Annotated in this window: 53 protein-coding genes, 1 tRNA gene and 1 other RNA gene (2 of these 55 running past the window's edge); 27 read left to right on the top strand and 28 right to left on the bottom strand. The window is 69.5% G+C overall.

The genetic code is table 11. The features are described 5' to 3' along the window. On the top strand, positions 1-203 hold the 3' portion of the coding sequence (locus ACNI14_RS12300; protein ID WP_420520335.1) for a TIGR01777 family oxidoreductase. The gene continues 721 nt to the left of window position 1, outside the view; the window shows 203 of its 924 coding nt (coding positions 722-924); its start codon lies off the left edge, out of view; its stop codon occupies positions 201-203. Here ACNI14_RS12300 and ACNI14_RS12295 read toward each other — a convergent pair. Further along, positions 154-1,350 (bottom strand): protein kinase domain-containing protein, encoded by a 1,197-nt coding sequence (locus ACNI14_RS12295; RefSeq protein ID WP_420520334.1) that lies wholly within the window; start codon positions 1,348-1,350, stop codon positions 154-156. The genes ACNI14_RS12300 and ACNI14_RS12295 overlap by 50 nt on opposite strands. 48 nt (positions 1,351-1,398) lie before the next feature. Then, entirely contained in the window at positions 1,399-3,591 is a 2,193-nt protein-coding gene (locus tag ACNI14_RS12290; RefSeq protein ID WP_420520333.1) for an MMPL family transporter, read from the bottom strand. Positions 3,592-3,647: 56 nt separating this feature from the next. Here ACNI14_RS12290 and lipB point away from each other — a divergent pair, with 56 nt between their 5' ends. The 3 genes from lipB to ACNI14_RS12275 are packed head-to-tail and all read left to right on the top strand — an operon-like array spanning position 3,648 to position 6,109. Continuing rightward, positions 3,648-4,349, top strand: coding sequence for a lipoyl(octanoyl) transferase LipB (gene lipB / locus ACNI14_RS12285; protein WP_420520332.1), 702 nt, complete (start codon positions 3,648-3,650; stop codon positions 4,347-4,349). Next, on the top strand, positions 4,346-5,365 hold the full coding sequence (gene lipA / locus ACNI14_RS12280; RefSeq protein ID WP_420520331.1) for a lipoyl synthase: 1,020 nt from the start codon (positions 4,346-4,348) through the stop codon (positions 5,363-5,365). Before lipB ends, lipA begins: the two co-directional genes overlap by 4 nt. A gap of 48 nt (positions 5,366-5,413) precedes the next feature. After that, a complete protein-coding gene (locus tag ACNI14_RS12275; protein WP_420520330.1) occupies positions 5,414-6,109 on the top strand; it encodes a DUF4191 family protein in 696 nt (231 codons plus the stop codon). A gap of 169 nt (positions 6,110-6,278) precedes the next feature. Here ACNI14_RS12275 and ACNI14_RS12270 read toward each other — a convergent pair whose 3' ends face one another. Together ACNI14_RS12270 and ACNI14_RS12265 are read right to left on the bottom strand one after the other, a co-directional pair. After that, a complete protein-coding gene (locus ACNI14_RS12270; protein ID WP_420520329.1) occupies positions 6,279-6,932 on the bottom strand; it encodes an HAD-IA family hydrolase in 654 nt (217 codons plus the stop codon). Beyond that, positions 6,925-7,356: an RDD family protein gene (locus tag ACNI14_RS12265; protein ID WP_420520328.1), complete on the bottom strand. Its 432-nt coding sequence runs from the start codon at positions 7,354-7,356 to the stop codon at positions 6,925-6,927. The genes ACNI14_RS12270 and ACNI14_RS12265 overlap by 8 nt, the downstream gene beginning before the upstream one ends. Positions 7,357-7,542: 186 nt before the next feature. Here ACNI14_RS12265 and glnA point away from each other — a divergent pair, with 186 nt between their 5' ends. After that, positions 7,543-8,973 (top strand): type I glutamate--ammonia ligase, encoded by a 1,431-nt coding sequence (gene glnA, locus ACNI14_RS12260; RefSeq protein ID WP_420520327.1) that lies wholly within the window; start codon positions 7,543-7,545, stop codon positions 8,971-8,973. Between the two features lie 33 nt (positions 8,974-9,006). Here glnA and ACNI14_RS12255 read toward each other — a convergent pair whose 3' ends face one another. Then, positions 9,007-10,071, bottom strand: a complete 1,065-nt coding sequence (locus ACNI14_RS12255) for a tyrosine-type recombinase/integrase (protein WP_420520326.1) — start codon at positions 10,069-10,071, stop codon at positions 9,007-9,009. Beyond that, the gene (locus tag ACNI14_RS12250; RefSeq protein WP_420520325.1) at positions 10,064-11,053 is read right to left on the bottom strand and encodes a hypothetical protein; all 990 of its coding nucleotides are present in this window, start codon (positions 11,051-11,053) and stop codon (positions 10,064-10,066) included. Before ACNI14_RS12250 ends, ACNI14_RS12255 begins: the two co-directional genes overlap by 8 nt. Positions 11,054-11,156: 103 nt before the next feature. On the opposite strand from ACNI14_RS12250, the gene ACNI14_RS12245 reads away from it, so the two are divergent. From ACNI14_RS12245 to ACNI14_RS12205, 9 genes are all read left to right on the top strand, one after another. Next, positions 11,157-11,360, top strand: a complete 204-nt coding sequence (locus tag ACNI14_RS12245; RefSeq protein ID WP_420520324.1) for a helix-turn-helix transcriptional regulator — start codon at positions 11,157-11,159, stop codon at positions 11,358-11,360. Continuing rightward, positions 11,357-13,876 (top strand): DNA primase family protein, encoded by a 2,520-nt coding sequence (locus ACNI14_RS12240; RefSeq protein WP_420520323.1) that lies wholly within the window; start codon positions 11,357-11,359, stop codon positions 13,874-13,876. Before ACNI14_RS12245 ends, ACNI14_RS12240 begins: the two co-directional genes overlap by 4 nt. 514 nt (positions 13,877-14,390) lie before the next feature. Continuing rightward, entirely contained in the window at positions 14,391-14,678 is a 288-nt protein-coding gene (locus ACNI14_RS12235) for a WhiB family transcriptional regulator (RefSeq protein WP_420520322.1), read from the top strand. 268 nt (positions 14,679-14,946) lie between these two features. Further along, positions 14,947-15,375 (top strand): hypothetical protein, encoded by a 429-nt coding sequence (locus ACNI14_RS12230; RefSeq protein ID WP_420520321.1) that lies wholly within the window; start codon positions 14,947-14,949, stop codon positions 15,373-15,375. Beyond that, on the top strand, positions 15,365-15,790 hold the full coding sequence (locus ACNI14_RS12225) for a hypothetical protein (RefSeq protein WP_420520320.1): 426 nt from the start codon (positions 15,365-15,367) through the stop codon (positions 15,788-15,790). Before ACNI14_RS12230 ends, ACNI14_RS12225 begins: the two co-directional genes overlap by 11 nt. Beyond that, on the top strand, positions 15,787-16,020 hold the full coding sequence (locus ACNI14_RS12220) for a hypothetical protein (RefSeq protein ID WP_420520319.1): 234 nt from the start codon (positions 15,787-15,789) through the stop codon (positions 16,018-16,020). Before ACNI14_RS12225 ends, ACNI14_RS12220 begins: the two co-directional genes overlap by 4 nt. Next, on the top strand, positions 16,017-16,601 hold the full coding sequence (locus tag ACNI14_RS12215; RefSeq protein ID WP_420520318.1) for a hypothetical protein: 585 nt from the start codon (positions 16,017-16,019) through the stop codon (positions 16,599-16,601). The genes ACNI14_RS12220 and ACNI14_RS12215 overlap by 4 nt, the downstream gene beginning before the upstream one ends. Before the next feature lie 429 nt (positions 16,602-17,030). After that, positions 17,031-19,532 carry a phage tail tape measure protein gene (locus tag ACNI14_RS12210; RefSeq protein WP_420520317.1) on the top strand — a complete coding sequence of 834 codons (2,502 nt, stop codon included), beginning with the start codon at positions 17,031-17,033 and terminating at the stop codon, positions 19,530-19,532. 91 nt (positions 19,533-19,623) lie between these two features. Then, positions 19,624-20,457 (top strand): hypothetical protein, encoded by an 834-nt coding sequence (locus tag ACNI14_RS12205; protein ID WP_420520316.1) that lies wholly within the window; start codon positions 19,624-19,626, stop codon positions 20,455-20,457. A gap of 4 nt (positions 20,458-20,461) precedes the next feature. On the opposite strand, the gene ACNI14_RS12200 is transcribed toward ACNI14_RS12205, so the two are convergent. Further along, on the bottom strand, positions 20,462-21,013 hold the full coding sequence (locus tag ACNI14_RS12200; RefSeq protein WP_420520315.1) for a hypothetical protein: 552 nt from the start codon (positions 21,011-21,013) through the stop codon (positions 20,462-20,464). An 89-nt stretch (positions 21,014-21,102) separates the two neighbouring features. On the opposite strand from ACNI14_RS12200, the gene ACNI14_RS12195 reads away from it, so the two are divergent. Further along, positions 21,103-21,282, top strand: a complete 180-nt coding sequence (locus ACNI14_RS12195) for a hypothetical protein (RefSeq protein ID WP_420520314.1) — start codon at positions 21,103-21,105, stop codon at positions 21,280-21,282. Here the strand turns inward: ACNI14_RS12195 and ACNI14_RS12190 are convergent. The 4 genes from ACNI14_RS12190 to ACNI14_RS12175 all read right to left on the bottom strand — a co-directional run bounded on the left by ACNI14_RS12190 (position 21,263) and on the right by ACNI14_RS12175 (position 25,607). Then, positions 21,263-21,628 carry a hypothetical protein gene (locus ACNI14_RS12190; RefSeq protein WP_420520313.1) on the bottom strand — a complete coding sequence of 122 codons (366 nt, stop codon included), beginning with the start codon at positions 21,626-21,628 and terminating at the stop codon, positions 21,263-21,265. The genes ACNI14_RS12195 and ACNI14_RS12190 overlap by 20 nt on opposite strands. A 213-nt stretch (positions 21,629-21,841) precedes the next feature. Then, positions 21,842-22,606: a helix-turn-helix transcriptional regulator gene (locus tag ACNI14_RS12185; protein WP_420520312.1), complete on the bottom strand. Its 765-nt coding sequence runs from the start codon at positions 22,604-22,606 to the stop codon at positions 21,842-21,844. After that, positions 22,606-22,983, bottom strand: coding sequence for a DUF2249 domain-containing protein (locus ACNI14_RS12180; protein ID WP_420520311.1), 378 nt, complete (start codon positions 22,981-22,983; stop codon positions 22,606-22,608). Before ACNI14_RS12180 ends, ACNI14_RS12185 begins: the two co-directional genes overlap by 1 nt. A gap of 14 nt (positions 22,984-22,997) precedes the next feature. Next, positions 22,998-25,607 carry a multicopper oxidase domain-containing protein gene (locus ACNI14_RS12175; RefSeq protein ID WP_420520310.1) on the bottom strand — a complete coding sequence of 870 codons (2,610 nt, stop codon included), beginning with the start codon at positions 25,605-25,607 and terminating at the stop codon, positions 22,998-23,000. Between the two features lie 153 nt (positions 25,608-25,760). Here ACNI14_RS12175 and ACNI14_RS12170 point away from each other — a divergent pair, with 153 nt between their 5' ends. Next, entirely contained in the window at positions 25,761-27,422 is a 1,662-nt protein-coding gene (locus tag ACNI14_RS12170; protein WP_420520309.1) for a glycoside hydrolase family 13 protein, read from the top strand. 28 nt (positions 27,423-27,450) lie between these two features. Beyond that, the gene (locus ACNI14_RS12165; protein WP_420520308.1) at positions 27,451-28,500 is read left to right on the top strand and encodes a LacI family DNA-binding transcriptional regulator; all 1,050 of its coding nucleotides are present in this window, start codon (positions 27,451-27,453) and stop codon (positions 28,498-28,500) included. On the opposite strand, the gene ACNI14_RS12160 is transcribed toward ACNI14_RS12165, so the two are convergent. The 4 genes from ACNI14_RS12160 to ACNI14_RS12145 are packed head-to-tail and all read right to left on the bottom strand — an operon-like array spanning position 28,443 to position 34,661. Continuing rightward, positions 28,443-29,408, bottom strand: coding sequence for a hypothetical protein (locus tag ACNI14_RS12160; RefSeq protein ID WP_420520307.1), 966 nt, complete (start codon positions 29,406-29,408; stop codon positions 28,443-28,445). The genes ACNI14_RS12165 and ACNI14_RS12160 overlap by 58 nt on opposite strands. 33 nt (positions 29,409-29,441) lie before the next feature. After that, positions 29,442-30,323, bottom strand: coding sequence for a hypothetical protein (locus tag ACNI14_RS12155; RefSeq protein ID WP_420520306.1), 882 nt, complete (start codon positions 30,321-30,323; stop codon positions 29,442-29,444). Next, positions 30,320-33,316, bottom strand: coding sequence for a bifunctional [glutamine synthetase] adenylyltransferase/[glutamine synthetase]-adenylyl-L-tyrosine phosphorylase (locus ACNI14_RS12150; protein ID WP_420520305.1), 2,997 nt, complete (start codon positions 33,314-33,316; stop codon positions 30,320-30,322). Before ACNI14_RS12150 ends, ACNI14_RS12155 begins: the two co-directional genes overlap by 4 nt. A 10-nt stretch (positions 33,317-33,326) precedes the next feature. Beyond that, positions 33,327-34,661 (bottom strand): glutamine synthetase family protein, encoded by a 1,335-nt coding sequence (locus tag ACNI14_RS12145; RefSeq protein WP_420520304.1) that lies wholly within the window; start codon positions 34,659-34,661, stop codon positions 33,327-33,329. 74 nt (positions 34,662-34,735) lie between these two features. Between ACNI14_RS12145 and ACNI14_RS12140 the strand changes: the two genes are divergently transcribed. Further along, positions 34,736-36,382 carry an NAD+ synthase gene (locus tag ACNI14_RS12140; RefSeq protein ID WP_420520303.1) on the top strand — a complete coding sequence of 549 codons (1,647 nt, stop codon included), beginning with the start codon at positions 34,736-34,738 and terminating at the stop codon, positions 36,380-36,382. 40 nt (positions 36,383-36,422) lie between these two features. Beyond that, entirely contained in the window at positions 36,423-37,217 is a 795-nt protein-coding gene (panB, locus tag ACNI14_RS12135; RefSeq protein ID WP_420520302.1) for a 3-methyl-2-oxobutanoate hydroxymethyltransferase, read from the top strand. Positions 37,218-37,236: 19 nt separating this feature from the next. Here the strand turns inward: panB and ACNI14_RS12130 are convergent, their stop codons facing one another. Beyond that, positions 37,237-37,437, bottom strand: coding sequence for an SPOR domain-containing protein (locus ACNI14_RS12130; protein WP_420520301.1), 201 nt, complete (start codon positions 37,435-37,437; stop codon positions 37,237-37,239). A 31-nt stretch (positions 37,438-37,468) separates the two neighbouring features. Between ACNI14_RS12130 and map the strand changes: the two genes are divergently transcribed. After that, positions 37,469-38,350, top strand: coding sequence for a type I methionyl aminopeptidase (map, locus tag ACNI14_RS12125; RefSeq protein WP_420520300.1), 882 nt, complete (start codon positions 37,469-37,471; stop codon positions 38,348-38,350). Then, positions 38,347-39,171: a polyphosphate--glucose phosphotransferase gene (ppgK, locus tag ACNI14_RS12120; RefSeq protein WP_420520299.1), complete on the top strand. Its 825-nt coding sequence runs from the start codon at positions 38,347-38,349 to the stop codon at positions 39,169-39,171. The genes map and ppgK overlap by 4 nt, the downstream gene beginning before the upstream one ends. Before the next feature lie 10 nt (positions 39,172-39,181). Here the strand turns inward: ppgK and ACNI14_RS12115 are convergent, their stop codons facing one another. After that, the gene (locus ACNI14_RS12115) at positions 39,182-40,180 is read right to left on the bottom strand and encodes a GmrSD restriction endonuclease domain-containing protein (protein ID WP_420520298.1); all 999 of its coding nucleotides are present in this window, start codon (positions 40,178-40,180) and stop codon (positions 39,182-39,184) included. 79 nt (positions 40,181-40,259) lie between these two features. Next, entirely contained in the window at positions 40,260-41,690 is a 1,431-nt protein-coding gene (locus ACNI14_RS12110; RefSeq protein WP_420520297.1) for an O-antigen ligase family protein, read from the bottom strand. 186 nt (positions 41,691-41,876) lie between these two features. Here ACNI14_RS12110 and ACNI14_RS12105 point away from each other — a divergent pair, with 186 nt between their 5' ends. Further along, positions 41,877-42,767, top strand: a complete 891-nt coding sequence (locus ACNI14_RS12105; RefSeq protein ID WP_420520296.1) for an oxygenase MpaB family protein — start codon at positions 41,877-41,879, stop codon at positions 42,765-42,767. Between the two features lie 73 nt (positions 42,768-42,840). On the opposite strand, the gene ACNI14_RS12100 is transcribed toward ACNI14_RS12105, so the two are convergent. Both ACNI14_RS12100 and rnpB read right to left on the bottom strand, forming a co-directional pair. After that, complete coding sequence (locus ACNI14_RS12100; RefSeq protein ID WP_420520295.1) at positions 42,841-44,118, bottom strand: LCP family protein; 1,278 nt, start codon at positions 44,116-44,118, stop codon at positions 42,841-42,843. 62 nt (positions 44,119-44,180) lie between these two features. Continuing rightward, an RNA gene (gene rnpB, locus ACNI14_RS12095) (RNase P RNA component class A) lies at positions 44,181-44,565 on the bottom strand. A 175-nt stretch (positions 44,566-44,740) separates the two neighbouring features. On the opposite strand from rnpB, the gene ACNI14_RS12090 reads away from it, so the two are divergent. Together ACNI14_RS12090 and ACNI14_RS12085 are read left to right on the top strand one after the other, a co-directional pair. Then, positions 44,741-45,493 carry a YaaA family protein gene (locus ACNI14_RS12090; RefSeq protein WP_420520294.1) on the top strand — a complete coding sequence of 251 codons (753 nt, stop codon included), beginning with the start codon at positions 44,741-44,743 and terminating at the stop codon, positions 45,491-45,493. 26 nt (positions 45,494-45,519) lie between these two features. Next, on the top strand, positions 45,520-46,374 hold the full coding sequence (locus tag ACNI14_RS12085; RefSeq protein WP_420520293.1) for a formate/nitrite transporter family protein: 855 nt from the start codon (positions 45,520-45,522) through the stop codon (positions 46,372-46,374). Positions 46,375-46,380: 6 nt separating this feature from the next. On the opposite strand, the gene ACNI14_RS12080 is transcribed toward ACNI14_RS12085, so the two are convergent. The 7 genes from ACNI14_RS12080 to ACNI14_RS12050 all read right to left on the bottom strand — a co-directional run bounded on the left by ACNI14_RS12080 (position 46,381) and on the right by ACNI14_RS12050 (position 50,580). Beyond that, positions 46,381-47,115 (bottom strand): histidine phosphatase family protein, encoded by a 735-nt coding sequence (locus ACNI14_RS12080; RefSeq protein WP_420520292.1) that lies wholly within the window; start codon positions 47,113-47,115, stop codon positions 46,381-46,383. Continuing rightward, complete coding sequence (locus ACNI14_RS12075) at positions 47,116-47,850, bottom strand: zinc ribbon domain-containing protein (protein ID WP_420520291.1); 735 nt, start codon at positions 47,848-47,850, stop codon at positions 47,116-47,118. It lies immediately after the preceding gene. Between the two features lie 21 nt (positions 47,851-47,871). Beyond that, on the bottom strand, positions 47,872-48,690 hold the full coding sequence (locus ACNI14_RS12070) for a Nif3-like dinuclear metal center hexameric protein (RefSeq protein ID WP_420520290.1): 819 nt from the start codon (positions 48,688-48,690) through the stop codon (positions 47,872-47,874). A 66-nt stretch (positions 48,691-48,756) separates the two neighbouring features. After that, entirely contained in the window at positions 48,757-49,533 is a 777-nt protein-coding gene (locus ACNI14_RS12065) for a potassium channel family protein (RefSeq protein ID WP_420520289.1), read from the bottom strand. Positions 49,534-49,562: 29 nt separating this feature from the next. Then, positions 49,563-49,636, bottom strand: a tRNA-Val gene (locus ACNI14_RS12060). Positions 49,637-49,693: 57 nt separating this feature from the next. Continuing rightward, positions 49,694-50,155, bottom strand: coding sequence for a peroxiredoxin (locus ACNI14_RS12055; protein ID WP_420520288.1), 462 nt, complete (start codon positions 50,153-50,155; stop codon positions 49,694-49,696). Next, entirely contained in the window at positions 50,152-50,580 is a 429-nt protein-coding gene (locus ACNI14_RS12050) for a DUF3052 family protein (protein WP_420520287.1), read from the bottom strand. Before ACNI14_RS12050 ends, ACNI14_RS12055 begins: the two co-directional genes overlap by 4 nt. Before the next feature lie 230 nt (positions 50,581-50,810). On the opposite strand from ACNI14_RS12050, the gene aceE reads away from it, so the two are divergent. Next, the gene (gene aceE, locus ACNI14_RS12045) at positions 50,811-53,525 is read left to right on the top strand and encodes a pyruvate dehydrogenase (acetyl-transferring), homodimeric type (RefSeq protein ID WP_420520286.1); all 2,715 of its coding nucleotides are present in this window, start codon (positions 50,811-50,813) and stop codon (positions 53,523-53,525) included. A gap of 79 nt (positions 53,526-53,604) precedes the next feature. Here aceE and ACNI14_RS12040 read toward each other — a convergent pair whose 3' ends face one another. Then, the gene (locus ACNI14_RS12040; RefSeq protein ID WP_420520285.1) at positions 53,605-55,002 is read right to left on the bottom strand and encodes an ICP22 family protein; all 1,398 of its coding nucleotides are present in this window, start codon (positions 55,000-55,002) and stop codon (positions 53,605-53,607) included. A gap of 208 nt (positions 55,003-55,210) precedes the next feature. On the opposite strand from ACNI14_RS12040, the gene ACNI14_RS12035 reads away from it, so the two are divergent. Together ACNI14_RS12035 and ACNI14_RS12030 are read left to right on the top strand one after the other, a co-directional pair. Further along, positions 55,211-56,380 carry a PucR family transcriptional regulator gene (locus ACNI14_RS12035; protein ID WP_420520284.1) on the top strand — a complete coding sequence of 390 codons (1,170 nt, stop codon included), beginning with the start codon at positions 55,211-55,213 and terminating at the stop codon, positions 56,378-56,380. Between the two features lie 77 nt (positions 56,381-56,457). Beyond that, positions 56,458-57,321, top strand: partial view of an ACP S-malonyltransferase gene (locus tag ACNI14_RS12030; RefSeq protein WP_420520283.1) — the 5' portion only. It continues 51 nt past the right edge of the window; 864 of the gene's 915 nt are visible here — the first part of the coding sequence; it begins with the start codon at positions 56,458-56,460; the stop codon falls past the right edge of the window.

Below are 57,321 nucleotides of genomic sequence, written 5' to 3'. Positions count from 1 at the left end.
CCCCTGGCCTGCCGGTCCCCGCGTGGGCGTTGCGCATCGCCATCGGGCGCGCCATCGAGGACCTGCTGTCGAGTCAGCTCGCGACACCAGGCGTGCTCAAGCGGCTCGATTTCGCCTGGCGGCACCCCGAGATCGCCGGCGCGGCTGAGTGGGTCATGACAGAGGCCGGGCACGCGCCACAGTCCAGCGACCGTCCCACCTGAGCTCGAGTTCGACGCTCTGCTCGTAACCGGGCACCGCAGCCGCTCCCTCGGGGGTGACGATCCTGTGGTCCGTCACCGCGTAGCGAACGGTCGCCGTCGACGCGTCGGACCCATGCCCCGTCACGGTCACGTCGTGGACGACCACGGCGAGGCCCTCGTACCGGGCAAGGCCGTCGTCGAGCCGGCGCGCCAGGTCTGCCGTCTCGTCCGCTAGCGGCCCGTCGCCCACCGTTGCCATCAGCGTGGCGCCGTCCCCTGCTGCCAGTGCCTCAATGCGCTGTGTGGTCAGCGCCGCTGCCGCCTCTTCCGGCTGCTGCTGCGTCACGCTCGTCGACGGCTCCGGAGCAACGCTCTGCACGACCCCCGGCACCACGATCACTCCGGCGGCGACGGCCGCCGCGGCCCCCGCCGCGACCACCGTCCGCATCAGGATGCGGCGCACGCGCCATGCCCGTCCGGACGAGATCCGCTCAGTGCGTTCGGTGGCGCGTGCCCGCACGGCGCTCACCACCTCGGACCTTCGCGGTACGGCGACCGGACGCTCAGGGGCGCACGAAGCCAAGGCGCGCGCGGCAATATCCACGGGCGGCCGAGACTGCGGATCTGACACCACCAGCGGCGCGGTCCACGCTTGGATCGAGATACTGTCCTGGCGCGCCACGCACCACCGCAGCAGCGCTCCGAGCGAGTAGACGTCGGCGGCGGCCGTCGCGCCCGACGCGCGCTCGGGTGCGCGAAAGCCGACGGTCCCACGCTCGTCGTCGAGGCAGCCCGCGACAGTGTCGACGATCACCACCCTGCCCTTCGCAATCACGACGTTGGCGGGTGCGATGTCTCCATGCGCGATCCCCCGGGCGTGGAGCGCCTCCAGCGCCGCGGCAATCCGGACGCCGAGCCACACGCACTCCCCGGCGCTGAGCGGACCACGCCTGCTCTCCAGCTCCGCGAGGTCGACACCGTCGATCCACGGCGCGGACACCACGACCTGATCGCCGTCGGACACGCCGACGGCGGTAGGAACCAGGACGGCGTCGTGCTTCACCTCTCGGAGCGCGCGCACGCGCTCCGTGACCCGTGCCAGCACGTCTGGCCCGGTGCCGACCGCGCGCGTGACGACCCGGGCATCGGCCGTGTGGTCAGTGGACATGCCCCCACTGTGGCGCGCCGTGGGCCGCGCGCGAGGTTTTCCACAGGGTCAGTTCGGGATGCGCTTCACCCACGGCCACCAGGATCCCCGGCCGATGTCCATGATCAATCCAGGCACCAGCAGCGACCGCACCACGAAGGTGTCGATGAGCACTCCCAGGCTCACGATCACGGCGATCTGCGCAAGGAAGATCAACGGGATCACACCCAACGCGGCGAACGTCGCGGCCAGCACGATGCCGGCCGAGGTGATGACGCCGCCCGTCACCGCCAACGATCGCCGTACGCCCTCGCGCGTGCCGTGGATGAGCGATTCCTCGCGGGCGCGCGACATCAGGAAGATCGAGTAGTCGATGCCCAGTGCCACAAGGAAGACGAAGGCGAGCAATGGCACCGCGGGATCGGAACCGGGGAAGCCGAAGACGTGGTTGAACAGGATCGCCGACAATCCAAGCGTCGCGCCATAGGACAGGATGTTCGCGAGCACGATGACCAACGGCGCCACCACGGAGCGCAGCAGCATCACCAACACGATGAAGATCACCGCGAGAATGGTGGGGACGATGATCAGCGTGTCGCGCTGCGTGGTGAGCTGGGTGTCGAGCTGCTCTGCTGCCTCGCCGCCGACGAGCACGTCCTCGCCCAATGGGTGGACTGCATCTCGCAGATCCTGCACCACATCGGCCGCCTCGGACGAGCTCGATGCGACCTGGGTGACGGCGAGCACCGAGACGCGCCCGTCGACCTCCAACGGCTCCTCGCCGGGGACTGCTCCTGGCGGCGCGCCCTCTGCGATGGATGGCGTGACCACGTAGGCGGTCTCGACTCCCTCGACGGCAGAGGCCGCATCCAGGGCTGCCGCCGCCTGCTCGGCGGGCACGAAGATGCGAATGGGCGACGCGGCTCCGGCATCGAAGTGCTCCTCGAGCACCTCGGTGCCCTGGACGGAGTCCACCTGCACGGTGAAGACATCCTGATCCCCGAGCCCGGAGGCCTTGAAGGTGGGCAGGAACGCCGCGAACAGCAGGAGGCCGCCGGCGGCAAGGATCCACGTGCGCCGTGGCCTCGCGTCCACCGTGCGGGCGACCCGGGGCCAGAAGCCTGAACCTTGAGAGGGATCGGCATCGGCGTTGTCCTGACCGGCCTGGTACCTGGGCAGTGACGGCCAGAAGACGCCACGGGCGCGACGCCCACCGATCAGCAGCAGCGCCGGGAGGAGGGTGAGAGCGGCGATCAGCGCCGCGCTGATGCCGAGCGCGCCGGCGGGTCCGAGCGCCGCGTTCGACTTGAGGTCGCTCAGCAGCAGCACGAGGAGGCCGAGTATCACCGTCCCCGCAGAGGCCGCGATGGGCTCGAGGGACCGCCGCCACGCGCGAGCGAGGGCGGCATACGGGGATTCGACCCGCACCAACTCCTCGCGGTATCGGGCCACCAGCAGCAGCGCATAGTCGGTCGTGGCGCCGACCACGAGGATGAACATGATCCCCTGGGCCTGGCCGTTGAGCGTGATCGTGCCCGCGTCCGCCAGCGCGTAGACGCCCAGGATCGCTCCGGTGAGCGCGAGCAACGCGGTGGACAGCACCAACAAGGGCAGCACGGGGCTGCGGTACACGATGACGAGGATCACCAGCACGACGGACAGCGCCACGACCAGCAGGATGCCGTCGATGCCGGCAAAGGCCTCGAGCAGGTCGGCCAGGAAGCCGAGAGGCCCGGTCAGGTGACCGTTCAGGCTCGATTCCTGGTCCGCCCAGGCGCCACGCACGGTCTCCGCGACCAGTTCGCCCAGCGCGCCCTCGCCCACGCTCTCCTCGACAGCCTCCGACTCCACCGAGAACGTCACCAGTGCGGCCTCGCCGTCCTCGGACGGCACCACCTGCGGCATCTGCTCAGACGCGGGCGGGGCGAGCACGTCCCCGACGGTGCGGCCCTGCTCGTCGCCCTCGATGGGTGTGTCGACTGCTGCTTGCACGAACGTCTCGACGACGGCGAGGTCGCCCTCCGAAGCGATCCCGTCGACGACGAACAGCCCGGGGACGGCCGATGCCGGGGCAAAGTCTGCCTGCAGATCCGTCGCTCGCGTCGACTCGGCAGAGGACGGCAGGAACGCCCCCGCATCGTTCTCCTGGACGTCCGACAGTTTGCCGAAGGTCTGGCCGCCTGCCCCGCCGACGGCGAGCCAGCCTGCGATCACGAGGACGATGACGATGGGGCGCAACCATGCGCGCGAGGACGTACTCATATCGTTTCCTAACGCCGCGGCGACCCGGGCATTCCCGCGGGTTTAGCCTGGAGGCTATGGAAACGCTCAACCTCGACGTCGGTGCGCGCCTGGTGCCGTACCAGGAGGCATGGGACGTGCAACGGCGACTCCACTCAGAACGCGTCGCGGGAGAACGCCCCGACGCCGTGATCCTGGTGGAGCACGAGAACGTCTATACGGCGGGCAAGCGCACCGCGCGCTGGGATCGCCCCACCGACGGCACCCCTGTCGTGGACGTCGACCGCGGCGGCCGAATCACGTGGCACGGACCCGGGCAGCTCGTCGGCTACCCCATCGTGAGGCTGCGCGAACCCATCGACGTGGTCAAGTACGTGCGCGCGATCGAGCAGGCCTTCATCGACCTGTGCGGCGCGTACGGGCTCGAGGCCGTCCGCGTCGACGATCGTTCGGGAGTGTGGCTGCCCGCCACGGACACGCGCCGGGAGCGGAAGGTCTGCGCGATCGGCGTGCGCGTGGCGAAGGGCGTCACCATGCACGGCTTCGCCCTGAACTGCGACCCCGCACTCGGCGAGTTCGACCGGATCGTGCCCTGTGGCATCGACGATGCCGACGTGACGTCCCTGTCGCTCGAGCTCGGACGCACCGTCACCATCGAGGACGTGCTCCCCGCCGCCCTCGGATTCCTGGAAACCGCACTGGCAGACGTACGCTGGGAGACGGCGACGCCTACAGGCGCCGCCGCTGACGTCGCCGAGCACCACAAGGAGACCGTGTGACCATCGCACCAGAGGGCCGCCGCATGCTGCGGGTCGAGGCCCGCAACGCCGAGACCCCCATCGAGCGCAAGCCGGAATGGATCCGCACCAAGGCCACGATGGGACCCGAGTACTCGGAGCTCAAATCCCTGGTGCGCACCGGCGGCCTGCACACGGTGTGCGAAGAGGCCGGCTGCCCCAACATCTTCGAATGCTGGGAGGACCGGGAGGCGACGTTCCTCATCGGCGGCGCGCAGTGCACTCGGCGGTGCGACTTTTGCCAGATCGACACGGGCAAGCCCTCCCCCCTCGACCGCATGGAGCCCACCAAGGTGGCGAACTCGGTCAAGGAGATGGGGCTGAAGTACTCGACCATCACCGGCGTCGCACGCGACGACCTCGCCGACGGCGGCGCGTGGCTGTACGCCGAGACCGTGCGCCAGATCCACGGGCTTGGCCTGGGCACCGGCGTCGAGCTCCTGATCCCGGACTTCAACGCGGAGCCCGACCAGCTCGCCGAGGTCTTCTCCTCGCGCCCCGAGGTGCTCGCACACAACGTCGAGACCGTGCCCCGCATCTTCAAGCGGATCCGCCCGGCATTCACGTACGAGCGATCCTTGCGAGTCATCACGGAGGCCCAGCGCGACGGTCTGGTGACCAAGTCGAACCTCATCCTCGGGATGGGTGAGACCTTCGAGGAGGCCGTCCAGGCGCTCGAGGACCTGCACGAAGCGGGCTGCGACCTCATCACCATCACCCAGTACCTGCGCCCGAGCCCCCGCCATCACCCCGTGGAGCGCTGGGTGAAGCCCGAGGAGTTCGTGGAGCTCTCGGACGCCGCAGAGGAGATGGGATTCCTCGGCGTCATGTCCGGACCGCTGGTGCGCTCGTCCTACCGGGCCGGTCGCCTGTGGGGCCAGGCGATGAAGAGCAAGGGCCGCCCGATTCCCCCGGCCCTCGCCCACCTGGGCGAGCCGATGGAGGCGCGCCAGGAGGCGTCCTCGCTGCTGAACCGCAGCGCCGCGCCCGCCTGCTGAGACACCGCTCCAACCGTCCGCGCGTGAGCGACTAGACTGTGCCGCATCATGGCTAAGGAACCTCAGAAGAAGCCCCGCTGGTACAAGCTCGTCGCACAGGCGTACAAGTCGACGGCGCCGGACGACAAGTGGCTGCTGCCGCTGCTGATCCTGATCCCGCTGGGGATCATCGGGCTGTCGGTGGTGATCGGCCTGCTCGTCGGCTCGACCGTCGTCCTCGTGTACTCGATCATCTTCGGAGTGCTCGTGGCCGCGCTGGCCGCCATGTACACGCTGACGCGCCGCTTCGAGAAGAACGCCTTCCGGCGCATGGAAGGCCAGATGGGCGCGTCCGTCTCGATCGCCCAGTCCATCCGACGCGGCTGGACCTTCGAGGACGAGCCCGTGTCAGTCGACCCACGCGGTCGCTCGCTGGTGTTCCAGGGCATCGGCAAGGGCGGCGTGATCCTGCTCGCCGAGGGCGGCAACGCCGCTACCAAGCAGGTGACCTCCGTGAAGCGTCGCATCAACAAGCTCGTGCCCGGCGTGCCGGTGCACACGGTGTACATCGGCACCGGCGAGGGCCAGGTGCCGCTCAAGCACCTCACCAAGACGATCCGCAAGCACAAGAAGGTGCTCAACAAGCACCAGCGTCAGCAGGTCACCGCCCGGCTGCGCGCCATCGGCGGTCAGAAGCTGCCGGTGCCCAAGGGAGTCGACCCCATGCGCGCCCGCCCCGATCGCAAGGCGATGCGCGGCCGCTGACGCGGGCCCCACCCCGCCCGTCTCCCGAACCCCCGATCGACCGGTGGGTGGAGATCACGCCGCCCGCGCATCGGCCGCGGTGACGCACGTACCCCACGTCCATACGTGACGACGGCGGCGTACGGCGCTCCCCGCGCAAGGGCCGCCACGCGTGCGCAACGACGGCAGGTCAGTCCGGCTCGGGAAGGGTCAGCACGATCCGCTCGCCCTCCACGCGCGCCGTCACCTCGGTCATGTCGCCCACGCGCGGCAGACCGGTGGTCGCCGCAGACCGGTTGTCCCCCACCACCACGACCGTGCACCCTGCGGCCTGGCCCGCCTGCACCCCGGCGTCCGTGTCCTCGAACACCACGCAGTCGGCCGCATCCGAGCCGAGCAGGACCGCGGCGCGGGCGTAGCCCTCGGGGTCCGGCTTGCCTCGGCCGACGTCGTCGGCGCCGATGAGCACCGCGGGCTCCGCGATGCCCACGGCAGCGAGCCGACCCCGCGCGGGCGCGGCCAGCGCCGAGGTCACCAGCGCCCACCGGCCGTGAGGAAGGGAACGGATGAACGCCGCCGCCCCGGGAATCTCCTTGACGCCGTCGAACCGGCTGTTCTCCATGGAGTGGATGCGGTCCCGCCACTGCTGGATCTCGCCGTCGTCATCGAGATAGCGCGCGATCGTCGCGCTGCTGGGCCGGCCGTGAGCGAAGCCCCTGACCTCGGCGCCGTCGAGGCCATGCGCGTCCGCGAACTCGTTCCACATCACGTCCACGAGGGCGTTGGAGTCCACGAGCGTGCCGTCCATGTCGCACAGCACCGCGGAGACGGATATCTCAGGCACGCGCCGCTCCCCTGCTCGGCACGATCAGGGTTCCGGCCGCTCGGTCGTGAAGACCGCGACCATCCTCGTCCCACACCACCGCGGGAATCACCAGCGCGAGCAGCACGGTGCGCCCGAGGGAGCGCAGCACGCCCACGAACAGCGCTCCGTCCTCGCGCACGACCCGCAGGCCCACGATGCGGTGGCCCACCGTGGTGCCGAGAGTGGCCACCAGCACGAGGTGCTGGACCATCCAGATCACGAGAGTCGCCATGGGATCGCCCGCGAGCAGCACCCGCTCCACCGCAGTCAGCATGGAGGTGTCCCCCGCAGGGAAGAAGGCCGAGGAGATCAGCAGACACAGCACCCAGTCGATGCCGATCCCGACGAGCCGGCGGCCCACATTGGTGCGTGAGGTCGCGGCGTGGGGGCTGGCGTCAGTCACATTTCCATCGTATCCGGGTGTGGACTAGGGTCATTGACGAAAGGCGTCGCAGCGCCGTTGCTGCAACGCGCCCTCCCAGGGGTTGCGAAACACTCTCGTAACACGGCATGAATCTGGGGGAAACGGCCTGCCCCTAGGGTAGGGCGTGCTAGCCCTAGCACACCTGACATTGCAAGGAGCAAACTGATGTTCAAGACTGCCGAAGAGGCGATCGCGTTCGTGAAAGATGAGGCCGTCGAGTACATCGACATTCGCTTCTGCGACCTCCCGGGCTCGATGCAGCACGTCAATGTTCCCGCGTCCCAGTTCGAGACGGTGCTGGAGGACGGTGCCGCCTTCGACGGCTCGTCGATCCGCGGGTTCCAGGCCATCAACGAGTCGGACATGAAGCTGATCGCGGACCTCCAGACGGCGTACGTGGACCCATTCCGCAAGGCCAAGACCCTCGTCATCAACTTCTCGGTCGTGGACCCCTTCACCGACGAGCCCTACTCCCGTGACCCGCGCAACGTGGCCATGAAGGCGCAGGAGTACCTGAAGTCCACCGGCATCGGCGACACGGCCTTCTTCGCCCCCGAGGCGGAGTTCTTCATCTTCGACTCCGTGCGCTTCGACACGAACCAGCACGAGGGCTACTACCACGTCGAGTCCTCCGAGGGCTGGTGGAACACCGGCAAGGAGACCGAGCTGGACGGGTCGCCGAACCTCGGCTACAAGACCCGCTTCAAGGGTGGGTACTTCCCCGTCTCCCCCGGTGACCAGATGGCCGACATCCGCGACGAGATCTGCACCGTTCTCGGCGAGGTCGGGCTCGACCTCGAGCGCGCGCACCACGAGGTGGGCACCGCCGGCCAGCAGGAGATCAACTACCGCTTCAACACGCTGCTGCACGCCGCGGACGACCTGATGAAGTTCAAGTACGTCGTCAAGAACGTGGCCTGGCGCAACGGCAAGACCGCGACCTTCATGCCCAAGCCGCTGTTCGGCGACAACGGCTCCGGCATGCACGTGCACCAGTCCGTCTGGAAGGGCGGCGAGCCGCTGTTCTACGACGAGGCCGGCTACGGCGGCCTGTCGGACATCGCGCGCTGGTACATCGGCGGCATCCTCAAGCACGCACCCTCGCTGCTCGCGTTCACCAACCCGACGGTCAACTCGTACCACCGCCTGGTGCCGGGCTACGAGGCGCCCGTGAACCTGGTGTACTCGGCTCGCAACCGCTCCGCCGCGGTCCGCATCCCGATCACCGGCACGAGCCCCAAGGCCAAGCGCATCGAGTTCCGCGCCCCCGACTCGTCCGGCAACCCGTACCTCGCCTTCGCCGCGCTGCTGATGGCGGGCCTGGACGGCATCAAGAACAAGATCGAGCCGCCGGCCCCCATCGACAAGGACCTGTACGAGCTGCCTCCCGAGGAGCACGCACAGATTCCTCAGGTGCCGGACTCGCTCGGCGGCGTCCTCGACACGCTAGAGGCGGACCACGACTACCTGATCGAGGGCGGCGTCTTCACTCCCGACCTCATCGAGGAGTGGATCGACTTCAAGCGCACCAACGAGATCGACCCGCTGCGCTTCCGTCCCCACCCGCACGAGTTCGAGCTCTACTACGACTGCTAGTCGCTAGTACCTGATTTACCTGGGGCTTCGTCATTACGACGCCTCCCCAGTCCGCAGAGAGTCCGCACGGGCCGTCAGAACACCAGCGACGGCGGCCCGTGTGGACTCTTCTGTTTCCGGCCACAAGTGCGCGTAGGTGTTCAGCGTCGTCGTGGCCGATGCGTGGCGCAGGCGGGTCTGTACGACCTTCACGTCACAGCCCGCGCCGATGAGCAGCGAGGCGAAGTAGTGCCGCAGATCGTGGAAGCGGAAGCCGTCCGGCAGTGACGCCGGGCCGCGTGCCGCTCGCACTGCACGCTCGATCTGGAACGGCTTCACCTGGGCGCCGAGCACGTCCTCGAGCATCCACCTCTCCCCCGTCGCGTAGCGCGACAGCTCAAGCGATAGCTCGCTGGGGATCGGGATAGCGGTGCGGGCCATCTCGGACTTGAGCGGTTCGGCCGGGTACTGCACCTCGGGCGCGACGATGCCGCGCATGAAGTCCACGTCTGAGAGCCGCAGTCCGCACGCCTCAGCGATGCGAAGGCCAGCGAACGCCCCGAGCAGCACCGCAGGGCGCAGATGCGCCGGCATGGCGTCGTGGAGCGCCCACACCTGCTCTGTGGTCGCCACGTAGGGCCGCTGCTTGCCCGCGCGGGGCGACGTGCGCCTCGAGCACGGGTTCCGCGCGATTACGCCGTCATGGACCGCGTCAGACATGATCTGCGACAGCCGCGCGTGGAGCGCGTACACGGTCGAGTCGGCGTAGCCATCGGCCTTGAGAGTCGCGGACCACGATCGCACCTGTGAGGGCTTGAGGTCGCCCATGCGCACCGAGTCGAACGCCTCGCGGATCTTCGCGATGTGGACCTCTGCCTGTCGCACTGTGGATGCGCGGCGCGTCCGGTAGCCCGCGAGCCAGGTGTCGCACCAGTCCCCCACTGTCATGCGTGCCGTCTTCGGGTCGACGTAGGTGCCCGTGCCGACTGCCGTGGTGACCTCATCGAGCCAGGCCTGCGCGTCGACCTTGCGAGCGAAGTGCCGCGCGTGCTCTTTGCCTGCGGCGTCCCGGTAGCGGGCCCGCCACTTGCCGTTATCGCGCTTCGTGATGCTACTCATCGTCGATCACCGCCATGCCGTCCGCGTCTACACCGTCAAGCTGGCGCTGCGACGCCTCGTCGACCTCTCGTTGTGCCGCGTCCACTTCTCGCTGCCCGACCTCCGCGATCCATGCATCGGCGAGCGCTACCGCTCGAACGCTCAGGTCGTCCAGTTCGGGGCGTTCGTCACCGTGGATGCCTGCGTCGCGCACGATCGCGCCGAGCAGCGCCGCTGCGGCCGCTGCAGCTTCGGCAGCGCCGTCGCCGTCCTGGACCCACAGCATGTACCGAACACAGGCGTGGAGGATCTGGAATCGCGCACCGGTGTCCCCCTCGCGCGCCAGCGCGCGGCGCAAGGCATTCAGCTCGGGGACCTCGGGGATGTCCTCGCGCTCCCGGGTGCCGACTCCCAGCCGCGGCAACCGGGCCGAGAAGATGCCGCGGAGCCCTGACCAGGGGCCAGACGCATCGCCATGAGCCCACTCGGCTGCCTCGAGACTGTCGATGCGGCCGTCGCGGATGGTGAATCGGGGAGTGAAGCGCTGCTCGCCGGCGGGTTCGCCTCTCGACAGTTGCGCCGATATCTCCCGAACTCGCATGCGCAGTGATGCGTTCGACCCGTCGGCGGTCTGCCTGACGCGGTCGTGGTAGTCCAGCGCTGCGGTCACGTATTCGTTGAAGACGTCGTCGAGGCGTTCGGTGGCCGCGGCGAGGGAGTCCGCCGCACGCCCAACTTCCTCGTCGGCTACCTCCTCGATGGGGCGCAGTAGTCGTCGCGCGTCAACGCCGAGCGCCTGTGCGATCGCGAGGTACTCGTCCACTCGGATCCGGCGCGGCCTGTGCGGACGCAGCATTTCTTCGATCGCCTGGCGTCGCACTTCTACGTGAGCGGTGTCCTTCATCTCGCGAGCAAGGTCGCCGTACGACCATCCCCGCGCTTCGAGCTCGTATGCGATGTGTCGTGCGATGCGCCGTTCCGCGCCCGCTGCGTCGAGTGGCATGCCGTCTCCCTCGTTGTCTGTTTTTCGAACACTACTCGTTTGCTTGGCAAACCACAACAGGCGATGCTCATATCAGGTCAACAACCGAGCAAAGGAGAGAACCATGGCTGCACAGTCGATCGGAGAGGTCCGCGATATGACGTGGGTGAGCGAGCGCACCGGTGTCCCGATCAACACGCTCCGCTACTGGCGCCACCTCGGCCAGGGCCCGCAGAGCTTCCGCCTCGGACGCCGCGTCGTCTACGCCGTCTCGGACGTCGAGGCGTGGATCGAAGCCGCGCGTAGCAAGGAACTCGCCACCGCATGAGCGACCTTCTCTCGCCGCCGCGCGCACCCAACGCGGTTCGAGACTTCTACGACACCCTCTATCGGCCGGGGGACCTCGTCTCGATCAACTACCTGCCACCGGGCGGAGCCTTCGCATCGCAGATCGTCCCGGTGGACAAGGCGCCCGAAACAGCGGCACTGCATCTCGACGCGAACGTGTGGATCGGCGTCAACCCCCTCAAGCCCGGCACACGTGGCCGTGGGCAAACCGACGACGTCGCCCGCCTCACCAGCGTTCACGTCGACTTCGACTACGCCGGCCCATGGCCCGGTGGCAGCGGACGCGTCATGCCCGACCGCGACGCCGTAGACAACGCGATCGCGACCCTGTCCGAAATCGTCGGCACCCGACCGATGACCTTGATCCACACCGGCCACGGCATCCAGGCATTCTGGCCCTTCGACCCCGACGACGACGACCTCCTCACACTCACCGAGAACGAGGACCGGGCGCTCGCGAAGTCCCTCCTCGCTCGCTGGGGCATCGCCGCACAGACCGCGGCACGGATGCACGGCGGAGCGACCGACAACGTGCACGAGCTAGCACGCATCACACGCCACCCCGGCACGACGAACTACAAGGCTGAACCCGTCCCAGTCGTAGTCGAATCCGATAGCGGACACCCCATCACCGTGACACAGCTCCTCGAGGCGCTCGACGCGTGGGGGATCCCTGACGCTGTCACCGAGCTCGACGGCGCACTCGCCGACGCCCCCACGCCCGCGAGCGCATGGTCCCCCAGTGACGAGACCACGCCCTACATGCGTGCAGTCATCGAAGCATGGGCGAGCGACCCGATCGACGGTGGGCGCCACCAGTGGGCCATGGTGCGTGCCGTCAGGCTGGCAGCGGGCCTCCGCATGGGCCGCGTGAGCGCCGCAGACTGTGGCCACGCCCTCGACATCATGCAACAGCGGCTCACGCAGGCACGCGCCAACGACGACCACGCCCGCCCCCACGAGATCCTCGGACACCACGGCACCGCCCATGGCCCGGACCACCGCGGCGTGTGGGACTGGGCCGTCGCTCGTGTCGAGACGTGGACCGACGAGCGTTGCGAGGCAGAGAACATCGGCAGCCCCCTCAGAGCCCGCGACCCGCTGACCGCAGCCCCAGGGTCGACCGAGCCGGGACAGAAGGCCACCCCCTCGACGCCTGCAGGCAAAAGCGCCACGAAGGTGCACCGCGGGCAGGTTCAGTTCGCCTACCGCCTCGCCGCGACGCACGCCGACCAGCTGTTGCACGTGAATGGCATCGGCTGGCACCGGTGGGACGGCATGTGCTGGGTCGAGGACGACAGCGGCGCCGCGAAACGGGCCGTACTCGAGACGCTGCGAGCAGCCCTCCTCGAGTCGTTCGACAAGTCCGACCGCGACCTCGGCACGGACGTACGCCGCTGCGAGTCCGCCAACGGCGTCGACGGGATCCTGCGCATCGCATCCGCGCTCGAACCATTCGCCACCACCGTCGCCGACCTCGACGCAGACCCCTACCTGCTCAACGTCGCCAACGGCACCCTCGACTTGCGCACCATGAACCTCGCGCCGCACCGGCCGGCCGATCGCATCACCAAGGTCACCCGCGCCGCATACCGGCCAGGCGTCAAGGGCGAACGCTTCGAGAAGTTCCTCGACCGCGTCCTGCCCGACACCGAGGTGCGAGCGTTCCTGCAGCGCTACGCAGGCGTCGGTCTGTGCGGTCGTGTCCTCGAGCACGTCCTCGCGATCCTCACCGGCACCGGACGCAACGGCAAGGGCGTGTTCTACGGCGCCCTGGGCCACGCGCTCGGCGACTACGCCACGACCGCCGAGCCCGACCTTTTCATGCATCGCGACGGGGCACACCCCACCGGTGAGATGGACCTGCGCGGCGTCCGCTGGGCCGTGGTGTCCGAATCCGACACCGGCCGCAAACTCGCTGAGGCCACAGTCAAGCGCCTCACCGGTGGCGACCGCATCAAGGCCCGCCGCATGCGCCAGGACTTCGTCGAGTTCGACCCATCCCACACCGCCGCACTCGTCACCAACCACCTGCCCCAGGTGCGCGGCGACGACCCCGCGATCTGGGCACGCCTCCGCGTCATCCCCTTCGAAGTCGTCATCCCCAAGGCCGAGCAGGACGTACACCTCCCCGAGCAGCTGCAGCTCGAGGCGGACGCGATCCTCACGTGGGCACTCGAAGGGTGGCAGGACTACTCCGCTCGTGGCCTCTCAGAGCCGGCCGCTGTCAGCAAAGCCACCGACGAGTACCAGTCCGATATGGACGCCGTCGGTCAGTTCATCACCGAACGGTGCCTGCTCAACGAGCACATGTACGTGAAGTTCTCGGATCTCTATTACGAGTGGGCTCAGTGGTCCACCGCGAACGGCACCTTCACGGACACGAAGAAGCACTTCGGTGCCGCGCTCGACGCTCGCGGTCTGACTGCTGATCGGGGCAGTGGGAACGCAGCGATTCGGCGCGGAATCGCGCTCCAAGGCGGTGACGAGTCATGACGAGTTACTCACGTTACTCATTTCCGTGTTCGTCCTACGCGCACGCAGATAGGGAACTAACCAGAAGATCATCAACTTCGTTAACTCCCCCTGGTAAAACCCACAATTGCCAACCGGAGGCGACGCGATGAAGCCCACATACACGATCGACGAACCCTCAGCATGGCTACGCGGCGCAAGCCGCCAACGGGCCCGGACCCTCGCCACGACCGCGCTTCGCAAGCCCCGAAAGCACCCCAACGGCACGCCGCTCGCGCTGTCCACCATCCTCGAACCACTCACCCCCGGCCCCGTCTCTACCGGTAGCGCAGCCGACCGCACGTGCGACCGTTGCCGCACCGTCGTCCCCCCAGGTGAGCTCTACGCCGTCGGACGATTCACCATCTTCAGCAAGGGCATCCGAGTCGTCCTAGTCGTCGGCCTCTGCTACGAGCACGCGCAAGCCGAGATCCCCGCACTCAACGAACTCGACCGCTCGGCGCCCGCTCAAGCGCAGCCAGGGAGGCGGTGACCGATGATTACGATCCCCACCAACCTCGAACGCGACTGGCACCAGCTCATCACCGCCATCCAAGACGCACACCCCATCACGTCCGTCCCCTGCCTCACCGGAGACATCGCACCCATCCCCACATGGACCTCCGACGACCCCGACGACCAACACGAAGCCGCAGCAGCCTGCACCTTCTGCCCAGTCCTCACCCCCTGCGCCGACTACGCCCACACCTATCCCAGCGAGGCCGGCGTCTACGGCGCCCTCACCCACCGCCAACGCCACACACTCCGGGAGGCCGCAGCATGACCGTGGCCATTCACGCCCCCCGTATGCGCGTCACGCACGCGCGCGAGGCGATGGGGCGTCCGACGCTGACCGTGACCAGTCAAGCCGCTCTCCTACGCGTCACGCACGCGCGCGAGACCGACACACGTGCCAGCAGCGGGACGGGACATCCCAGCACCCCTCATGCGTCACGCACGCGCGCGGGAGCCGCAGCGGCGGAGCATGGAACGGGAACGTTCCACCCCGGTCCCTCGCGTCACGCACGCGCGCGTAGGGGCAGGTGGTGACTGTGGCACGCATCGCACTCACCCTCGACGAGCTGCGCTCCAAGCGCATGCGCCGCGGGCACACCGCGGTCTACATGATCGAAGTGCCCGCCGACCCCGCCCGCGGTCGCACGTCACTGGACCCGCGCGTCATCCATGCCCGCGCACGACGCCTCAGCGCCCGCGGCTTCGACATCGTGCTCTACGTCGACGACCCCACCATCACGATCAGCGAACCGCACCCGCGCACCCGGCGCGGCTACCTCGACCTGCTTGTCGAAGCGTTCGACGAAGCAGGACTCGAGCAGCCTCCCGACAGCGCCACCACCGCGGAGATGTTCACTACCCTCATGGCCCGCCTCAAAGGCAACAAGCGCCACGACCTCCTGCAGCGCCTCGCCACATCCCAACGCCCACCCACCAGCGAGCTCGGAGAGCCCGATGACACCTGACGACGCACTCACCGAAGTCCGCACGATCCTTACGGCCGCCGGCGTCACCTGCCCACCGACGGGCATCGACCCCGCGACGGTCAGCACCACCGTCGTGAAGCTCCACGCGGCCGGCGACGACTCGACCGCCGAACGGCTCCTCATGCTCACTCACCGCCTCGAGTCGCCCCTCGCGGATCCGCGGCTCATTCACGCCGAGGACCAGATGCGCGGGCTCATGCTCGAGCTCGACGACATTTTCGAACGCACGGGCGTACCCCAACCCCCGAACCTCACCGCTCCGACCGCGTTCCGGCCGCTGGTGCGCCACCTCATCGACGCCGGCGACTACGAGACGCTTGCCAAGCTCCACGACATCGCCACCAACCTCATCGCCACTGGTGACCGGCTCAACACGAGCGGAGGTGCCCGATGAGTCGCAAGGGACGCCGCGGGCAGCGTCACGATATCGGCCGGCAGAAGCTCGAGCGGGTGCGCAAGCTGCGCCCCCAACGCACGGAGCGTGCGCGCAAGGTCGACGACGCCGACCGGCTCGCCACCCACGCCGAGAGCCTCGCGCAGGAACTCGGCATCCCCAAGACGTCCGCGCCGGCACCCCGCCGACGCGGCACCACCAACACCGAGACCCCATGGAGGAACTCGTGAACACCACCACCAACACCCCCGACGTCGAGGCCGCAGAGCGCGACCTTGCCAACGCCGACCAGACGCTCACCACCGTGCGCGACGGCATCGCCGACGGCACCATCGACGACCCCGCCGAGCTCGAAGCAGCAGAGTCCCGACGCAAGTTCGCATTCATGCGCCGCAAGGGCGCCACAGAACGAGCGGAGAAGGCCGCACAGGACGCCCGGCGCGACGCTCTCGCGGCGCTCGCGACCCAAGCGGCGAAGGTGGCACCGACGCCTGCCATCAACACCGCATACGCCGAGTTCGAAGCAGAGGTCGCCAAGGCCGTCGAGAAGTTCGCCACCAAGGCGACCACGGCCCGCGAGAGCGTCAACGACGTAATGAGCCAGGCTCACCACCTCGGGCTCCCCAACACCCGCGACGAGGCCGAGAACGGCTTCTTCATCTTCGGCGACCAGCTCCACTACCCGCAGGACGGCGGGTCCAGGTACGTGACCGTCCCCTACCCCGTCGACCACACCAACACCCGCCACCTGCTCGAGAAGTCCGCAGCCGAAGCGATCCGCGTCGCCACCCGCCGCGGGGGTACCCGATGAGCTACATCAGCCCCGCCAGCGAACGGCACGCCGAAGCCCGCGCACGCGCCGCACGACAGCCCGACGAACCCGACTGGACCAAGGTCACCGTCGAGCAGTTCGCGGTGATGTCCGTCCAGGACCGCAACAAGGTCCACACCGCCGACGTCGACCTGTACCGACGTTTGCGTGACGAGCTCGATGACCGNTTCGCGGTGATGTCCGTCCAGGACCGCAACAAGGTCCACACCGCCGACGTCGACCTGTACCGACGTTTGCGTGACGAGCTCGATGACCGCCGCCACGGACGCACCACTGCGAACCCCACCGAGAAGCCCACCGAGGCGCCCGCGGAGACCTCGGACCCCGAGCCCACCACGTAACGCGCGTGGCGCCCGGCCTGAGCCCCCTTCGGGCCGGGCGCCACCACCTCAACCGAAAGGCACCGCCATGAGCCTCAGAGTCGCCGAACTCGAAAGCTTGTTCACCGCCAACCTCCAGCCCTTCGAGCAGGGCGCGAACCGTGTCGAGCAGCGCCAGCGAGCCCTCGACGGCACCCGCACGGAACTGCACGTCGACGCCAACGCCACGTCCGCACTTGCCAGCATGGACCGTGTCGAAGCATCGGCCCGCTCCCTGCCCGACAGCGAGTTCCAGGTCGACGCGGACACCGGCGGCGCAGCACGCGCGCTCGACGACATCGAGGACGAAGCCGGCGCGAGCGGACGCAAGGCCGGTGACGACGCCGGAGACGGCATGTCTGCCGGCATCGTCGGTGCTCTCGCGACCATCCCCATCGCGGGCGCCGTGGGCATCCTCGGCATCACCGCCGCAAAGGGCTTCGTCGACGCCCTCGAGGACGGCCTCGCGGTCGAGGCGCGAGGCGACCGCCTCATGGCCGAAACCGGTCTCGACCCCGTCACCGTGGGGAAGCTGGCCCGCGCATCGGGTGAGGCGTATGCGGACAACTGGGGCGAGTCGATCGCATCGAACATGGACATCGCCCGGCAAGCGATCCAGGGTGGCCTGCTCGACCCCGACGCGACCGCGCGGGACTCGCAGAAGATCATCTCGTCGCTCGCCGGTGTCGCGGACGTCATCGGGCAGGACGTCGCCGGCGTCGCACGCGCCACCGCCGCACTGCTGCGCACCGGCCTCGCGGAAGACGCCGCCGGTGCATTCGACGTCATCGTCAAGGGCTTCCAGGCCGGCAACGACATCGGGGACGACTGGCTCGACACCCTCACCGAATACCCTGCCCTGTTCGACCGCCTTGGCATCGACGGCGCTGAGGCGACGGGGCTCATCAACCAGGGCCTCGAAGCGGGTGCCCGTAACGCGGACTTCGTCGCAGACGCACTGAAAGAGTTCCAGATCCGGGCCACCGACGCATCCGATGCGTCGGCCGCGGGGTATGAGCGCATCGGGCTGTCTGCGGAGGACATGACCGCCAAGATCGCTGCCGGCGGCGAGGGCGCACGCGAGGGCCTGCAGGAAGTCCTTGACGGACTGCGCGACATCGAGGACCCGGTCAAGCGGAACGAGGCTGCGGTCGAGCTGTTCGGCACGAAGGCCGAAGACCTCGGTGATTCGCTCTACGCCTTGGACCTCAAGACCGTCGCCGCGGACCTCGGCACCGTGGAGGGCGCAGCGGAGTCCGCGATGTCGGCGCTGACGGACAACGCGCAGAACGACATCGAGACGGCGAAGCGAAACATCGAGGTCGCGACCGACGGGATCAAGGGTGCGCTCGCTGGGGCGTTCGGGCCGCAGCTTGAGGAGTGGTCGCAGTACGTGACGGAGAACCGGGCACCGATCATGGAGTTCCTCCTCGGTGTCGCGAACGGTGGCATCGACATCGGTCGCGGCTTCGTGAACGGCATCGCCGGCGCCACCGAGTCGGTGGGCGACTTCATCTCGGGGCCTATGCGGACGCTGCTGGACGCGACCATCGAGATGCTGCACGGCCTGAACAAGTCCCCGTTCATCGACCTCGACGACGAGATCGAATCGCTCGAGGGGTTCTCAGCCAACATGGCCACCGCGGGCGAGGACGCTGAGGGGCTCGCGGACGGGATGCGGGAGAACCTCATCGAGAACGGTCTCGACCCGTTGCAGGAGCGCCTCAACGAAGTCGGCAACCAGCTCGTGTGGGAGGCCGAGGTCCATGACGCGCAGGTGCAGCTCGCGAACGAGATCGACGCGCTCCACGGGTCCGGTGAGGAACTCGACGAGCAGCTCAAGAACGTCAAGTCGTCTTTGGAGGCTGAGGCGGAGGCTGCTCTCGTCGCGGGTGCGTCGAACGATGAGATGAAGGCGTCGCTGAACCGCTCCGAGACGGCGCTGCGCGAGCAGCTCGCGGCGCTTGGGCTGACCGAGGACCAGATCAACGACCTCATCGCCGAGTACGGGCTGGTCCCGGACGAGATCATCACCGACGTCATCGCGAACACTGACAACGCGCAGGCGAAGGTCAACGGGTTCTTTGCGAGGAACCAGGGGCGCGTGATCCAGGCGTACATGCAGGTCCAGCAGCCCGGACCCTATGCCGACGGGTACGTGTTCGGTAACGCTACCGGGCACATCGTGAAGCCCATGGCGGCCGGTGGCGTGCTGGGCACCCCCATGGATCCCATCGCACAGGTGGTTCCCCCGGGCACGTTGCGGGTCGTGGGCGACCGTATGGACGTCGATGAGGCGTACATCCCCTTGGATGGTTCGCAGCGGTCGCTGTGCATCCTCACTGAGGCGATGCGTCGCATGCCGGGTGTGCAGGGCATGGCGGCAGGCGGCATCAACGGCGGACCTGCAGGCAGCGGCATCGGCCGCTCAGACCTGGCGGCCTTCGCCCGCGAGATCGTCGCAGCGTTCCGGGATGACGCTGACCGCCGCACCTCCCACGCCTTCGCCGCTGAGGCCCGTGACACCGAACTCGCCGGAAGGATGGGCTGAGCCCCGCAGTGCCGCCTCGGTCAGCCATGGGGCCGAGGCGGCACGCTGTGGCGGGTGTGCGTGTCCGCTCCCACCACTACCGTGAGCAGACATGGAACCGATGACCGCCGAACGCGCCCGCGCACGCCTCGCACAGCGGATGCAGGAAGCCCTCGACGACACCCCGGACGGCGCAGGACCCCCGACCATCGAGCCCCGGTCCTCACTATCCCGCGACGACGCGCTCACCAAAGACCTCACCGCATCCGAACTCGTGTGGATCGGCATCAGCGCAGCACGCGAACACCTCCACGCCGCAGCCCGCATCTGGCACTCGCACGAGCACGGCATCACCATGCCCACCGCTTACGGCACCCTCCTACGCACGGCAGCCATCGGCGCCGCGAACGCGTACTGGATCCTCGCGCCCGCCAAGCGTGACGAGCGCGTCGGCAGGGCTTTCGCGCTCGCCGAGGAGAACTACCGGCGCGCGGGCGAGATGGCGAGTGAGTCCCTCGAGACCGCAGCCACGATGGAGATCGCCGATTCCGCAACCCTCGAGCGCGAGCGGGAGAAGGCGGCGAGGTGGGAGGAACGCCGCGTGCACGCGCGTGATCAGCGCATGGCGCGCGGGGTCCAGGATCGCTACGCCGCGACTCGCGTCGTCAAGTGGGCTGGTGGTCAGTTACTCACCGAGGACCCGTCAGGAGGCGGTCAGTACGCGCTCGTCTGGCGATTCACGAGCGGCGACGCTCACGCGCTGACCTGGCAACGCATCATGCGCGGCGGCTCGTCTGGTGCCCTCGCGTCTGCTCCCCGCGGCCCGGACGGCACCATCCATTTTCGCGACACGCAGAGCGAGCAGGACCTGCTCATGCTCGTCGAGCTCGCGATGCTCACCAACCGACACGCGATCGTCCTCTACGAGCGCCGGCGGAGGGCCTGAGCGATCAGGAAACCAGCGACGCGACCTGCCTGCCGGGAGTGCCTAGCGGCGTCGCCCACGTCACTCGCACTTCCCACTCAATGGCAGCGATCGAGATGAAACCCGGCGTCTCTTCGATGGCCCGCCGCCGCGCCTCGTACGCCGGCTGGTAGACCTCCCACGCGTCGAGCGTGACCAACTCACCTCCTGCCACCGCATCGAAGTTAAGCCGCACGCGCTCGCCCTCGAGCTCCACGGTGAGCGCCACCTCGCGCGCCTCCGTGGTTCCGATGTTGCGGACCGAGAGCACAGCCGGCGAACTGTCGACCGTGTCGATCTCCCAGTCGACATCGGAGACCTCCGCATCGCGTGCCAACGCGAGTTCAGTCACACGAGCGCTACGGCTCGACGCATCGGCTGACGACTCCGCAGCAACAGCAGACCTGCTCGCCGCCTGCCCCGATCCTCGGCTGCTCCACCACGCAAGCCCGGCGAACGCGGCGGACAAGGCGGCGATGACGAGAGCAACGACTTCCATGCGTTCACCGTAGTGATCATGCCCGACAAGCGCCGCCATGCCGGCCGCAGAATCAACGCCCGGGAGGGGTCTTGCACGGCGCGCTAGCGTCGATAGTGGCGCCAGGGTGGCGCGACAAGGAGAAAGACATGACTGTCATCAAGCGTCCCAGCCGGTGCCCCCGATGCGGGTCGACCGCTAGCGTCCGCGAGATCCGCGAGCCTTCACTCGCCGATCCCGCAGACAAGGCAGACCTCGCGGTCACCCATCTCGAGAAGGACGCCAACTGCCCCGACTACATCGAGGACATCACACCGAGCCGTCGCTGAACGGGGGTCGCAAGCCGTCGCCCGCCGGCACAGTCTCCACGCAATCGGTGAGCTCGAGGTGCGTGATCGCCTCGCCGCCCGACTTTGCTCGGTGCGCGGTGCAGGTGACCGGCTCCGTGCCGATCGTCTCGACACCGATCTCCTCGAGGTACGGGGCGGGGTCGAGGCCGCGCCACTTGCACTGCGCGAGCACGTAGAAGGAAAGCGAGCCGCCGGGCTCGAGCGCTGCGCGCGCCGCTTCAATCGGGTCGCGGGTGAGCTGCAGGCGCAGGCCCGCGTGGAGGATCTCGCGGACGCGGTCCTGCGTCTCGGGAGGGAGGGTGGTCTGAGTGTCGCTGTTGGTCATGATGATCGATTCTCCTGAAAGTGAGTTTGGACGGGGTTGAGGGTGGCGCTGTCCGCGGCGAGTCCGCAGCCAGTCCGCAAAACATCCAGCAATGGGCACAAGCCGCCACCAACGGAGGGGCGCGTTCCCGCTGGTAGGTCCTCATTTGCCACCAATACCCACCAAGGACCATTAAGGCGGGGAGAGTTCGAGCTCTACTACGACTGCTAGTCGCTAGCTGCTCTCCGGGAGCGGGGTCGGCCCTTCGGGGCCGGCCCCGCTTTCGCGTGTCCGGGCGGGCGTGACGACGTCCGATGCGGGGGCCGGGGCGCGTGCGCCCGCTCGCTCGAGGTCGACCATGCACGCTCCGCCCTCGCGGCCGGTGGCACGGCGCACCGACGCGATCACGTCCTCCCGGCCGGGGCCGTTCGCGATGCGTTCGATGGCCGCCGCATGGATGCCGCACACGACATCGGGACGCACCGCCGCCAAGGCGCGGAACGGGCATCGGGCCACGTGGACGCACCCGAGCCCGTCCGCGCCTTGCGTCCGGATTGACGGCTCGGCACCCGCCGCTCCGAGCGCCGTGACGAGCCGATCAATCGGAGCATCGATGCCTGCCAACGTCGCAGCGAACTCCTCTCCCCAGCGAGCCCCGGCGGCGATGGTCGCGGCACGGGCCCGCGACTCATCCTGACCGAACGCCTCCAGCACGATCCCCGCGAGTCGCGACACGTCCTCGCCCGGGTCGTTCGCCAGCGCGCCGGCGGCAGTGACCCGATACAGCGAGCGCGGACGACCTCGCGCGCCCGATCGCTCGTGCCACGTGTCGACGCTGCCCTCGGCCACGAGACCCTCGAGGTGTTCGCGCACGGTGTTGGGGTGCAGGTCGACCGCCGCCGCGATCTCCGCGAGCGGCACCGGCCTGAGCCGCTCGCGGAGCACGTTCAGCACGCGCCGACGCGAATCGGCGTGCTCGGCGTCGCCCACGGTGGGCATCAGCAGCAGGTGAGGCGCGAGATCGCCACGCGCCACAGCTCGGGGCCGCGCTGGAGGTACTCGAACGTGAACTCCCCCGTCACGTCGGCGTCGATCTCCGCAAGCAGCCGCTCCGGGGCGTGGGGTGCGGCGATGACCACTCCCTCACCAGGGACGAGCGACGTCACCTGGCCGATGACACGTGCGTGCCGGTGCTCGTGCGGAATCGCGCGCACGTCGATGTCGCCCGGGGAGGCGGCCGATGCGGTCGCGGGGCCCGCGGCCCCGGTCAGTTCCGTGCGCTCGCCCCTGTCAACGGCCGGCTCGGGCTGCTCCGATCCGCACCCGCCGCCTCCGCACGCGCATCCCCCGGTGGTCTCTGCCGTGTCTTGGGTCATGTCATCTCTCCTGTTCATGGGTGGTTGGTGCGGACGTCGAACACACCGACCGCGCCACGTTCGGCGTCGACCATGATGTGAGAGACGAACGGGTAGTGGCCGGGCTCGGGGAACTCGAGCTCCACGAAGCCGCCCTGGCCCGGCTGCAGCGCGAGCGACTGGGCTCCGCCCGGACCCTCGGGTTGCCCAGGGCCGCCCAGCAGGTAGGCGCCCTCGCTGTAGACGGTGTCGAACTGGGCGCCCACGACGTGGAAGGAGCTCGCACGCGACGGACCCACGTCCACCACCCACACCCGCACCCGCTCCCCCGGCGCCGCAGGCAGCGGGTGGTCGCGGTACTGCGTGGCGTGGCCGTTGAACACGACCAGGTCCGGATCCTCACCCGCGATCTTGTCCGGATCCGCGGTGCCGCCCTGCTTTCCGAGGTACAGCTCGGACTGGACCATGACGTACTCCCGGTCGACAGGAGCGAGGTCGGGCGGGTCGATGATCACGGCCCCTGCCATGCCATTCGCGATGTGGAGCGACATGGGCGCCGTCGAGCAGTGATACATCCACGCGCCCGCGCGCTCGGCCACGAAGGCGTAGGTGAGCGACTCCCCTGGCTCGATGGTGCGCATGACCTCGTCGGGGGCGATCGCGCTCGCGTGGAAGTCGATCGAGTGGGCGATGTCGCCCTTGTTGATCAGGGTGATTTCGAAGGTGTCGCCCACCTTGCCGCGCAGCACCGGCGCGGGAGCCGCTCCTCCGAACGTCCACAGCCGCTGCTCGACACCGGGGGCCACCTCGGCGACGACGTCCTCGACCTCGAGCGTGACCCGGTGGACGGTTCCGGATGGCGCAGGCTCGATCGCGGCGGGGTGTGGTGGCGCGCTCGACGTGGCCTGCAGATCGACGCGATCGGCCGCGCCGCTCGCGCCGCCGGCATCAGCGCCCACGTCAGCGACGGGGCCGCGGAGGGGCCCCTCCCCCTCGACGTCGATTTCGAAGACCATCCCCATCTGGCGGTGCCCCGCGACCGAGCACCATCCGCTCAGGTCACGGCCCACCACTCCCACGTCAAGGCGCTCCGAGTCGCCAGGCGGGATCATCGCAGTGCGGTCGCCGCTGTCGAGCACCAGGTCGTGCGCCGTGTCGTCGCTGTTCACGACCAGCAGCACCAGCCGGTCTCCCGCCTCCACGGTGACGTCGCCGGGCGTGAACCTCATCTGCGTCGCCTCGACCTGGACCTCGACAGTGCGGCCCGTCGGCGTGGCATCGGCCGTCGCCGACGCTCCGAGCCCCGTGGACCCAGGGTCCGCCGCCACCGCGGCGGCACTGGTCATCACCAGCGCGAGCGCCGCCCCGACGGCGGCGCCCCGGCCGGGCAGCCGTGGCCGATCCGTCAGCGCCTGCGCGGGCACCACCCCGGCGTGCTGAGCCTCCGGCTCTCTTCTGGCCTTGTAGGACGTGCGCGCCGCGCTCGCGATCGCGGCAAGGGTCCACACGGCCGCGACGAGCGCCAGCACGGAGCCTCCGACCCTGACGAGGCTGGGCGTGGGAAGAATCCACAGCGCGACGCCCCCGTTGACGAGCACGAGCCGTGCGAGCGCGTGTCGCTCCACCGTGGCCCTGGACCGGCGCACCGCGTGCGGACCGCCGCCGAGCACCATCGGGATCAGGTGCGACAGCGCGCCGAGCAGCACCTGCGCCGCCCCGCCCACCACGAACGCGGCGATCACCCCGCCGAGACGCACCCGCGCGTCGTCCCAGCTGGGCGCGATCGCCACGACGACGGCCCACGTCACGGTGGCGCCGAACATCCAGGTCACCGCAGCCGCCAGCTGCCACGCCGCCACGCTGCCCGGTCGGCGCGCCTTGGCCGCATGAACCATGGCGCGCGCTGCGATCGCGATGCCGGCGGCGACGACTGCGATGCCGGCCGCCGCCGCGGGGCGAGCACCCGCGCCCACCATGGCGACGGACACCACGAGCCCCGCCGCCATGACGATCAGCCCCGCGCGGCCGTCGCGCACGCCGGTCTCGGGCATGCGCACAGCGAGCACGGTGGGCCACAGCGTGACGAGGGTGGCCACGACCGTGAGGGCGACCCATCCGAGAATCATCAGCGAGACGTGGGCCAGGTAGAGCCGCGCGGATGCCTCGACTGCGACGGTGCCCCGCGACAGCAGCACGCCGAACACCACCCCGACGACGAGGCTGCCAGCGGCCCCCACATAGGCCCACGTGGTCCAACCCAGGCGGTTCGACAGCGCACCACGGCCAGCGACGACGATCTCGACGGCGTGCCACGCGACCACCGCGCCGAGGACCGCGGCCCCGACGACGACGACCGTCTGCTCCGCCCGCGCGATACCCACGATGACTGCGATCGCTCCCACGGTGTGGCCGGTCAGCCGGGCCGCCTCACCACGTCGCCCCGTGGGCAACGGGCGCCGGCGCAGAGCCTGTGTGAAATGCGCGCTCCAGATGAGCATCGCGGCGGTGACCCCGCCGAGCATCAACAGATGCACCATCAGCCACTCGCTGGACGGGATCGCCCGGTGTGCGGCTGCGGCGACTGCCGCCGCGACCAGCCACGCGAACACGATCGCATGGACGCGCAGGTGCCAGCGCGCCCTCATATCGATGCTGTCGCCGAGTTCTTTTCCACGGAACCAGCGTAGAAATCCAAAGCCGCTCGCATGCGGGACGTACGTCCCCGGGACGGCCGCGCACCGGAAACGCTTGCATTCGCCGTATCGTTGGAGATAGGACCCCACCGACGAGGAGACCCGATGAGCAACGAGGCCATGACCGACCAGCCCAGCAGCGCCCCCGAGTGGTGGCGAACTGCGGTGATCTATCAGATCTATCCCCGCTCCTTCGCCGACGCCTCGGGCGACGGGATCGGTGACCTGGCAGGTGTCACATCGCGGCTGGAGGCGCTGGCGACGCTCGGCGTCGACGCGATCTGGCTGTCCCCGTTCTACGTCTCCCCTCAGCATGACGCGGGCTACGACGTCGCCGACTTCACCGACGTCGACCCCGTCTTCGGCACGCTCGAGGACTTTGACGCGATGCGCGAGCGAGCGCATGAGCTCGGACTGCGCGTGATCGTCGACATCGTGCCCAACCACACGTCGAGCGAGCACGCCTGGTTCCAGCAGGCGCTCGCATCGGCGCCCGGCAGCCCCGAGCGCGCGCGATACCTCTTCCGCGACGGCCGCGGCAGCGATGGGTCGGAGCCGCCCAACAACTGGCAGTCGGTGTTCGGCGGGTCCGCATGGAGCCGAGTGCACCGCGAGGACGGCGAGCCCGACCAGTGGTATCTGCACCTGTTCGATTCATCGCAGCCGGATCTGGACTGGACCAACGAGGAGGTCCGGGCCGAGTTCGATCGCATCCTGCGGTTCTGGCTCGACCGCGGGGTCGACGGCTTCCGCGTGGACGTCGCTCACGGACTCGCGAAGGAGGCGAACCTGCCCGACTTCGAGATCGACGACGACATCGATTCGATGGCCGGCGCGCAGACCGGTCACCCCGCATGGGCGCAGGACGGAGTCCACGAGATCTGGCGCCGCTGGCGCTCAGTGGTCGACGAGTACGGTGGCGACCGCATCCTGACGGCCGAGGCATGGGTCTCTCCGCTGTCGCGGATGGCCGAGTGGGTGCGGCCCGACGAGATGCACCAGGCTTTCAACTTCCCCTACCTCATGTCGCAGTGGGACTCCGCGGCGCTGCGCACTGTCATCGACGACTCGCTCGAGGCCTTCGCGGCGGTAGGAGCCCCCAGCACATGGGTGCTCTCCAACCACGACGTCGTGCGTCATCCGTCGCGGCTGTCGCTCACGGTACCCAACCCGCAAGGCCACGGCATCGGCCCCGACACCCCGGGGCTTCCCGACGCCGACACCGCGCTGTGGCGTGGACGTGCCGCAACGCAGCTGATGCTGGCGCTGCCGGGCTCCGCTTACCTCTACCAGGGCGAGGAGCTCGGCCTGCCCGAGGTCACCGACATCCCGGGCGACGCCCGCCAGGACCCGACGTGGCATCGCACCGGCGGGGAGCGCTATGGGCGCGACGGCTGCCGCGTGCCCATCCCGTGGTCCGCGGCCTCCCCTGCCTACGGCTTCTCGCCGACCGGCGAGACGTGGCTGCCCCAGCCGGCCGAGTGGGCCGGGCTGGCCCGTTCCGAGCAGGAGGGCGACGCAGAATCCACCCTCACCTTCTACCGGGTGGCGCTGCGGCTGCGGCGCGAGCACGGGCTCGCGACGGGCACCCTCACGTGGATCGAAGACCTTCCCACCGGCGTGCTGGGATTCACTGTGGGCGCTGTGACGGTGATCGCAAACGTCTCCGGGGACCCGCTCGACCTGCCAGAGGGCGAGAGCATTCTCACCTCTGGGCCCGCAGAGGGTACTCTGCCACCGGACACAACGGTGTGGATGCTGCGCTGACGCAGCGCCGAAGGGCCGAGGAGGGCCGATGACGAAGATCCAGAAGGTCGCTGACCTCGCGGGCGTCTCGACCGCCACAGTCTCGCGTGCCCTCGCGGGGAAGCCCTCCGTGTCACCGACGACTCGTGCGCGCGTCGAGACCGCCGCGCGCGAGCTCGGATACGTGGTCTCCGCCAGCGCCTCGAGCCTCGCGTCGGGCAAGACCCGCAACGTGGGCGTCGTGGTGCCCTTCTTCGACAGCTGGTTCTACGTGTCGGTGCTCAAGGGGATCCAGCGCGCCCTCGCGGACGCCGGCTACGACCTCACGCTCTACCACCTCGACCCTCACGTGGGCGAAGGCGGGCTCACTCAGGACAACCCGCGCCGGCGGCGGCTCTTCGACGAGTTCCTGCGCCGGGGCCGCGTCGACGCGCTCATCGCTGTGAGCCTCGAGCTCGACCAGGCGGAACTGGACAGCCTCACGGACATCGACAAGCCCGTCGTCGGCATCGGCGGCCCGCTGCCCGGCATTCAGACCCTGAGCCTGGACGACCACCAGGTGGCGAAGCTCGCGGTGGAGCACCTGCTCGCGCTCGGGCACCGCGACATAGCGCACATCGCCGGCGACCAGGACTTCGAGATCGACTTCCACCTGCCCGCACACCGGCGCCAAGGGTGGGAGAGCGCGTTGGCGGGCGCGGGCCTCGCCGCCCACCCGCTGCTGCTGCGCACTGCCGACTTCACCATCGCCGGCGGCTACGACACCACCCTGCAGCTGCTGGGCGACCCCAGGGTCCGCCCGACGGCGATCTTCTCCGCGTCCGACGAGATGGCGATCGGGGCGATGCTCGCGGCGCGCGACCTCGGACGGTCGGTGCCGGAGGATCTGTCGATCATCGGAATCGACGGGCACGAGCTCTCCGGATTCTTCGGTCTCACCACCGTGGATCAGTTCCCGGAGGTCCAGGGGCGCCACGCGGTGGAGATCCTTCTTCACCAGCTTGACGGCGACCGACCGGAGCCCGGCAACGAGGACCTTCCCTACGAGCTCGTGGTGCGGAAGTCGACGGCGCCGCCTCCGCCCGCGGCGCTCACCTGAGCAGACGCTGGCCCGGGCCCGCCCCCTTCGACCGCTTCCGTGTCCCTGGCGCCGGCAGCCCGCACCACACCCTTCCACAGCGCTGCGATCGCGACGCCGACCACACCGACGACCATGAGCAGCTCCGCGATCGGCGCGAGGGTGTCGCCGCCGAGCACCTGCTCGACGAGGATGCCCGTACCTCCGTCCCGGCCGCCGGGAAGCAGCGACGCGAGGGCCGCAGGCCCCGCGGCGCCCGCGATGAGCGCCAGCGCCACCAGGGAGCTTCCCACCGCCGCCAACGCCCACGGCCCGAAGGTCCGTCTGCGTGGCGCGAGTCCGATCCCGGCAGCGAGGGCGGTGATGCCGATCCACACGCCCCACGCAGCGAGGAACTGCATCGTGGCGTAGACGGAGCGCACGTCCTCGAAGGCCTGCTCGGAGATCGCCTCCACCGTCAGCACCGGAAGCGACACCGTGGGGAGCGCACCGCCGACGACGGGCACGTCGGCGAGCCGCGAGTTCACGCCCTGCGCGACGTCGATGCTGAGCACGAACGGGCCAGGTTCGCGTGCCGGATCCGCGACCTCCGCCACGAACCGGTCTCGGATGCGCTCACCGCCCTGGCTCATGAGGCCCGCGACCACGTCGGACGATGCGATGGCCTGCACCGCGTCCCGGATCTGCCGGTCCAGAACGATGAGGGCGGCCTGGGCCCGAGGATCCGACACCTCGTCGCGCAGTGACGCCACCACCTCGTCGGCGATCAGCTCGGATACCTGGGGCGAGGCGAAGGCGTTCTCGGCCAGCTGGTCGCCAGCAGTGCCGTCCTCGATGCTGCGCACCGCGTTGACACTGACGGCCCACGCGACGATGAATGTCGCGCCGATCGCCACCAGCGCGACTGCTCCCACCGCTCGTGCGTTCATGCTGGGGCCTCCCGCAACGTTGGTGGGATCAGGCTATCGCCGTCGCCTGCGCCCGCCGAGCACCGAGCCGAGCGCGGTCGCCACGAGCGCGGCGACCAAGGAGAGGCCGCCGATCCACAGCGACCGCTCCATGACGATCGTGGCGGCATCGACCGTCAGCACCTCACGCCACATCGTCGAGAGGGAACCGTCCGTGCCACCAGGCATGAAGGTCGTGATGGTCTCTGGACCGATCAGCGCGATGGCGCCACCGAAGGCCACGCACAGCAGGCCCAGGACCGTGAGCGCCTTGGCGATGAACCAGCGGCGACGCTGCGACACCAGGATCCCCAGCGCCAACAGCCCGACTCCCACCCACAGCCCCCACTGCTGGGCCCACACCGTTCGTTCGTAGGCGGTGCGCGCCTGCTCGAACTGCGCGGTGTCGAGGACCTCGATGTCGACGGGCGGCACGGCGATGTCCGGCACCGCCCCGCCGAGCCCCCCGAGCTCATCGATGCGCGCGTTCAAGGAGTCGCTGGCGTTGACTGTGATCACCAGCGGTGCGGGCTGGCGCAAGGAGTCCGTGAGCTGCTCGGTCACCTGAGCATGAGCGTCGTCGACCTGGTCGAGCACCATCGCCCGGAAGGCCTCGGTCTCGACCGCTCGCGAGATCGCCTCCTCCAGTTCGTCATCCAGACCCAGGGCGGACAGGTTCAGTCCCTGCTCGGCCAGCTGCGTCTGCGCCCTGCCCGACAGGTCGGAGGACAGCGACGCCATCACGTCCGGCGACTCCAAAGCGCGCTCCGTCATGCCGCGCACAGCCGTGCCGTCGTCGATCTGCCCCATGATGACTGACGCGATGGCCCACCACGCGATCATGAACGAGCCCACGAGGATGCAGATGGCCGACACCAGCGTGCGCATTGCGGTCATGCCCCACTCTCCCATCCGAAGAAGACTCTTTCGGTGACGGCGCGGGCGTGCCTGGCGGCTCGTCCGTAGCGATCTTGAAGCTCGGCACCGGTGTCGTCGACGTTCATGATCTCCGCGAGCTCCTTCAGGTCCCGGGCGTCGCCCGGGAGCACATCGGCGCTGCGGTCCCTGCCGCGCAGCGCGAGGGCGCCTCGCAGGTCGGTCGCGAGCACCCATGCCTCCTCGAGCGTATCCGCGTCGTCGCTGTCGATGAATCCGGCCTCGGCTGCCGCGCGGAGCGCGTCCACGGTCATGGTGGTGCGCAGTGCGGGGTGATCATGCGCGTGCTGGAGCTGGAGGAGCTGCACCGTCCATTCGACGTCCGCCAGTCCGCCCGGCCCCATCTTGAGGTGCCGGCGCGGGTCGACTCCCCGCGGAAGCCTCTCGGCCTCCATGCGCGCCTTGAGGGTCCGCATCTGCTTGAGCGCCGATGCGGACAGCTCCGCCGGGTACCGCACCTTGTCGATCATCTCGACGAACGCCTCGGTCAGCTCCCCGTCTCCCGCGCACGGACGCGCCCGCAGCAGCGCCTGCGCCTCCCACGGGTCGGACCAGCGTCCGTAGTACTCGGCCGTCGAGGCCAGCGACCGCGCGAGCGGACCATTGCGGCCCTCGGGTCGCAGCGCCGCATCGATCTCGAGCGGCGGCTGGGGGCCCACCTGCTTGAGCACGCGCTGGATCGTGCGCGCGATCTTGACCGCCATGTCCTGCGCGCCGGGCTCGGAGGAGTCGAAGACGAACTGCACGTCGGCGTCCGACTTGTAACCCATCTCGTTCCCGCCGTAGCGGCCCATCGCCACCACGATCATGGGCAGGCTGAGCGCCAGCTCGCCGTCCTCGCGCGCCACCATGGTCCGGGCGATGCGCATCGCCCCGCTGATGAGCACGTCCGCCGCGGCCGTCACGGACCGTGCGGCCTGGGCGGAGCCGACCAGGCCGAGGACGTCGGCCGCCGCGGTGCGGGCGAGCTCACGGCGCCGCAGTCCGCGCATGGCCGTCAACGACTGCTCCGGGTCGTCGGACCGCTTGAGGATGGCATCTGCCTCTCGCCACATACGGTCCCGGTCACGGGGCCGGAGCTCGGCATCGTCACCTAGCCAGGTGACTGACTCAGCCGATGCGAGCAGCGCTTCGGTGACATACCTCGAGGTGGACAGCAGCCGCGCGAGGCGTTCGGCGGCAGTGCCCGAGTCTCGCAGCAGCTTGAGGTACCACTGCGCGTCCGTGAGCTGCTCGGAGAGCTTGCGGAACGCCAGCAGTCCCGCATCCGGATCGCTGCCCTGCGCGAACCAACCGATCATCGCGGGCATCAACTGACGCTGGATCGCGGCGCGGCGCGACACCCCGTCGGTGAGCGCGACGATGTGACGCAGCGCCGCCTGCGGATCGTCGAACCCCACGGCCGCCAGGCGATCGCGTGCGGCGCCCTCGTCCAGCCGGGCCTCGTCCGCAGACATGCTCGCCACCAGCGGCAGGATGGGCCGGTAGAACATGTCGAGGTGCATGGCGCGCACATCGCGGCGAATGTCGTGCCAGACCTCCTCCATGTACTCGACGGTCGCGTAGCCCGATGCTCGCGCGAGAATGCGGCGGGACTCCTCGTCGGCGGGCATGAGGTGAGTGCGCTGCATGCGCCTCAGCTGGATACGGTGCTCCCAGACGCGTAGCTGCCGGTACGAGCGCTCCATCTTGGCCGCATCGGGCCTTCCGACATACCCGCCCTTGCGCAGCGCCTCCAGGGCTTCGAGCGTGGTGCGCGAACGCAGAGTCGGGTCGTGGCGTCCGTGCACCAGCTGCAGCAGCTGAATCGTGAACTCCACGTCGCGCAGGCCGCCGGGACCGAGCTTGAGCTGGCGATCGGCCTCCTGCGGGGGCACATGGTCCTCGACACGGCGGCGCATCGCCTGAGCGGACTGGACGAAGCCTTCGCGCTCGACCGCCTTCCACACCATCGGCGTCACAGCGTCCAAGTACATCTGGCCCACCTCGGGGTCGCCGGCAATGGGCCTCGCCTTCAGCAGCGCCTGAAACTCCCACGTGCTGGCCCAGCGCTCGTAGTACGCGCGGTGACCGGCCACCCCACGCACCAGTGCGCCGTCCTTGCCCTCGGGCCGCAGATTCGCGTCCACCTCCCACAGCGCCGCCTCGGCGCCGGCGCGGTCACACGCCCGCGAGGCCGCCGCCGCGAGCCGGGTCGCGACCTTCAGCGACAGCTGCTCATCCGCTCCCTCGGCGGGCTCCGCCACGAAGATGACGTCGACGTCAGAGATGTAGTTGAGCTCGCGTCCGCCGCACTTGCCCATGCCCACGATCGTGAGCCGGGTGGCGGCATGGTCCGGCTCGTCCGCGCGCGCGATGGCGATGCCGGCTTCGAGCGCGGCGCCGGCGAGGTCCGCGAGGGCCGCGCCCACGCGCGGCAGCAGCGACGGCGGAGACTTCGCGTACAGGTCCTCCGCCGCAATGCGCATGAGCACGCGCCGGTAGGCGATGCGCATCGCTTCCACGGCGTCGCCACCGCCGATGGCCGCGACCGGCACGGCATCATCAGGGTCCGCGCCCACGGCCTCCAGTAGCACCCGCCGCGAGTCGACCTCGGTGAAGGACTCGTCCTCGGGCCAGTCCGAGAAATCGTGAATGAACTCGGGATGGCGCACCAGGAAGTCCCCGAGAGCCACCGATCCACCGAGCAGGACTGCGAGGCGACCACCTGCGTGGGTCTCCTTCAACGCGGCGAGATCGTCGACGCACCCGGCGTCGCGCGCGGATTCGGCGAGCCTGAGGAGCTGCAGCAGCCCCGTGTCCGGGTCCGCGAGGTACGAGACTGCGACCGCGGGATCCGGGATCTCGACCCCGGTGATCTCGCCGATCTGGGCGATCATCTGCTCGGCGCGCGTCGCGTCGGCGACGCCCGCCCTGCGCAGCCGGGTGGCGAACGAGATCTCCCGCGTGCTCACTGCAGTCCCGTTACAGGACGGGCAGGTACTGCTCGAGCTCGTACGGCGTCACTTGCGCGCGGTACGACTCCCACTCGGCACGCTTGTTGCGCAGCACGAAGTCGAAGACCCTCTCGCCCAGAGTGTCGGCGACGAGCTCCGATCTCTCCATCACCTCGATGGCCTCGGACAGGGACGTGGGCAGCGCCTGGTATCCCATCGCCTTGCGCTCGGCGGGAGACAGCTCCCACACGTCGTCCTCGGCGCCTTCGGGGAGCTCGAGCTCCTCCTCGATGCCCTTGAGGCCCGCGGACAGCAGGACGGAGAACGCCAGGTACGGGTTCGCGGCGGAGTCGAGCGCGCGGTACTCGACGCGCGTGGACTGCCCCTTGCCGGGCTTGTGAGTCGGGATGCGCACCAGCGCCGAGCGGTTGTTCGAGCCCCAGGCCACGTACGACGGGGCCTCGGCTCCGCCCCACAGGCGCTTGTACGAGTTCACGTACTGGTTGGTGATGGCGCTGATCTCGGGCGCGTACTTGAGCAGACCCGCGATGAACTGGCGCGCGACCGTGGAGAGCTGGTGATCCGCTCCGGCCTCGTAGAACGCGTTGCGGTCGCCCTCGAACAGGCTCATGTGCGTGTGCATGCCGGAGCCGGGCCCGTTCACGAGCGGCTTGGGCATGAAGGAGGCGAACACGCCCTGCTCGAGCGCCACCTCCTTGATGACTGTGCGGAAGGTCATGATGTTGTCGGCCATGGTGAGAGCGTCCGCGTAGCGCAGGTCGATCTCGTTCTGACCCGGGCCGGCCTCGTGGTGCGAGAACTCCACGGAGATGCCCATGGACTCGAGCATGGTGATCGCCTCGCGGCGGAAGTTGTGTGCCGTGCCGCGCGGCACGTTGTCGAAGTAGCCGGCCTGGTCCACGGGCTTGGGCAGCTGACCGGGCTCGGGCCTCTCGAGCAGGTAGAACTCGATCTCGGGGTGCGTGTAGAACGTGAAGCCCAGCTCCGACGCGCGGTCGAGGTTGCGCTTGAGCACCTGGCGCGGATCCGACAGCGCGGGCTCGCCGTCCGGCGTCGCGATGTCGCAGAACATGCGCGCGACTCCGTGGCTCGCGCCACGCCACGGCAGGATCTGGAAGCTCGAGGGGTCGGGCTTGGCGAGCATGTCCGATTCCGACACTCGAGTCAGGCCCTCGATCGCGGATCCGTCGAAACCGATCCCCTCGCTGAAGGCGTTCTCGAGCTCGGCGGGCGCGATGGCCACCGACTTGAGGATCCCGAGCACGTCGGTGAACCACAGGCGGATGAACCGGATGTCCCGCTCCTCGACACTGCGGAGCACGTATTCCTGCTGCTTATCCATGTGCCCATCCTGCCTCAACTATGTGTCATTCGTGTCACGTGACCCGCAGCGTGGGTGCGCACTACGCTGACCGCATGCCGTCGATCCGCATCGCCCTTGCTCAGATCAACACTTGTGTGGGAGACATCCCTGGTAACGCGGCGCTTGTGAGCCGGGCGTGTCACGCGGCACGAGACGCCGGCGCGGACCTCGTGCTGTTCCCCGAGATGACCATCACGGGCTACCCGATCGAGGATCTGGCCCTGCGCGAGAGCTTTCAGCGCGCCGCCGAGCGCTCGGTGCAGCGCATCGCGGCGGACCTGGCCGAGCAGGGCTTGGGAGAGCTCACCGTGGTGCTGGGCACGCTGGGCGTGGCGCGCTCGGGCCGGCCCTTCAATCAGGCCGTGGTGATCCGCCACGGCGAGGTCACCGCCCGGTACAACAAGCACCACCTGCCCAACTACGGAGTGTTCGACGAACGCCGCATCTTCGCCGCGGGCGAGGACCGGTGCGTGGTGGAGGTGCAGGGCCGTCGCATCGGGGTCGTCATCTGCGAGGACATCTGGGCCGACGGTGGCCCCGTGGCGCAGATGGACGGTGCTGGGATCGACCTGCTGGCGGTCCTCAACGGCTCCCCGTTCGAGGAGGGCAAGGGTCACATCCGCACCGAGCTCGCGCAGCGGCGCGCGCGCGACGTCGGTGCTCCGGTGGCATACGTCAACCTGTGGGGCGGCCAGGACGACCTGGTCTTCGACGGCCACAGCTTCGTCGTCGGCGCCGACGGAGCCCCGGTCGCGTCCGCGCCCGGCTTCGCCGATGCCCTGGTCATCTGGGACCTGCCGGAGAAGACCGAGCCCGCCCGCGCATCGGCGCTTGCCGAATCCACCAGCGACGACGAGCAGGTCTACCGGGCCTGCGTCACGGGCCTGCGCGACTACGTCGTCAAGAACGGCTTCAGCTCGGTGGTGCTCGGGCTGTCGGGCGGGATCGACTCCGCGCTCACCGCCGCCATCGCCGCTGACGCGCTCGGCGGGGAGCACGTGGTCGGCGTCTCGATGCCGTCCTCGTTCTCGTCCGAGCACTCCAGAGACGACGCGGCGGACTTGGCCAAGCGCCTGGGCGCCGACTACCGCGTGCAGCCCATCGAGCGCATGGTCGACGCCTTCCAGCACGAGCTCGCGCTCGAGGGAGTCGCCGAGGAGAACCTGCAGGCTCGGGTCCGGGGCGTGATCCTGATGGCGATCTCCAATCGGGAGAACCACTTGGTCATCGCGCCCGGCAACAAGTCGGAACTCGCCACCGGCTACGCGACCATCTACGACGCGGGCAGCATCGGCGGCTTCGCGCCGCTCAAGGACGTCGACAAGTCGCGCGTCTGGGAGCTCGCCCGGTGGCGCAACGCCCACGCGCAGTCCCGTCAGGAGACGCCGCCCATCCCGGAGAACTCGATCGACAAGCCCCCCAGCGCCGAGCTGCGCCCCGGGCAGACGGATCAGGACTCGCTGCCCCCCTATGACGTGCTCGACGAGGTGCTCGACGCGTACGTCGAGCACGCAGAGGGTCGCGCGGAGCTGCTGGCCCGCGGGTTCGACGAGACCGTGGTCGACACGGTGCTCTCCCTCGTCGACCGCGCCGAGTGGAAGCGCCGGCAGTACCCCCCGGGTCCCAAGGTCACGGCGCTGGCCTTCGGCCGCGACCGGCGCCTGCCCATCACCAGCCGCTGGCGCGAGAACGCCGAGTAGCCCGGCCCACCGATCCCGGCCCTCGTCCTAGAGTGGGCATATGAAGCGCATCCATCACTTCAAGGAGATGAAGGCGCGCGGCGAGAAGATCACCATGCTCACCGCGTACGACTTCCCCACCGCCCGGGCCTTCGACGAGGCCGGCGTCGACATGCTGCTCGTCGGCGACTCTCTCGGCGACAACATGCTGGGGTACGACTCCACGGTTCCGCTCACTCTCGACGAGATGATCCCGTTCGCTCGGGCCGTGGCGAAGGCCACCAAGAACGCGTTCGTGGTCGCGGACCTGCCGTTCGGCACCTACGAGGTGTCGCCCGAGCAGGCGGTCGAGTCCTCGATCCGGATGATGAAGCTGTCCGGCGCTCAGGCGATCAAGTTCGAGGGCGGGCGCCGGATCGCGCGCCAGGTCAAGGCGGTGACCGATGCGGGCATTCCCTTCTGCGGCCACCTGGGCTTCACGCCCCAGTCGGAGAACGCGCTCGGCGGCCGCCGCATCCAGGGACGCGGCGACGGCGCCTACGACGAGCTGCTCGCCGATGCTCTCGCGCTGCAGGAGGCGGGAGCCTTCGCCGTGGTGCTCGAGATGGTGATCGCACCCGTGGCCGCCAAGGTGACGGCGGCGCTCGACATTCCGACCATCGGCATCGGCGCCGGTGCGGACACGGACGGCCAGGTGCTGGTGTGGCTCGACGCGCTCGGGGTGGGCGACTGGCATCCGTCTTTCTCGCGCCAGTTCGCCCAGGTCGGCACCGCGATGAGCGACGGCGCGGCAGCCTACGTCCGCGACGTCAAGGGCGGCGCCTTCCCGTCATCCGATCACACGTTCGACGAGTAGCGCGCGGGTGGGGCGTCGCTCAGCGGTCCCCCTCCCACTCCTCATCTGCCTCGTCCCAGGCCTCGGCTCTCTTCTGAGCCTTCGCGAGCGCGCGTTCGGCCTCCTCACGGGTCGCATACGGCCCCATCAGGTGCTCCCACGAACTGACTCTGCCCTTCTCCACCATCCTCGTGCGGGTGTTGAAGAAGTACTCGACCTCGCCGGTCTCATCCGGTGACATGCGCATCGCCTCCGTGAATAGACTGCCAGGTATGAGTGCGGTCCGCGAGAGCATCACGAAGGGTGTCGTGTCGCCGTTGCGCGCGGTGCCCAAGTCCATCTCTCGCCCCGAGTACGTGGGGCGTACGCGCGCGACCAAGTGGACGTCGGGCGACGTCCACGATCCGGAGCTGATCGAGCGCATCCGCGTGTCGGCACGGATCGCGGCGCAGGCGCTTGCCGAGGTGGGCCGGCACATCCGGCCGGGAGTCACGACGGACGAGCTGGACCGCATCGGCCACGAGTTCGTGCTGGACCACGGCGCCTACCCATCGACCCTCGGCTACCCGGGCGCCGCGGGACGGCCGCCGTTTCCCAAGGCGCTGTGCACCTCCGTCAACGAGGTGATCTGCCACGGCATCCCGGACTCGACCGTGGTGCGCGAGGGCGACATCGTGAAGATCGACATCACCGCATACAAGGACGGCGCGCACGGCGACAACTGCGGCTCCTTCATCGCGGGCGAGGGCACGGATCGTGCTCGTCAGCTCGTCGAGGTCACTCACGAGGCGATGATGCGCGGCATCAAGGCGGCCCGGCCGGGGCGCGAGGTGAATGTGATCGGCCGCGTAATCGAGAAGTACGCCACCCGGTTCGGCTTCGAGTCGGTGCGCAACTACACCGGCCATGGCGTGGGGCCGGCGTTCCACACCGGGCTGGTGATCCCCCACTACGACGCCGCACCCATGCACGCCGACGTCATCGAGACCGGCATGGTCTTCACCGTCGAGCCCATGCTGTGCATGGGCTCGGAGGTGAGCCACGAGTGGGACGACGGCTGGACCGTCGTCACCGACGACGGCTCGTGGGTCGCCCAGTTCGAGCACACGATCCTCATCACGGAAGACGGCCCGGAGGTCCTGACACTGCCATGAGCAAGCACATCGCACTCGGAGTCGACATCGGCGGCACCGGCATCAAGGCCGCGCCCGTCGACCTCCGCACCGGAGAGTTCACCGAAGAGCGCTACCGCATCCCCACCCCCGACCCGTCCACTCCCGATGCCATCGCGCGCACCGTGGCGAAGTGCATCTCCAAGTTCTCGCCGGGCAAGAAGATGCCGATCGGCGTCGCGTTCCCCGGCGTCGTGCAGAACGGCGTCGTCAAGACCGCCGCGAACGTCGACGACGCGTGGATCGGCACCAACATGCGCACGGTCATCCGCGACTACGCGGGCCACGATGTGTTCGTCATCAACGATGCGGATGCGGCCGGCTACGGCGAGTACATCCACGGCGCCGCGCACGGGCGCGAGGGCGTCATTCTCATGACCACCCTGGGCACGGGGATCGGCACGGCGCTCATCGTCGACGGCCAGCTCGTCCCCAACACAGAGTTCGGCCACGTCGAGATCGGCGGCCAGGAGGCCGAGGACTTCGCGGCAGAATCGGCCCGTGACCGCCTGGACCTCGACTGGGACGCGTGGACCAAGAACCTGCAGCGGTTCTACTCCGAGATGGAGAAGCTGGTCTGGCCCGACCTGATCATCGTCGGCGGGGGCATCTCGAAGTCGCACCACATGTTCCTCCCCAAGCTCACGCTGCGCGCTCCGATCGTGCCGGCGGAGCTGCGCAACGGTGCGGGGATCGTCGGCGCGGCCGCTTGGGCCGCCAACCTCCACAAGAGGGATGACAAGCGCCGCAAAGAAGACGAGAAGAAGGCCAAGAAGGCGGAGTCCAAGAAGAACAAGAAGTGATCGCGGTCCGCTACTCGCAGACCTCGCCGTCACCGTCCCCGTCGCGGTAGTAGTCGTACTCCGGGTCCACCCCTCGCACGTAGGGCCCGTATCCCTCGGCCTTCGCCGCCTTGCACGTGCCCAGGTCCGGATCGAGCGCGTCTTCACCGGTGGTCGCGCGGCTGGGGCTCGCCCGCGGGGTCGGCTCCGCATCGGGAGCCCGGCCCACGTTGTCGGCGATCACGGGCTGATCCCCTGGCCCGGGGAGCTCGTGTCCTGGGCACTGGTCGAGCACGCGCAGCATCGCGTCCAGCTCCGCCGCCGTGATCCACACGTCGTACTTCGCCTTCACCGCCGCCTGGCGAGCCACGTACTCGCAGCGATACCCCTGATGGGGCGGCAGCCATGTCGCCGCGTCGGAGTCGCCCTTGGCACGGTTCGCGCCCGCGTCCACCGGCTCCAGGTTGAGGGGGTCGTTGGCGAACGCCACGCGCTTGGCGAAGTCCCAGGTGGCGGCGCCCTTCTGCCACGCGTCCGAGAGCGCGACGAGGTGGTCGACGTCCACTTCGCTCGCGCCGCCGCGCACGAACCGCACGGTGGAGTCGGTGAAGGGGTCCGCGAGCGATCCCTCGAGCACCTTGCACTCCCCTGACATGACGCGGTCGGTGAGCCGCAGGCGCAGCATGTCGTTCCTGGTGTCGCAGCCATTGCGGTCCACGTCCACCCAGCCGTCGCCGAACTGTTCGCGCGAGTAGCCGGTCTTGGGCGCGCGGCCCTTCACGGTGAGGTCGCGCACGGCGGCCGATGCGGTCCCCACGGCCTCGGCCGACGCCGGGGCGGTCGTGTCGACAGCGGGTGCGGGGGCGGGCGTGGCCGTCGAGGTCGGTGTCGGAGAGGGCCTGTCGTCGACCCGTTCGCCATCGCCGGTGGACGCGGGCATACACGCGGCCATGGCCAGCGCGGCCGCGACGGCCACCACGCCCATCCGGGCGCGGACGAGCGCGTGTTCCTCTCGCAGTGTCCTCAGCACCCCGCGACCCTAGCCGCGGCGCCCTGCCCCATGGCGACGCCACTCCGCCGGACGCACTCCCGCGCCGTTCACGTGGTCGTCAGGAGCGTGTGCCGCGCCGGTGTCTCTTCTCTGACGCATCGATCCTGCTCGCCGTGCGCGCCTCGTCGGCTTCGCGCATGCGTGTGCCGAAGTGGACCAGTTGCGGGTCGACGATGGTCAGCGTGAACACAGGCGGACCCATGCAGAACAGGGCCACCAGCAGGAACCACCCACCCTCGACGAGCAGCCGGGACTCGGTCAGCGCCTGCAGGAGCAGCGCGACCGTCAGCAGCGCCCACCCCAGGGGCAGGTGGGTGTCGCCGCGGTCGGCACGCTCCACGAGCCGCCAGGCGCTGCCGAACAGCAGCACCACGATCCCGAACAGCAGCACCACGCCGATCAGCCCCAGCTGCAGCCACGCGTCGAGGAAGGCGTTGTGCGCGTGCGTGGGGCGCACCCATTCCAGACCCAGTCCGATCTCGGAGTACGGGTACTGCCAGATGGGCCAGTAGCCCACGTAGCCCCAGCCGTCTGGCCGCTGCACGGCGTAGTCGATCACCTCGTACCAGATCTGGGTGCGGTTGGTGAAGTCCGAGCCGCGTTCGAGCAGCGCGAAGAGCTCCTCGCGGTACTTGAGCGTGAGCACGGAGCCGATCGCGGCGCACGCGATGATCGTGAAGGACAGCACCCGTTTGCCGCGCGGCCGCAGCCGCCTGAGCACGTACGCGCCGACGGTCAAGGCGGCGAGCGCGACGATCGAGGCCGTGACGGTGGCGGACATCGTCAGCACGTGGACCGCACCGGCAGCACCGAGCGTGACCCATCCGTCGACCCTGCGAATGCGCCTGTCGAGCAGCAGCACGAACGCGACGATGCCCGCCAGCAGCGCGATGGCGCCGAAGGGATTGCGATTGCCCACGAAGCCCTGGATGGGGCCACCCTCGAGCAGCAAGTTGGCGGACCATGGCGATTGGATCGCTTCAGCGCCCCGGTTGGCCGCCAGCGCCTCGAGGTCGCCCGCCAGCGGCGGCACAGCGGCGCGCACCACGAACGCGACGACGAGCTCGAAGGCGATCCCGAGGAACAGGCTCACCTGGAGCCCCCGGTACAGGCGGACCATGAACTCCGTGTTGCTCGCGCCGCGCGCGGTGATGATGGCGATGGCCGTGGTCGCCACCAGCGCGACGACGGCCAGCGTGGTGACGGCGCGCGTGGCCGACCACACGACGCTCAGGGCGGCCAGTCCGACGAAGGCGCCGATCAGCAGCGGTGGCCGCATGGAGCGCAAGGAGGGCTTGAACACCACGAAGACGGCGACGATGGTCACCACCGACATCACTGCGAACGCAGGCAGGCCCAGCAGGTATCGGAAGCCCTGCCCGGAGACGAGCAGCACGATCGCCCCGATGGTGACCACCGCGCGCGCCCGCTCGCTGTCGAGCGCGCGGGACAGCGACGACGCGGCAGTCAGGCGCCTGGACGTGACCATGGGACCGCGCACTCTCCTTCTCGGGGGGACCCCCGCGCCGCCGTGACGCCCTCCTGCGGGCGACGCGGGTCCGTGGCGGCTCCCGTGCCATCGGGAGGGGCCGCGCGGAGCGCGTGGGATTTGATTCTAACGGCCGGTCAGGTCGAGGGCGGAATCGCGCGGCCGCGCGCGAACGTTGACTCTCACATGAGTGCCTCAGGACCGATCGCCAGCGTGCAGGCACGCGTGGGCCACGCGCTGTTCACCCGCATTGCGGGTCCCGACGGATACGAGGCGCGTGCGCGCATCCACGACACCCCTGGCGAGCGCTGGTTCGGCCCTCATGCGGCGATTCGGCGCGTCCACGGCGATGCGTCCACCTTCGTGGGAGGACTGCGCGCGCTCCTGCTGCAGTCGCTGCATCCCCTCGCGATGGCCGGCGTCGCTGGGCACTCGGGCTACCGGGGTGATCCGTGGGGGCGCCTGGCACGGACGTCCACGTTCCTCGCGTTCACGACGTTCGGGACCGCCGAGGACTCTCAAGCGATGATCGACCGGATCCGCGCTGTTCACGAGCGCGTCAAGGGCAAGACCTCGGACGGGCGCCCATACCGCGCCAGCGATCCGCGGCTGCTCACGTGGGTGCACATCGCCGAGGCCGATTCCTTCCTCAGCGCCTACCAGCGCTACGGCGAGAGGGAGCTGGGCCCCGGCGAGGCGGACGAGTACCTCGCGCAGTCGGGGCGGGTCGCGCTGGCTCTGGGTGCGGAGGACGTGCCGGTCACCACGGCGGAGCTGAAGCAGGCCTTCGACGACTACATGCCCGAGCTCGAGGCATCACCAGAGGCGCTCGACACCGCGCAGTTCCTGCTGCGCGAGCCGCCGCTGCCGCGACCAGTACGGCTCGGCTATGCGCCGCTCGCCGCCGGGGCGGTCGCGCTGCTGCCCGCGTGGGCCCGTCAGGAGCTCGGCCTCGAGCGCTGGTCCACGCGCGCCTTCGGCCCAGCCGGCGGCGCCCTCGCGACCCGCGCAGTGCGCTGGGGGCTGGGCTCCGCCGAATCGCGCGGTCACCTGCGGGACGCCTCGCGGACCGGCTGACCGGATGAGCCGCGCGCGACGAAACCAGCGCACCTGCTCGACCCGTGCATCGGCCGCGTGCACGCGAACCGCGCTACTGGACCCCGCCCACCTCGGTGCCGGGCTCGAAGGCGCCTGAGGCGATGTCGGCCCAGAACTGGTCGATCCGTTCCGGGTCGAGCAGCACCGTCGACCCCACTCCGGCGACGCTGTGGCCCATGCTCGCGATGGGCGGCGTGCCCGTCACGGCCTCTCCCCCGCGAGCAGAGTTGAATGTCAGGGCGAAGCCCGCGAGGTCGATCGGGCTGGTCTCCTCGGAGACGCGGAAGGCCTCGAGCCCCGCGCTCACCACCGGCAGACCGGTGAACGGGTTCAGCACGGTGCCGGGGCTGAGGACGTTGTCGGCCACTGCGCCCACCACCTGCTGCTGGCGCTGGACCCGGCCGATGTCGCCGAGCGGGTCGCTGTAGCGCATGCGGGCGAAGGCCAGCGCGGTCTGGCCGTCCGCGACGTGGCAGCCGGCCTCCCACTCCAGCCGGCTGCGGCGGTCGGAGACGTCCTCGTCGTAGCAGAGCTCCACGCCGCCCACCGCGTCGACGATCCCCTCGACTCCGCCGAAGCCCACCTCGAGGTAGTGGTCCACCGTCAGTCCCGACAGGCCTTCGACTGTCTCGACCAGCAGCGGCGCCCCGCCGAAGGCGAACGACGCGTTGATCTTGTTGCTGCCGTTGCCCGGGATCTCGACGTACGAGTCGCGGGGGATGCTGATGAGCGCGGTCGGCCCGCTCTCGGGCTTGTGCAGCAGCATGATGGTGTCCGTGCGCTGGCCCGGGGTGTCATTGCCGCCGTCCCAGCCCTCGCGAGAGTCGGAGCCCACGATCAGGTAGGTGCTGCCGGGAGTGTCGGCCGCGCCGCTGAGTGCGTCGACGCTCTGAATCTGGGAATCGACCCAGAAGTAGAGCCCGAGCGCGGCGACCAGCAGCAGCACCAACAGGGAGACCAGGATGGTGCGGCCGCGGTGACGCTTGCGACGCACCGGCGCGCGGCGCGGCTGCTCCACTGGGGCCGATGCGGGGGTGCGGGTCTGCGCCGGGCGGGGCGCACTGCGCGACTGGGGCGGGCGGTTGGAGGCCGGCGTGGCCGCGGCCCCGGACTGCGGCTGCCGGCCGGTTTGCGGCTGCCGACCCGACTGCGGCTCAGGTGCGCCCGCGGGGCGCGTGCTGCGTCGCTGGGGAACGCTTCCGGTCGTGGGGCGAGGCTGCCCCGCCGGGGGCCGAGCACCGCCGGGCTGGATGGACGGCGGCATGGGGCGCCGCTTGTCTCGCGGGCCAGATGCTCCGTTGCGCTCGCCGGCGCCGTCTTCGGGTCTCACTCGGAGAGGGTAACGCGTGCGCGCTCAGGGCGCGGCGATGCCGCGCTCGAATCGATGCGGTGCGGATGAGCTGGCCGATACGCCGGGTTCTGTCTGATGTGCGCCGCGTTGCCGCTGCGCACCGTGCGGCCATCCATCTAGGCCCTGGATTGCTCCAGGGCTCCAGCAGCCTACCCAGATGCTCGGGCGGGCCGCCCTCGAACGCATCCTGTTCGGCCTTGCTCCGGGTGGGGTTTACCGTGCCGCTCCTGTCACCAGTCGCGCGGTGAGCTCTTACCTCACCCTTTCACCCTTACCGCCCTGCGCCTTGCGGCACCGGGAGGCGGTTTGCTTTCTGTGGCACTTTCCCGCGGGTCACCCCGGGTGGCCGTTAGCCATCACCCTGCCCTGCGGAGCCCGGACGTTCCTCGGCGCCCCGAGGGGCGACGCGGCCGCCTGGCCAGCTCATCCGCGGCTCAAGACTACCCTCACGGGTGCCAGGGCGACCGACGAGCCGTCCCAACTGAGTGCGCGGCCCCTGGCTCGCGTTCACTCACCCAGGCCCCGCTGAGTTGATCCGGCCGTTGGGTCCATGTCGGCCGCGAGCACCGACCGGCGCCCGCACGCCCGTACCCTGGTGCCCGTGCTGATCCTGCTTCCCCCCTCCGAAGGAAAGACCGCCCCAGCCGAGGACGCCCCCGTGGATCTGGAGGCGCTCGCGCACCCTGCCCTCGCATCGGCCCGGCGGCGCGTGGGCGACACGCTCGCGAAGGTGAGCGGGCAGCGCAACGCCTTCGACGTGCTAGGGGTGGGCCCCGCGCTCGCCGATGACGTCGAGCGCAACCGCACCCTGTGGGAGAACCCGGCCGATGCTGCGGCGCGCGTCTACTCGGGCGTCCTCTACGACGCCGCCGGCATGGGCGGGTGGACCGAGGATGAGCTGAGCCGCGCCGCGGGGCGCGTCCGGATCGTATCCGCGCTGTGGGGCGCGGTCTCCCCCGCCGACCGGATCCCCGCCTACCGGCTGTCGATGTCGACCAGCCTGGGGCGCATCGGCCCGCTCGCGTCATACTGGCGTCAGCACCTCGCGGAGGAGCTGTCACACCTGGCAGATGGCCGCTTGGTGGTCGACTGTCGTAGCTCGTCGTATGTGGCGGCGTGGCGCCCCACTGGGGCGGACCACGTGGCGGTGCGGGTCGAGCGGGAGCTGCACGGACGCCGCACCGTGGTCAGCCACATGGCCAAGCACACTCGCGGCCTCCTGACGGGCGCCCTGGCGACGGCCGATGCGGTCCCTGAGTCCGCGGCCGACCTCGCCGACGCGGCGCGCGGCATTTCGGGGGTCACCGACGTGACGCTCGGGGCTCAGGAGATCACGCTTGTCGTCGCCGGCTGAGGGCGCCGCGTGCCACTCTTGACCTCATGACCGACCAGGACGAGCTCTTCCCCGGCAAGCACTTCATCTCGACCACTCTGCACGCGCTGGAGACCAAGACCGCCATGAGCGGTGGCCTCGCCCGTGTGTACATGATGCGCGCGGCCATGGCGGGTGGGCTCGTCGGCGTCATGTACCTCGCGTACTACGCGGTGATCGCGGCTTTCAGCGGCATCGGCAGCGGCGACCTCGTGACGCTGGGGCACATGGTCGGCGCGCTGGTGTTCGGCTTTGCGTTGGTCTTCATCTACTACAGCAAGTCCGAACTCCTCACGTCGAACATGATGATCGTGTCGATCGGGCTCTACTACCGGCGCACGACCGTGCTGAAATCCCTGCGCATGCTCGCGCTGTGCTACGCCGGAAACCTCGTGGGCGGGCTCGTCGTCGCGCTCATGGTCGCGGGGTCGACGCTCACCGAAGGCGCCATCGGCGCGCAGATGACGGACTCCGTCGACCACAAACTCGACTTCGTCGCGAGCGGCATCGCGGGCTGGGGAGACCTGTTCTTCCGCGCGGTGCTGTGCAACTTCATGATCAACCTGGCGATGCTGATGGTCTACAACGGCCGCATCAAGGACGACCTCACGCAGTCCCTCGCCATGATCATGAGCGTGTTCGTGTTCGCATTCGTGGGCTTCGAGCACTCCGTCGCGAACACGGTGCTGTTTTCGATCGTGGCGCTCCAGGGCGGCATCGATGTGGGTCTCGCGCTCGGCAACATCGGGATCGTGCTGCTGGGCAACTTCGTGGGCGGCGGCGTGCTCATCGGCTGGTACTACGCCTACGCGAACGACGACCGCAAGTTCCTCGGCAAACGGAGCCGGGGCGAAACCGCCTAGCGCACGTCAGTCCGTGGGCGATCCCACGCACAACACGTGGCGCTCGGAGATCGTGCCGTCCGCATGGACGTGCAGCCGCAGCATCGTGAGCGACGCCGGCGACGGCCAGATCTGGCCCCAGTGCGTGGTCGGCATCGCGAGCGAGACGCCGACGGCGGACTTGATCGCGACCGCATGCGAGGCCACTGCCCACGCCCGCGCCTGATCGTCGCCTTCCGCGCATCGGCGCGCGTGCTCCGCCGCCGCCTCCATCAAGAAGTCATCGAACCGCGCGCCGACCTCGGGGATCGACTCGCCAGCAGGCGCGGAGATCTCGCCAAAGCGCCAGCGGTGGAGCGCGTCACCGTCGCGATCCGCGATCTCGGCCCCGGTCAGGCCCTCCCAGTCGCCAAAGTGGATCTCGCGCACGCGCGGCTCGGTCTCGACGTGGGCGCCGATGCGGCGGCCGATCGCCGCGCCGGTCTCCTGCGTGCGGACCATGGGAGACGCGATCACGCGGGACACGTGCGGCACCTGCTCCCAGGTCCTACGGCCGATGCGGTAGACGGCATCTGCCGCTTTCGCGGCCTGAATGCGGCCGTTGGAGTTGAGCGGCGGTCCGACCTCTCCGGACCCCGACAGCGCGTGGGTCTCCGTCATGTCCGTCACTCCATGCCGCACCAGGACCATGGTGAGCGGGCTGACCAGGTCGCCGTTGACGGCGGCGAAAGGCGAGCGGCTCTGAGACTGACCGGCGGCCACTTACGAGTCCTTGCGGACCAGGATGGTGCCGCACTCCTCGCACCGCACCACCTGCTCCGGCGCGGCGCCCTCGATGGCCTTGATGTCGCTCGGGTTGAGGCTCATGTGGCAGCCGCCGCACGTCGATCCGGTCAGGACCGCGGCGCCGATGCCGCCGTGGTGCGCGCGCACCCGCTCGTACAGCGCCATGAGGCCCTCGTCGATCCCCTCGGCGGCGGCGGCCCGCTCGGCCTCCGCCTCCTCGATCTCGGCGTCGAGGGACCGCACGGCCACGTTGCGCTCGTGCTCGAGCTCACGCACCCGCTTGCCGAGGTCCTCGCGCTCGGCCTTCACCCGCGTGTGAGCCTCTTCGGCGACCTCGAGACGCTCCATGGCCTCGAGCTCGACGTCCTCGAGGTCCGACTGGCGTCGCCCGAGCAGCTCGAGCTCGCCCTGGAGCGCCTGCAGGTCCTTCGCATTGGAGCTGCCGGACTCGAGCCGGGCGCGATCGCGATCGGCCCGGGCGCGGACCGCCTGGACGTCGTCCTCGGCCTTGGTGACCTCGCGGCGCAGGTCGGTGACCTCGGCGCCGCGTGCAATCGCCTCGTCATCGAGGACGGTGTCACGCTCGGACAGCTCGGCGAGCTGGGCGTGGACGGGCAGGTGGTCGCGCTTGTGGCGCGCCTGCTGGATGCGCAGGTCAGCGTCCTGCACGTCGAGCAGCCGCAGCTGGTCGGCGAGGGGTGCGGTGGGCACGAAGGGTCCTCCGGTGAAAGGTCAGGCGCCGTAGCGCGCGGTCCAGGGGTCGGTGTTGAGGGTGCTCACGACGGCGTCGACCGCGGCGGCGTCGGCCACGTGCTCGGCCGCGCTCTTGAGCCACGCCCACTCCGACGCGTAGTGCGACACGTCGATGAGGTACGGACGGCCGTCGCCGAGCTCGGCGAGCTCGCGCGCATCGGACGCGGGGTGATGACGCAGGTCAGCCGTGACGTAGGCGTCGGCGCCAGAGGAACGCACCGTCTCGAGGAAGGAGTCCCCCGAACCGCCGACGACGGCCACGGTGGTCACCACGCCATCGGGGTCGCCCGCGACCCGCACCCCGTGATGGGTGGCGGGCAGCGTCTCGGCCACGAGCTGAGCGAACTCGGCCAGGGTGGTCGGGCCGGGAAGCATGCCGATGCGGCCCGTGCCCTGAGACCCATCGTCCGACGAGGGCAGCAGCGGCACCGCCGAACCGACGCCCAGCGCCTCGGCGAGTGCGTCGCACACTCCCCCCGCTGCGGCATCGGCGTTGGTGTGGGCGCTGTAGAGCGCGATGCCGTTGCTGATCAGGCGGTGCACCACGGCGCCCTTGGTGCTCGTCGTGGGAACGCCGGTGACTGCCCGCAGCATCAGGGGGTGGTGAGTGACCAGCAGCTGCGCCCCCACCTCGATCGCCTCGTCGACCACCGCGAGGGTGGGATCGACGGCGAACAGCACGCGCGTCACCTCGGCTGCGGGGTCGCCCACGGACAGTCCGGTGACATCCCAGTCCTCGGCGAGCGCAGGCGGGAAACGGAGCTCCAGAATCTCGGCGATCTCGGCCACTGTGGTCATGGAGACACGGTACCGGGAGACAGGCGGCCGCGGACACGTGGGACGGGCATCGCGCGGCGCACGCGGCTAGGAGCCGGCGCCGGGCCCACGCTCGCTATCCGCCACCGGAGAGTCAGCGCCCGCGAGCGCGTCGATCTTCGCCTCGAGGCGCGCGATCCGCTCGGTGAGCTCATCGTGGCGACCGACGTCCTGCCGCTCCTGCTCGCGCTCCTCCTCGCCCGTGGTCTTGGAGACGAACCACGCGGCGACAGACGCGGTGACCACACCGATCAGCGCGATCCCCACGAGCATCATCACCACAGCGACCACTCGGCCGGTGACGCTCACCGGCGAGAAGTCCCCGTAGCCCACGGTGGTGACCGTCACGATCGCCCACCACAGTGCGTCGCCGAAGTTGTTGATCGCTGAGTCCGCGACCTCGCGTTCGGCGGACAGCACGGCCACCGACCCGATCCACAGCAGGAGCACGACCGACACCACGACGGCCTGCATGGTCTTGACCCGCCCACGCGCGCTGGAGAACGCGGCCCCCTGCGTGAAGGCGGTGAGCACCTTGAGCGGGCGCGCGGCCGGCACCAGCACCGCGATGACATCCAGCGGGTGGGTCCACAGGTATCGCCATGAGCGCTGCGAGATGAGAGTGCGGATGACGATGTCGACGATGAACACCAGCCAGATCCAGCCCTGCACCACCAGCGTCGACGCCCGCACGCCCGAGGGCAGCGAGTCGTAGAAGATGATGCGTGCGGACCACACGAGCAGGAACACCATCGCGAGGACGGCCATCCAGGTATCCACGCGCCTTGCGTAGGAGTCGTACCTCTCGCCCATCGGCTCTGCCACGGCTGGGGTCCCTCCGTCAGATCTCTCCGTGGGCCCTGCCGGACTCGAACCGACGACACCTGCGGTGTAAACGCAGTGCTCTAACCAACTGAGCTAAGGGCCCGCGCCCCATTGTGGCGCATCGGCGCGCGGTGGGGGTCAGCCCCGCCCGCGCGCGCTGCTACTTCAGGTCCGCGATCGCGACGCGATAGTCGTCCACGTCGCGCGCCTCCCCCGTCGAGTTCACGACGGACCAGGCCACGGTGCCCGACGCATCGATGAGGAACGTGCCTCGCGTCGCCAGGCCCTTCGTGTCGTTGAACACTCCATACGCCCTCGACGCCTCACCGTGCGGCCAGAAGTCGCTCAACAGGGGTGGCGTGTAGTGGTGCGCGTCCGCCCACGCCTTGAGGGTGTAGATCGAGTCGCACGAGACGACCACGACCTCCAGGTCGCGGCCCTCGGCCAGATCCGGCGCGTCCCGCAGGTCGACGAGCTCGTTCGTGCACACGTCAGAGAACGCGAACGGCACGAACACCAGCAGCACCGCGTTGCCGCGGTGGTCACTCAGCGAGACGCGGCGGCCATGCTGGTCGGTGAGAGTGAAATCGGGTGCCTCGGTGCCGACGAGGGGACTCGTCACTTGGAACGGCCCTTCTCCACCAATTGCGTGCACGACCACCCTTCCCCGGCCATGAAGGTCGAGGTCGCATGCAGCCCTGCCAGTGAGGACGATTCCTGAATGTCCCCTGGCAGCACGTGTCCCGTCGTTCCGGCCTTGGGGGTCAGCAGCCACACGTTCCCACCGTCGTCCAGGAGAGCCTGGACGTCCATCAGCAGGTCGGCGAGGTCGTCGTCCCCATCGCGGAACCACAGGAGAACGCCATCGGTCACGTCGCCGAAGTCCTCGTCGACGAGTTCCTCACCCGTCGCATCCGAGATGGCGGCGCGCAAGGCGTCGTCGGCATCGTCGTCGTAGCCGAACTCCTGTAGGACCGTGCCCCGCTCGAGTCCGAATCGGTCAATGATCCCAGTGTCCACGGTGCGTGCACCGTCTTCTGTCGCCACGGCGGCGCTGCTCCCTTCGTCGTTGCTGCGTGCAGTCGCACGCTCACGGCTCACAGTACGGCCCGGTGACAGATGGTGGCAACGCCTGGTAGCCGCAGCACCGCTGCTGGCGGTGGGGGCCAGCGTGACATTCGGTCAAGAAATGGCCAGAATGGCGGGAGCGGCGGCACACCCGCCCCCAACCCACGCAGCACCGGCGCACTACCCCGCGCCCAACAGAAAGGTCACCGGTGGCATCACACGGCGAGCTTGACAAGGACCCCAGCGAGACCGGCGAATGGCTCGAGTCTCTGGACGGACTCATCGAGACCGGGGGTGAGTCGCGCGCCGAGTACATGCTCGACCGCATGGTGGAACACGCTGCTGCCAAGCAGTTGTCGGTGCCGCTGAGCCTCAACACCCCGTACGTCAACACGATCCACGTCGCCAACGAGCCCGAGTTCCCCGGCGACGAGGAGATCGAGCGCCGCTACCGCGGCTGGATCCGCTGGAACGCAGCCGTCATGGTGACGCGCGCCCAGGCGGGCGACAAGGGTGTGGGCGGCCACATCTCGTCGTATGCGTCCGTCGCGACGCTGTACGAGGTTGGCCTCAATCACTTCTTCCGCGGCAAGGACCACCCCGGCGGTGGCGACCAGGTCTACTTCCAGGGCCACGCCGCTCCCGGCGTCTATGCCCGCGGATACATGGAGGGGCGACTGTCCGAGGAGGACCTCGACTCGTTCCGCCAGGAGAAGTCGGCGTCGGGCTATGGCCTGCCGTCCTACCCGCACCCCCGGCTCATGCCCAAGCTGTGGGAGTTCCCCACGGTCTCGATGGGTCTAGGCCCGGCATCGGCCATCTACCAGGCATGGACCAACCGCTACCTGCACCTGCGTGGCATCAAGGACACATCGCAGCAGCATGTGTGGGCGTATCTCGGCGACGGCGAGATGGACGAGCCCGAATCGCGCGGCATGCTCCAGCTCGCCGCCAACCAGGGCCTCGACAACCTCACCTTCGTCGTCAACTGCAACCTGCAGCGGCTCGACGGTCCGGTGCGCGGCAACGGCAAGATCATCCAGGAGCTCGAGGCGTACTTCCGCGGAGCCGGATGGAACGTCCTGAAGGTGGTGTGGGGACGCAACTGGGACCCGCTGCTGGTGCGCGACGACGACGGCGCGCTCGTCAACCTGATGAACACGGTTCCTGACGGCGACTTCCAGACGTTCCGTGCCGAGTCCGGCGCCTTCATCCGGGACCAGTTCTTCGGCGGCGACCCCCGCGCCAAGGAGCTCGTCAAGGACATGACGGACGACGAGATCTGGGCGCTCAAGCGCGGCGGCCACGACTACCGCAAGCTGTACGCCGCCTACCTCAAGGCCACTGCCGGCGCCAACGGCAAGCCCACCGTCATCCTCGCGAAGACCATCAAGGGCTACGGCCTGGGAGCGAACTTCGCCTCGCGCAACTCGACCCACCAGATGAAGAAGCTCGCTGCCGCCGACCTCAAGGTGCTGCGCGACACGTTCGACATCCCGTTCACGGACGAGCAGCTCGAGGAAGACCCCTACCACCCGCCGTACTACCACCCGGGAATGGACGACCCGGCGATCAAGTACATGCTGGGACGTCGTAAGGAGCTGGGCGGGTTCGTGCCCGAGCGCCGCGACAGCAAGAAGCAGATCGACATGCCCGACGACAAGGCGTACGAGCTGCTCGCCAAGGGATCGGGGAAGCAGCAGATCGCCACCACGATGGCCTTCGTGCGCCTGTTCAAGGACCTCGTGAAGGACAAGGGCTTCGGCCACCGCCTGGTGCCGATCATCCCGGACGAGGCACGCACGTTCGGACTCGACTCGATCTTCCCGTCCGCGAAGATCTTCAACACCCGGGGGCAGAACTACCTGCCCGTGGACCGCGAGCTCATGCTCAGCTACAAGGAGTCCGAGTCCGGGCAGATCATGCACACCGGCATCAACGAGGCTGGTTCCGCCGCCGCGTTCCAGGCCGTCGGCACCTCGTACGCGACTCACGGCGAGCCGCTGATCCCGTTCTACGTCTTCTACTCGATGTTCGGCTTCCAGCGCACGGGCGACCAGTTCTGGGCCGCCGGAGACCAGATGACCCGCGGGTTCATCATCGGCGCCACCGCCGGCCGGACCACGCTCGCCGGCGAGGGCCTGCAGCACGGCGACGGCCACTCCCCCATCCTGGCGGCGACCAACACCGCCGTCGTCCAGTACGACCCGGCCTTCGGCTACGAGATCCGGCACATCGTCAAGGACGGCATCGAGCGCATGTACGGCCCAGACACCGGCCGCGACCCCAACGTCATGTACTACCTCACGGTGTACAACGAGCCGATCCAGCACCCCAAGGAGCCCGAGAACCTCGACGTCGAGGGCCTGCTGAAGGGCATCTACAAGTTCGCGGAGGCGCCCGAGGGCGACGGCCCCGAGGCGCAGATCCTCGCCTCTGGCGTCGCGGTGCCGTGGGCGCTCGAGGCGCAGGAGCTGCTCGCGGCCCACTACGGCGTGCGCGCCACGGTGTGGTCGGTGACCTCGTGGAACGAGCTGCGGCGCGACGCCCTCGACGCCGACCAGCACGAATTCCTGCACCCCGAGGAGGAGCCCCGCGTGCCGTACCTGACGCAGAAGCTCCAGGACTCCAACGGTCCGTTCGTGGCGACATCGGACTACGACCACCTGATCCCGGATCAGATCCGCGCCTGGGTCCCCGGCGACTACGCGACGCTGGGCGCCGACGGCTTCGGCTTCTCCGATACTCGCGCCGCCGCCCGTCGCTACTTCAAGATCGACGGCCCGTCCACGGCGGTGCGCGTGCTCCAGCAGCTCGCCAAGCGCGGCGAGATCGATCGCAGCAAGGTGCAGGACGCGATTGACCGCTACGAGCTCCACGACGTCACCAAGGGCACCTCGGGCAACGCGGGCGGCGACGCCTAGCCGCCAGGCACCTCAACGGACAAGGCGACGGCCGATGCGCGGGTGATCCGCGCATCGGCCGTCGCCTTTTGTCCTCGGGTCAGGTAGTGCGCGGGCCCTCGGGCTCGTCGCCCTCCTCGTCGCCCTCGGTCTGCGTGGGCTCGTCTGCCGGCGTGGGCTCGTCTGCCGGCGTGGGCTCGTCTGCAGCGGCGGCCTCGTCCGCCAGCGGGGGCGCATCGGACTCGGCTGGATCGGCCGTCTGATCCACGCCCTCGCGTTCCTCGAGAGGCGTCTCGTCCTGAGCACTCTCCTCGTCCGCCGCCTCCTCCGCCGCCGGGCCCTCCTGCGCCGTCGCGTCGTCGGACACGGGCTCATCGCCCTCGCCGTCCTCAGGTGTGCCATCCGCATCTGCGGGGGCCGCATATGGGGAGCGCGCGAGACCGTCCTCGTCGCCGGGCGTCTCCGCCTGCGCTGAGGAACGATCCTGGGCGGCTGATGAGTCGCGGGTGCTGCCCGCACGGTCGGCGGAATCCTTGCGCTCGGGACGACCATCGCCACCCGAGGCGCGGCCCCGGTCGCCGTCCTTACCTGCGCCCGACCTGGAGTCATCCGCGCCCGTGGGCTGGGCGGGGGCCTCCGCTGCATCCGGGGCGGGCCGGCGATCCTGGGCCGGGGGCGAGGTCGAGGTGCCGCCGGGAATCGCCGAGGTGCCCACCATCGCCAGCGTGGCATCCGAGTCGCTGATCGAACGCCGGACCACCACCGCCAGCACGATGATCGTGATGAGCACCACCGCGAGCAGACTCCACAGCAGCACGAGCAGCAGCCCGTCGAACGTGCCGGTGGGCTCGATGCGCACGTAGGCATCGCCCGAGCACTCCTCCGCGTCCGTGTCGACGGTGGCGGCAAGGTGGTACGTGCCGGTCAGGAGCATCCCCGAGGCGTCCTGGATCTGATCCAGCTGGCTCTGGACCGAGGTCTCGCCGCTCCACTCGGTGAGCTCGGGAGCCTCCGCGAACGTCGAGTTGCGCAGCGGGATCGCGAAGCCGCCCACCAGGACGGACGTCTGCGCATCCGCGTTGGTGACGGCGCTGTCCGAGGTTGTCGTCCACGCGACGGTGTCGGTGGTGGTGACCCGGAACGGGTCGATCGCGGTGGTGTCCTCCGGCGCGACGGCCTGGGTCTCGAGAGAGGACGTCGCCGTGGCGAGGCATCCCGAGGCCACGGACCCGCCGCGCATGATCTCGGGAATCCCGGCCAGCCCGACGCCTCCCAGCACGGCGCCGATGACGATCACGGTGACGAGGCGAGCCTTCGCCAGCGCCATGCGCTGCGTCAGCAGCGTCGCCACGAGGATCACCGACAGGGCCACGATGCCGAACAGCGGCAGCCGGTCGGGGGGCAGCACCCCCAGCACCGTCAGCAGTGCCATCACCACGAGGCCGAGCAGCAGCCCCAGAAACGCGCCCACCAGGGGCTTCGGTCGTGCTTCGGTCATGTCATCGCTCCTTTACGAGTCTGGTCTCACGCTAACCCCATCGCTGTCGACGGGCCAGCGTTTCCGGCCGGGATGTGAGCGCGCCGCAGTCGGCATTGGTAGGGATCCACAATCTCCGGAGGGATCCTCGGCTCCTTCACGGGCAGATTGGGGTGTATCAGCGCGCCGCCCTTGTGCCTCGCACACAAAGCGGTCCTATGCTGGCGCCATGTCCACGACCCAGGCGCGCGCCGAGACCCTGCGCAGGCTCCGCGCCGCCACGGGACGGCTCGCGACCGCGGCGCTCACCACCCTGGACTCCGACTACTCGTGGTTCCGGTCGCTGCCCGCGCAGGAGCGCTCGTGGGTGGGCACGGTGGCTCAGGCCGGCATCGACTCGTTCGTGTCCTGGTACGCGGACCCGCAGCACAGCCAGCGCAGCGCGACCGAGGTCTTCGCTGCGGCGCCGACCGAGCTCACGAGGTCCGTGTCCCTGCAGCACACCCTGAGCGTGATCCGCACCGTCGTGCGCGTGGTCGAGAGCCACTCCGACGAGTTCGCCTCTCCCGGCGCCGAGCGCGACGTCCGCGAGGCGATCCTGATCTACTCGAGGGAGATCGCGTTCAGCGCGGCGGAGGTGTACGCCCGCGCGGCGGAGACCCGGGGTGCATGGGACGCTCGGCTGGAGGCGCTCGTCGTGGATGCCTTGGTGCGCGGCGAGGTGGACGAGGGGCTGCCCTCACGCGCCGCCGCGCTCGGATGGAAGCCCGGCCCCACGCTCGTCATGGTGGGGCTGACCGACGGCACGCTGGGCGAGGTCCAGTCCGCCGAGCTGCGGCGGACGATCCGTCGGGCGGCACCGGGCGCGCTCGTGGGCATCCATGGCGACGACCTGGTGGTGATCGCGCGCTCGGACGACGACCACGGCACTCTCACCAGCCACCTGCTCAGCAGCTTCGGTCCCGGCCCCGTCGTGATCGGGCCCGCCGCCATCACGTTGGTCGAGGTGGCGCGCGCGACTCGCGCCGCCCTCGCCGGCGTCGTGGCCGCCCCCGCGTGGTCCATCGCTCCCCGCCCGGTCAGCGCGGACGACCTCCTGCCCGAACGCGTGCTGGTGGGAGACACCATGGCCCGCGAGCGGCTCGTCGCGATCGCGTACGACCCGATCGTGCGCGCGGGCGGTGCGCTCGCCGACACGATCGCCACCTATCTGGACTGCGGGCGCTCGCTCGAACTCGCGGCGCGCACCATGTTCGTCCACCCCAACACCGTCCGCTACCGTCTCAAGAAGGTCGCCCAGCTCACCGGCTGGGATGTGCTCTCCACGCGCGACGCACACGTCCTCGAGACGGCCTTCGCACTGGGTCGCCTCCGTGACTCGACACACACACCTTTGTAGCGAACCTACAAACTGCGGCTGGCGATACGGTGGGCCACACCCCCGTCGTCACCCGCTGGATAGGAGATGCTAGACACATGATCGCCGTTCTCTTCCCCGGACAAGGCGCCCAGACACCGGGAATGCTCGAGCCTTGGCTCGCCCTCCCCGACGTCGCCGCGCGCATACGCGAGTTGTCGGATGCCACAGATGTCGACCTCGTCGCCCACGGCACCACGTCGGACGCGGAGACCATCCGCGACACCTCGATCGCGCAGCCGCTGCTGGTCGCCGCCGGCCTGGCGACCGCGCGTGAGGCGTTGGGCGACGCCGCAGCCGGGCTCGTGGCCGGCCACTCCGTGGGGGAACTCGGCGCCGCCGCGCTAGCCGGCGTGATCGACGACTCCGAGGCCATGCGACTCGTCTCCGTGCGCGGCCGCGCCATGGCCGCGGCGGCTGCCGCCGCCGAGCCCACCTCGATGGCTGCGATCCTCGGCGGGGTCGAAGAGGACGTGCTGGACAGGCTCGACCAACTGGGGCTCACCCCCGCCAACATGAACGGCGGAGGCCAGATCGTGGCGGCAGGCGCGAGCGCCGGCATCGAGGCCCTCGTCGCGGACCCCCCGGCCCGCGCCCGGGTGATCCCCCTCCAGGTCGCCGGCGCGTTCCACACCTCCTACATGCAGCCCGCTGTGTCCGCACTCGCCGACGCCGCCGCATCGGCCTCGCCGCGCGACCCGGAGTCCGCGCTGCTCACCAACGCGGACGGCACCCAGGTGACGAGCGGCACTGGCGCTCTCGAGCGCATCGTCGCCCAGGTCGCGAACCCGGTCCGCTGGGATCTCTGCCAGGCGCGTATGCTCGAACTCGGTGTGACCGCGATCCTCGAGGTCGCGCCCGGCGGCGTCCTCACCGGCCTGGCCAAGCGCTCCCTCAAGGGAATGCCCGCGGTCGCGCTGAAG

This window comes from Demequina pilifera (assembly GCF_048814985.1).
GTDB lineage: Bacteria > Actinomycetota > Actinomycetes > Actinomycetales > Demequinaceae > Demequina.
This window is presented reverse-complemented; position numbering and strand designations above follow the sequence as displayed.

Coding starts and splice junctions, on each gene's coding strand:
- ACNI14_RS12040 (WP_420520285.1), bottom strand. CDS start 55,002: ATGACCGAAGCACGACCGAAGCCCCTGGTGGGCGCGTTTCTGGGGCTG.
- map (WP_420520300.1), top strand. CDS start 37,469: ATGAGTGCGGTCCGCGAGAGCATCACGAAGGGTGTCGTGTCGCCGTTG.
- ACNI14_RS12290 (WP_420520333.1), bottom strand. CDS start 3,591: ATGAGTACGTCCTCGCGCGCATGGTTGCGCCCCATCGTCATCGTCCTC.
- ACNI14_RS12195 (WP_420520314.1), top strand. CDS start 21,103: ATGACTGTCATCAAGCGTCCCAGCCGGTGCCCCCGATGCGGGTCGACC.
- ACNI14_RS12105 (WP_420520296.1), top strand. CDS start 41,877: ATGAGTGCCTCAGGACCGATCGCCAGCGTGCAGGCACGCGTGGGCCAC.
- ACNI14_RS12180 (WP_420520311.1), bottom strand. CDS start 22,983: ATGACCCAAGACACGGCAGAGACCACCGGGGGATGCGCGTGCGGAGGC.
- ACNI14_RS12250 (WP_420520325.1), bottom strand. CDS start 11,053: ATGCCACTCGACGCAGCGGGCGCGGAACGGCGCATCGCACGACACATC.
- ACNI14_RS12185 (WP_420520312.1), bottom strand. CDS start 22,606: ATGCCCACCGTGGGCGACGCCGAGCACGCCGATTCGCGTCGGCGCGTG.
- ACNI14_RS12205 (WP_420520316.1), top strand. CDS start 19,624: ATGGAACCGATGACCGCCGAACGCGCCCGCGCACGCCTCGCACAGCGG.
- ACNI14_RS12175 (WP_420520310.1), bottom strand. CDS start 25,607: ATGAGGGCGCGCTGGCACCTGCGCGTCCATGCGATCGTGTTCGCGTGG.
- ACNI14_RS12035 (WP_420520284.1), top strand. CDS start 55,211: ATGTCCACGACCCAGGCGCGCGCCGAGACCCTGCGCAGGCTCCGCGCC.
- ACNI14_RS12245 (WP_420520324.1), top strand. CDS start 11,157: ATGGCTGCACAGTCGATCGGAGAGGTCCGCGATATGACGTGGGTGAGC.
- ACNI14_RS12110 (WP_420520297.1), bottom strand. CDS start 41,690: ATGGTCACGTCCAGGCGCCTGACTGCCGCGTCGTCGCTGTCCCGCGCG.
- panB (WP_420520302.1), top strand. CDS start 36,423: ATGAAGCGCATCCATCACTTCAAGGAGATGAAGGCGCGCGGCGAGAAG.
- ACNI14_RS12295 (WP_420520334.1), bottom strand. CDS start 1,350: ATGTCCACTGACCACACGGCCGATGCCCGGGTCGTCACGCGCGCGGTC.
- glnA (WP_420520327.1), top strand. CDS start 7,543: ATGTTCAAGACTGCCGAAGAGGCGATCGCGTTCGTGAAAGATGAGGCC.
- ACNI14_RS12275 (WP_420520330.1), top strand. CDS start 5,414: ATGGCTAAGGAACCTCAGAAGAAGCCCCGCTGGTACAAGCTCGTCGCA.
- ACNI14_RS12130 (WP_420520301.1), bottom strand. CDS start 37,437: ATGTCACCGGATGAGACCGGCGAGGTCGAGTACTTCTTCAACACCCGC.
- ACNI14_RS12140 (WP_420520303.1), top strand. CDS start 34,736: ATGCCGTCGATCCGCATCGCCCTTGCTCAGATCAACACTTGTGTGGGA.
- ACNI14_RS12155 (WP_420520306.1), bottom strand. CDS start 30,323: ATGACCGCAATGCGCACGCTGGTGTCGGCCATCTGCATCCTCGTGGGC.
- ACNI14_RS12165 (WP_420520308.1), top strand. CDS start 27,451: ATGACGAAGATCCAGAAGGTCGCTGACCTCGCGGGCGTCTCGACCGCC.
- ACNI14_RS12145 (WP_420520304.1), bottom strand. CDS start 34,661: ATGGATAAGCAGCAGGAATACGTGCTCCGCAGTGTCGAGGAGCGGGAC.
- ACNI14_RS12085 (WP_420520293.1), top strand. CDS start 45,520: ATGACCGACCAGGACGAGCTCTTCCCCGGCAAGCACTTCATCTCGACC.
- ACNI14_RS12225 (WP_420520320.1), top strand. CDS start 15,365: ATGACACCTGACGACGCACTCACCGAAGTCCGCACGATCCTTACGGCC.
- ACNI14_RS12235 (WP_420520322.1), top strand. CDS start 14,391: ATGATTACGATCCCCACCAACCTCGAACGCGACTGGCACCAGCTCATC.
- ACNI14_RS12210 (WP_420520317.1), top strand. CDS start 17,031: ATGAGCCTCAGAGTCGCCGAACTCGAAAGCTTGTTCACCGCCAACCTC.
- ACNI14_RS12255 (WP_420520326.1), bottom strand. CDS start 10,071: ATGAGTAGCATCACGAAGCGCGATAACGGCAAGTGGCGGGCCCGCTAC.
- ACNI14_RS12200 (WP_420520315.1), bottom strand. CDS start 21,013: ATGGCGGCGCTTGTCGGGCATGATCACTACGGTGAACGCATGGAAGTC.
- ACNI14_RS12070 (WP_420520290.1), bottom strand. CDS start 48,690: ATGACCACAGTGGCCGAGATCGCCGAGATTCTGGAGCTCCGTTTCCCG.
- ACNI14_RS12220 (WP_420520319.1), top strand. CDS start 15,787: ATGAGTCGCAAGGGACGCCGCGGGCAGCGTCACGATATCGGCCGGCAG.
- lipB (WP_420520332.1), top strand. CDS start 3,648: ATGGAAACGCTCAACCTCGACGTCGGTGCGCGCCTGGTGCCGTACCAG.
- ppgK (WP_420520299.1), top strand. CDS start 38,347: ATGAGCAAGCACATCGCACTCGGAGTCGACATCGGCGGCACCGGCATC.
- ACNI14_RS12240 (WP_420520323.1), top strand. CDS start 11,357: ATGAGCGACCTTCTCTCGCCGCCGCGCGCACCCAACGCGGTTCGAGAC.
- ACNI14_RS12160 (WP_420520307.1), bottom strand. CDS start 29,408: ATGAACGCACGAGCGGTGGGAGCAGTCGCGCTGGTGGCGATCGGCGCG.
- ACNI14_RS12190 (WP_420520313.1), bottom strand. CDS start 21,628: ATGACCAACAGCGACACTCAGACCACCCTCCCTCCCGAGACGCAGGAC.
- ACNI14_RS12170 (WP_420520309.1), top strand. CDS start 25,761: ATGAGCAACGAGGCCATGACCGACCAGCCCAGCAGCGCCCCCGAGTGG.